This window comes from Achromobacter sp. 413638, assembly GCF_043119405.1.
Lineage (GTDB): Bacteria > Pseudomonadota > Gammaproteobacteria > Burkholderiales > Burkholderiaceae_B > Achromobacter.
In genome coordinates, this window is sequence record NZ_JBICCO010000039.1 from 1 (window position 1) to 53,476 (window position 53,476).

Here is a 53,476-nt window from a genome sequence, read left to right on the forward strand (position 1 = left end):
CCCCCCCCGCCCCCCCCCCCCCCCCCCCCCGACGCGGTCTCCGCCCAGACCGGCATGCCCGCCGCCTGCGTGGCGCTGGACCTGGGACGCGCCGACGCGCCGCAGGAACTGCTGCGCCAGGCAGGCCCCGTCGACATCCTGGTCAACAATGCCGGCGCCGTGCCCGGCGGCGCACTGGATCAGGTGGACGACGAACGCTGGCTCGCGGGCTGGGAACTGAAAGTGCACGGCTATATCCGGCTGGCGCGCCTGTACTACCCGCTGATGCGCGAGGCCGGCGCCGGCGTGATCGCCAACGTGATCGGCATGGCCGGCTCGGCGCCGCGCGCCGACTATATCTGCGGCGCCGCGGCCAATGCCTCGCTGATCGCCTTCACCCGCGCGCTGGGCGGCGAGGCTCCGCGCCACGGCGTGCGCGTCTTCGGCCTGAATCCCTCGCGCACGCGCACCGACCGCGTACTCACGCTGGCGCGCCAGCGCGCCCAGGCGCGCTGGGGTGACGAAACGCGCTGGCAGGAAACGCTGTCGGGCCTGCCGTTCGGCCGCCTGATGGAACCCGGCGAAGTGGCCGACATGCTGGCGTTCTGCGCCTCGCCGCGCGCCGGCTACCTGAGCGGCACGGTCATCGACCTGGACGGCGGCGAGCAATACGCCGGTTGAACCCGGCGCGTCCTGGCCGAGACGGATCCGGGCTCAGCCCAGATGGTGGCCGGTCCAGTCAGCCAGCAGGCCGGGCAGGTCGCGCATGTCGGTGAAGACGCGCGCCACGCCCACAGAGCGCAGCGCGTCGGCGCCGCTATGGCCCAGGCCGCCCGGACTGTAGCCGAACACCGTGGCGCCCGCCGCCACGCCGGCGGTGGCGCCGGTGACGGTGTCCTCGACCACCGCGCAGCGGCGCGGATCCGCGCCCAGCGACTCGGCCGCCGCCAGGTACACATCCGGGAAGGGCTTGCTGCGCGGCATTTCATGACCGCTGAACACGCGGCCGTCGAAGCAGTCGGCGATGCCGACCTTGGCCAGCTGGAACTCGACCTTGCGGCGATCGGCGCCGGACGCCACGGCGATGCGCCCATCAAGGATGCCGTGCAGCGCGCGCACCGCGTCGGGCGCGCCCGGGATCTCGACCAGATCGCGGTCCAGCGCCTGGTTGCGGCGCTCACGGAACTCGGCCAGCCAGGCTTCGCTGAGGCGCGCCCCGGTGCGCTCCTCGATCAGCGCCACTTCATCGCGCACCGCCTTTCCGGTAAAAATGCGCATGGTCTCTTCGGTGCTGATGGCCCAGCCCAGCTCGGTCAGCATGCCCGCCAGCACGCGGCTGGTGATGGGTTCGGAATCGACCAGCACGCCGTCGCAGTCGAACAGCACGGCGTCAAAAGGGAAGTCTGTCATTGCTTCGCGAAGGATACGGATGAACAAGTCAACAAGCATACTGCACGGCCAGCCGCGCACTTGTTTCCACGACCTGCTCGCTCCCGATGAACTGTACGCGCTGCTGGAACATGACGACTCCTTCCATCTGGAACAAGTCGCCGATCCGGACGCCGTGGCGCCACGCACGGATGTGGTGATCGTCATCACCCGGCAGGCCCTGGCCGTGCGCTGCCGGCAAGCCACTGGAGACGCGTCCGCCTAGGCCGCTTGCGGCTCGGACTCAAAGGCGGCGCGCAGCGCGCCGCCCGCCAGTTCGAACAGATGCCGCGCCGCCGGCGTCAAGCCCAGCATGTGGATGCACGCATGGACCATGCCCGGCAGGCGATGGTCGCACGCATCGACCCCGGCCTCGCGCAGCCGGCGCGCATAGGCCTCGCCCTCGTCGCGCAGCGGGTCGTACTCGCATACCAGCACGGTCGCCGGCGGCAGGCCCGTCAGGTCCGCCGCGCGCAGCGGCGATGCGTAGGGCGAGCCGCCGTCCTGCTCGTTGAGCAGGTAGGTGAACCAGCAGTAGCGCATCGTCTCTTCCGTCAGGAAGAAATTCTGCCCATAGGCGCGATACGAATCGGTGCTGAAGGAATGGTCCAACACGGGATAGCACAGCAGCTGGTGCGCGATCCTGGGGCCGCCACGGTCGCGCGCCATGATGGCGGCGGCCGCCGCCAGGTTGCCGCCGGCGCTGTCGCCGCCCACCGCGATGCGCGCCGGATCCACGCCCAGCATGCCGGCCTGCTCGCAGACCCAGCGCAGCGCGCAATAGAAGTCCTCGACCGGCACCGGGAACTTGTGCTCCGGCGCCAGCCGGTAGTCCACGGACAGCACCATGCAGCCGGTGGCATTGGCCAGCGCGCGGCACGGGTTGTCATAGAGTTCCAGCGAGCACAGGAACCAGCCTCCGCCATGCGCATACACCAGCGCCGGCAGCACGGCGCCGGGCGGCGCGCCCGCCGGCGTGTAAGCGCGCACGCGCAGGGGCGTGCCGTCGTGGCCCGGCGCCAGGTAGGTGCGCACGTCGGCCACGTCTTCCAGCGGGCCGTGCAGCGCGCCCAGGCTGGTCTCGGTGGCCGCGCGCATTTCCGCCAGGGACATCGGCGTGGCGGTCGAGGACAGCCGCGCCAGGTAGGCATCGATCTTCGGATCCAGCGCCATGCTCAGCTCTCCCGCGACAGGAACGGCAACAGCTGCGCCAGGAACTCGTCCGGGCATTCTTCCGTGACGAAGTGGCCGCAGTCGGGAATGATGGCGCCGCGCACATCCACCGCATTCTCGCGCATGGTGATCAGCGGCGCGTCGCGGGTGGCATGCTCGGCGCCGATGGCCAGCACCGGCATGGCCAGCTTGCGCCGGGCGCGCTCGACGTTCTGCCGCACCGTTTCCGGAATCGCCCGGTAGTACGAGAAGCCCGCGCGCAGTCCGCCCGGCGCCGCATAGGCGTCGATATAGACCTGCGCCGCCACGCGGTCGCGGCGGTGCGACCACTTGTCGAACATATAGGTCAGGTAGGCCTGCTCGCGACCGGCGATCAGCGCTTCCGGCAGGTCGGGCAGCCGGTTGAACATGAAGTGCCACAGGAAGATGTTCTGGTCCGGCGGCGCGAAGATCGTGGGTTCGGGCGCCAGGCCCGGGATCACCGCCTCGGTCAGCGCCAGCCGCGAGACGGCGTCCGGGAAGTCGCTGGCCAGCGCATAGGCCACCCACATGCCGATGTCGTGGCCCACGACCTGATAGCGCGCATGGCCCAGCTGCCGCATCAGCTGATGCAGCGTGGCCGCCACGGCGCCCGTGTCATAGCCGGCGGCCGGACGATCCGAATCGCCCGTGCCCGGCGGGTCCACGGCGATGGCCATGTAGCCCTGCCCCGCCAGCGCGCGCATGACGTGGCGCCAGGTGAACCACGTTTGCGGCCAGCCGGGCACCAGCAGCACCGGCGCGCCGTCGCCGGCGATGGCGCAATGCAGCCGCGCGCCGTTCACCATCACGTAGCGATGGGCGAACTCCGCGCCGGCGGAGGGGATGTCTTGATGGAAGTTCGTCATGGTCTGTGTTCCTGCCCGCTCAGGCGATGCCCAGCAGCGCGTTGATCTGGGCCTGGCTGATGGCGGCGCCGGCGAAATCGTCGAACACCTTGTCCGTGACCGGAATGATGTGTTGCTTGATGAAAGCCGCGCCTTCGCGCGCGCCGGCCTCCTGGTCCTTCAGGCAGCATTCCCACTCCAGCGCGGCCCAGCCTTGATAGCCGTGCTGCGCGAGCTTGGAGAAGATGGACTTGAAATCCACCTGGCCGTCGCCCAGCGAGCGGAAGCGGCCGGCGCGGTCGGCCCAGGATTGATAGCCGCCATAGATGCCCTGGCGTCCGGTCGGATTGAACTCGGCGTCCTTCACATGGAACATGCGGATGTGATCCTTGTAGATGTCCAGGTAGTCCAGGTAGTTGAGCTGCTGCAGCACGAAATGGCTGGGATCGAACAGGATGCCGCAGCGCGCGTGCCCGGCCACGCGCTCGTGGAACATCTCGAAGCTGATGCCGTCGTGCAGGTCTTCGCTGGGATGGATTTCGAAGCACAGATTCACGTCCTGCTCGTCGCAGGCATCCAGCACCGGCAGCCAGCGCCGCGCCAGTTCGTCGAACGCGGTCTCGATCAATCCCTCCGGCCGCTGTGGAAACGGGAACAGGTAGGGCCAGGCGAAGGAGCCCGAGAACGTGCCCATCTCGGTCAGGCCCAGCCGGCGCGACGCGCGCGCCGCCAGCAGCAGGTTGCGCCTGGCCCATTCTGTGCGCGCCGCCGGATTGCCGCGGACCTGCGCCGGCGCGAAGGTGTCGAACATCGCGTCGTAGGCCGGATGCACGGCCAGCAGCTGGCCGAAGATGTGCGTGGTCAGTTCGCTGATGACTAGGCCGTGGCCGGCCAGCATGCCGGTGATCTCGTCGCAATAGTCCTGGCTGGACGCGGCCAGTTCCACGTCGAAGAAGCGCTGGTCCCAGGCCGGCACCTGCAGGGCCTTGAAGCCCAGGCCCGCCGCCCATTCGGCGACGGCGGGCAGGCTGTTGAACGGCGCGTCGGCGCCGCTGAATTGCGCGAGGTGGATGCTCGGGCCTTTGAGGGTTTGCATGATGAATCTGCCTTCGGCTTGCCGTCTCCCGGCTCGCCCTAATTGTTTGTCGAACGACAAAGAATAGACGAAAATCGATCTGTGACGCAAGCACGCCTGAATCGACCGCGCCTCAGGACGCGGCGGTACACTGCGTGGAATTTCAATCAGGACAAAAGTGCAATGGCAGGCAGACCCAGGGAATTCGACCGCGATCTCGCGCTGCAGCAGGCGATGCTCGCCTTCTGGCAGCACGGCTATGAAGGCACGTCGATGGCCGATCTGGTCGCGGCCACCGGACTCGCGTCGGCGCGGCTGTATGCGGCGTTCGGATCCAAGGAAGACCTGTTCCGCGAAGCCGTGGCGCGCTATGAGGAGGGCGATGGCGCCTTTGCCGAAAAGGCGTTGCAGGCGGGCGACGTACGCAGCGCGGTCGAGCACATGCTGCGCGATGCCGTGCTGACGTACACGCGGCGCGGCCGTCCCCAGGGTTGCATGGTGGTGTCCGCCGCGACCAACTACGCGGCCGCCAACGAGCCGGTGATGAGCTGGCTGGCGACGCATCGCAAGGCGCGCACGCAGTCCATCGTCGACCGCATCGCCGCCGCCGCGCGGGACGGTGAACTCGCTCCCGGCACGGACATACAGGCCCTGGGCGATTACTACGCTGCCGTGTTGCACGGCCTGTCGGTGCAAGCGCGCGATGGCGTGGGCAAGGCCAGGCTGCTCGCCCTGATCGGACCCGCCCTCGCGCCGCTGGACGCGGCCTTGCGCTAGGCCGGCAGCATTGCCAGCTCGTCATGGGCTGGCGCGCCGACCCCAGCCGGCGCGTCATGCCCATCGGCGCGTCGACGGGCAACTGCGACCGGCGCAGACCTCGGACTCGTCCTAGTCATCCAGCGGCATGTGCGCCTGCGCGGTGCGCAATTCCTGCAGATGCCGTTCGGCCTCTTCCTTCTCGGCACCCGGCGGCAGCGGCCGCCAGCCGACCATGTTCCCCGGCGTGCGGGTCGGCAGCCAGCCCAGCACACTGTACAACGTCACGGCGACCAGCCCCGTGTCATACCGCGCTTCGTAGTATCCCTGTCGTTCCGGCGCGGTATCGCCTGACATCCAATTGCCCTGAGACATCCGTGTCTCCTCCCGCTTGAAGCTTGTCGTGCCTGCGCCGCGGCCCGCGAGCCGCGGCGGGACATGGGCCGATGGTATAGCGCGGTCCAGGCCCCGCCACTGCAAGATGCGCCTGCTTTGCAATTCTTGACAGAGGGGAATCCCCTAGTGCCCACATTTTCGGGCCGGATTGCTAAAGCCCGACCGCAGGCGCTAGGATTCGACAAGGATTCTTACAAAGCGCGGGGAGGCTCTGCCCCAAAGACCTTGGGCAATCTGGGCATACCGACAATGCTGAAAGCAATCCTCTCGCTCTACCGGAAAGATCGACTGGCCTTGCTCGCGAGCGCCAACGCCCTGCGCGCCATCCGCGAAGGGCTGCTATGGACCCTGCCCTGCCTGCTGGTGTCGGCGCTGTTCCTGGTCCTGTCCGTGCTGGCGCGCCAGGCCGGCCTGCCCGAACCGGCCACCGAACTGCTGACCTCGGTCCACCAGAAGCTCACCGGCATCATGCCCATGCTGGTGGCCGCGGCCATCGGCTACATGCTGTCGATCCGGCATCGCGTGCCGCACCTGCCCACCGCCTTCCTGTGCCTGTCCTACGTGGCCGTGGCCGAAACACTGCTGGCCGCCCATCCGCTGGCGGCCTCCACGCTGACTCTGTTCGTGGCCATCATCTCGCCGCTGGCCGCGGTGCCGCTGCTATCCTGGCTGCACCGGTTCCGCTGGACGCGGCTCGCGCCCGATGGCCTCACCGGCGAGAACGTGCGCGAGACGCTGAACATGGTCGTGCCCGGCATCCTCACCGCGGCCGTGCTCATCGGCGCGCTGTCCGCCCTGCTCAGCATTCCGGGCGTGGCGCAGTTCAGCATTCCCGTCAGCCTGACCTCGCTGCAGAACCCCTATGCCACCGGCGCGCTGATCTCGGCGCTGAACTCGCTGCTCTGGTTCTTCGGCATACACGGCTACCACGCGCTGGCGCCGATCATGGACGTGCTGGACCAGGCCGCCTACCTGAACGCCGCCATCAACGCCGCCGGCTACGAAGGCGTGTACGCGCTGAACAGCAGCCTGATGGGCGCGTTCACCTTCATCGGCGGCGCCGGCGCGACACTGTCGCTGGCGGTCTCCATCCTGTTGTTCTCGCGTACGGAATCGCTGCGCATGCTGGCCGTCGCCAGCGTCCCGGCCTCGCTGCTGAACGTGAACGAGATTCTGCTGTTCGGCCTGCCGCTGATCCTCAACCCCCGGCTGCTGATCCCTTTCATGCTGGCGCCGGTCTGCAACACGCTGATCGCGCTGGCGGTGGTGCAGCTGGGTTGGCTGCCTCCGGCAGCCGTGACACTGCCGCTGACCTCTCCCGTGCTGGTCAACGCCTACCTGAGCACCGGCGGCCACCTGGGCGGCATCGTGCTGCAACTGGGACTGCTGGCGCTGGGCGTATGCCTCTACACGCCCTTCGTGCTGGCGCTGGAACGCCGGCAGCTGGCCGACGCCACCGTGTACTTCAAATCGCTGGACACCACCTTCCCGCGCCTGCAGGACGAATCGCTGCTCTACGTGCACGATCCGCTGATCAACACCTACGCGGACCGCGCGCGCCGCAGCGCCGAGATCACCCGCATCCGCGCTATCAGCGAGTATGACTTCTATCTGGAATACCAGCCGCAGGTCTCGTTGCGCAGCGGACGCTGCACCGGCTGCGAAGCGCTGTTGCGCGCCACCGGCCCCGAAGGCCGGCAACAGGCGCCGCTGGAATTCCTGCGCGGCCTGGCCCAGGCCGGCCTGATGCGCGACGTCGACCTCTGGGTGGCCCGGCAGGCGGTGGTGCAATGCCAGAGCTGGCGCGCGCAGGGCTTCGCGCTGCCCATGACGATCAACGTCACCAGCGGTACCCTGACGTCCACTCCCCACCTGGAAAAGCTGATCGGCGTGCTGGCGCAGGCCGGCGGGCAGGTGTCGGTGGAATTGACCGAGGACGCGCTGGTCGAGGACGCCGAGGCACTGCACATGGCCTTCGACCGTCTGCGCCAGATCGGCGCGCGCATCTACATCGACGATTTCGGCACCGGCTACTCGGCGCTCAGCTACCTGCACCAGTTCCGCATCGACGCGGTCAAGATCGACCGCAGCTTCGTGCAGGCGCAAAGCAGCGAACGCGGTGCGCTGGTCATGAGCGGCCTGCTGCGATTCTGCGAGGCGCTGAACCTGCAGATCGTGGTGGAGGGCGTGGAGACTGACAAGGAAATTTCGGCGCTCGAATCGAGCGCCGAAATCATCGTGCAGGGCTGGTACTTCAGCAAGGCGCTGCCCGGCCCCGGGCTGATGGACTACGCCCGGCGGCGCGAGGCCGCCGACAGCGCGATTACTTGATGCCGATGAAGGGCAGCGCCGCGCCCGGCACCTGCGTGGTGGGCAACACGCCATCCCATTTCTCGACGGCGTTCAGGCCGACCAGATTGGTGTTGGCGGCCAGGGCCTCGGCCTTGGCGCGGATCGCCGCCGCCTCGGCCTCGCCGCGCAAACGGATGCCGTCGGCCTCGGCGGTGAACTGCTGGCGCCGCGCATCGGCCTCGGCCTTGGCCTTGACCACCTGGATCTCGGCATTGATGACGGCGGTTTCCTTTTGCTGGCGCGTGGTCTCGATCTGCACCTGGGCCAGCATGCGCTGCTCGATCGAATGCTCGTAGGCCTTCGAGAAGCCGACTTCCTCGATCTGCACGCCCACCACCTGCACCGGCGCGCCGTCCATGGCTTCCACCACGGCGGTGTTCACGTCCAGGCCCAGCTTCTGGCGTTCCTGGATGGCCCGCACGGCGGTGAAGCGGCCGAACACGTTCTTGACGGCGTCGGGCGTCTTGCGCTCCAGCACGCGTCCCTGCAGATTGTTGATGGTGCCGTACTCGGAATAGAGTTCCGCCACGCGCTCGGCCGGCACGCGGTACGTGACCGACACGCGCAGCGTCGCGGGCTGCTGGTCGTAACTGTAGGCTTCCAGGTTCTCGAACACGAAGGTATGGTCGCGCACCGACACCACCGACACGTTGTCGATGAAAGGCGTCTTGAAATCCAGGCCGGGCTCGGCCACGCGCACCAGCTTGCCGTTGCGCAGCACCACGCCGCGCTCGCCCTGGTCCACCTGGAACCATGAGCCGAAAGCCAGGAACAGGATCAGCACGAACAACAGTCCGGTGCCGATGGCCACTGCCAGGCTGCGCGGCTTGGCCGCCTTGATGATCTGCAGATCCGCAGGCTTCATTTCAATCCCTCTCTTTCTTGGAACGTTTGCGGTCGGAAAGGACCGCGGCGATGCCCCGCGCGAGCAGGTAGGCGACTACGGCGGCCCCTACCAGGATCAGGAAATACCTCATCGTGCGTCCTCCCGGAAAAAAGCAAGGCATTCTAGCCTGCTCATCCGCCAAAGCTGGCCGGGACGTTGCAAGGACACGGATTGTCGCCATTTTTAAGAGTAATCCGAGACGAGCTGTGGCATGGTTGGCCGCGCGGCGCTACGCTGAGCGCAGCATGCCACCCCAAAGGACCAACGCCATGTTCCGTTCCGCCTCTTTGTCCTGTGCCATATTGGCCGCCGCCTTGGTGCTCGCCGCCCCGGCGCATGCCGCGCCGCCCGAAGGCAAGGGCAAGCCCGATCACGCCGGACAGGGTCACGGCAAGAACAAGGACAACCGCGATTCGGACGGCTCGGTCAGCGTCACGCTGAGCACGGCCGGCATCAGCATCTCCACGGCGCGCGGCTACGCCGTGCAGGCCGGCGCGACCGGCTACGGCTCGCTGCCGCCCGGCATCCGCAAGAACCTGGCTCGCGGCAAGCCGATGCCTCCCGGCATCGCCAAGAAAATGGTGCCGGGCGCCATGCTGGCGCGCCTGCCCGTGCACCCTGGCTACGAATGGCGCGTGGCCGGCAGCGACCTGATCCTGGTGGCCATCGCCACCTCGGTGGTCGCCGACGTGCTGTCCGGCGTGTTCGACTGAGCGGCCTCAGGCCGACGCCAGGCCGAAGCGCTCGCGCAGCGCTTGCGCCACAGCGCCGTCGTCCAGCTCGGACTCGACCGTGCCGGTCTCGTCGACCAGCTTGAGCGTGTTGCCGACCAGGATCGCGCGGCCACGCTCACTGTGCAGCACCACCACGCGCTTCTGCACGAAGATCGCGTCGGGATGGTTCGAATTCAGATAGTTCGCGGGCGTGAAATCGATCCATTCCTGCGGCGACAGGTCGAAACCGTACTGGTTCTGCCAGCCGCCATCGCGCCAGGCCTTGAGCACGTAGACCCCGTCCGCCTCGCGGCTCAGCATGAAACGATCCATATCCTGGCGGATGTCGGTGTCCAGCTCCGCCAGGCTCATGGGCGCGCGGATGCCGTAGCTGCCAAAGCCCAGGTCGCACAGCCAGTCCTGGCCGTCCAGCCGCAGCACCAGCGCCATGTGGGTGCGGGGACGACGCGCGGGATAGAACATCGGCCGCGCCGCCACATAGCGATACGGCACGCCCAGCGCCTGCATGGCCATGCAGAACAGGCCGTTGACCTCGTAGCAGTAGCCGCCCCTGCCGCGTGCCAGGATCTTGTCGGCGATGTCCTCGGGCGCCAGCGACACGCCCAGCCCGGCCTGCACGTCCAGGTTTTCGAACGGCACGGTGTACAACTGGCGCCGCATCAGTTCGGACACGGTGGCCAGGTCGGCGTGGGCCGGGCCGGCGTAGCCGATACGGTCGAAGTAGCGGGCCAGGGAGAAATTGTCTGCATGCATGGCGGGGGGATTCCTGCAAAGGGTTGCGTGAACGGCATGATGCGCCGTTGCCATGCGCCCAGGCGCGACAGACCACGCTTGGGCTATGCTGCACAGATCATTCATTTCCATATCTGTCATGCAGCACAGTTATGCCGTCCTGGCGGACCATATCAAGGCCGCCATCCGCACCCACGAATACCGCGTGGGCGACCGCCTGCCCTCCGTGCGCGAACTGGCCGCCGCGCAAGGCGTCAGCGTCTCCACCGCCACGCGCTGCTACCGGCTGCTGGAACACGAGGGCTATGCGCAGGCGCGCTACAAGTCCGGCATGTACGTCGCGGACTGGAAGGCGCTGCGACAGGCGCGCGTCGCGCCCGAGACCGCGCCGCCGCCCGCACCGGCCGGCGTCGAGTACGACATGCTGGCCTCGCTGCAGCACCGAATGACCCAGCTCTACGCGCTGACGGCCCAGCCGTTGCCGCTGGCCCTGCACCTGGCCAGCGCCGCACCCGAGTGGTATCCCTGCGAAACCCTGGCGCGCATCGCGCAGCGCCTGCTGCGCGAGAATCCGCGTCTGCTGGGCGCCTATCCGTCCGGCACCGGCCTGCCCGCGTTCAAGCATGAAGTGTTGCGCCATCTGGCCGCCTGCGGCATCGACGCGGATCCGCGAGACCTGCTCATCACCAACGGCGCCACCGAGGCCATGCAGATCGCGCTGCGGGCCGTGGCCCGGCCCGGCGATACCGTCATCGTCGAATCGCCCGTGTACTTCGGCCTGCTCCAGACCATCGAACACCTGGGCCTGCGCGCGCTGGAGGTTCCCTGCGTGCCCGGCCAGGGCATGAGCCTGGAAGCGCTGGAATATGCACTGGAGCATCACGGCGGCGTGCGCGCCGTGGTGGCCATGCCGTCGTTCCAGAATCCGCTGGGTGCCTGCATGTCCGAGGCGGCCAAGCGCCGCCTGTTGAAGATCGTGCAGCGCCACGGCATCGCCTTGATCGAAGACGACGTCTTCGGCGACCTGGGCAGCGCGGCGGAACGGCCGCCGGCCGTGAAGGCCTGGGATCGCGACGGCCGGGTCATCTATTGCGGATCGTGCAGCAAGAGCATGGCGCCGGGCTTTCGCCTGGGCTGGGTGCTGGGCGGACGCCACCAGCGCCAGCTGGAATCCCTGAAGATCGGCAGCTCGCTGGCCGCGCCGCTGCTGGAACAACAGGTGTTGGCCGACTACATGAAGTCGGGCCGCCTGCCGGCGCACCTGCGCCGGCTGCGGACGCAGCTGGCGCAGGCCGCCGCCTCGGCACGCGCCTGCGCGCAGCGGCATTTTCCCCAGGGCACGCGGGTGCTGGGTCCCGAAGGCGGCTGGTGGCTGTGGCTGGAACTGCCCGAGCCGGCCGACACCCTGGCGCTGCTGCGCGATGCGGTGTCACAAGGCATCGCCTACACGCCCGGCGCCCTGTTCTCGGCCGCGGGCAAGCACGGTCATTGCCTGCGCCTGAACGTCGCGCGGCCCTGGTCCACCGAGATGGCGGCAGGGCTGGAGCGGCTGGGCCTGGCCGCGCGGCTGGCGGCGACCCGAAACCAGGCCGCCCCCGCGCGTCGCGCCTAGAAGCGATGCCGGATACCCATGGCCACGGCGGTGTCCGTCACGTCACGCCGGAACGAGAAATTGTCCGCGTAGGCGACATAGGCGTACAGGTTGGTGCGCTTGGTGAAATCATAGGTATAGGCGGCGCTGTACACCTGCGTGTTCGCGTCGTCGCCCGTCAGGGCGCTGCCGTTGGGGCGGGCCATCTGCCATGACACCATCAGCTTGCTCTTGCCCAGCGGCACGGTCGCGTTGACCGTATACGAATCAGCGCGAAAGCCGTGGGCCAGCTTGAACGTATCGGCGTTGCGGTAGCCCTTGGTGTCGGGCGACACGCCCATCGTCGCGCCTTGCAGCCAGCCGCCGCGGGTCTGTCCGATGGCAGCGCCCAGCTTCACGACCTCGAAATCGTAGGCGCCGCCGATGATGGTTTCCTGGATGCGCGTGGGAGATTTCCCGCCTTCCGCGGCATTGGTCGGATTGAAGCGATCATAGGTGGCGACCAGCGCGAGCGGGCCGTTGGCGTAGCGCAGGCCGGTGGTCAGCGCGCGATTGTTGTCGCCGGTGGCGAAGCCCGTCTTCTGGCCCGTGGCCGGCGCGCGGGTGTCGTCGGCGTTGAACGAGTAGCCCACGCCGAACTGGAAGCCCGACCAATCTGGCGATTGGTACAGCACCAGGTTGTCATAGCGCAGGGTGTTCGTCGCGCTGAACGTGGTGCCCATGTTGGCCAGGTTGAACGAGCCGCTGAACGGATCGATCGGACCGCTGAAGTACTTGGACGCCAGGTTGGCCTGGCGGCCGAATTCGAGTTGTCCCCAGCTGTCATCCGCCAGGCCCACGGTGGCCTGGCGCCCGAACAGGCGGCCGCTCTGGCCGGACTTGCCGTTCAGGGGCGTGATGCCGCCTTCCAGGGTGAAGATCGCGCGCAGGCCATCGCCCAGGTCCTCGGCGCCACGCAGGCCGAAACGCGAGCCGCTGTTCACGCCCTGCACGGTGCCTATGCGGTTTTGCTTGAAGCCGGGCGCGCGCACGCGCTCATAGCCCAGGCCCATGTCGAGCAAGCCGTACAGCGTGACGCTCGTGTCGGCGGCCAACGCGGATCCGGCCAGGCCCGCCCCGATGGCGGCGAAAGCGATTTTCTTCATCATGGTGTGTGTATGCCTATGGGAGTCTGGCGGTGAAAACCATCAATGGCCGGTGGGCGGATAGTCGAGTTCGCCCGACTTCATCAGGCCCTGGGCGCGGGCCTGGCGCATTTCGGCGATGACCTGTTCGCGGGTCTTGCCGGCGGCCTCCCGGGCGACGGGCGGATAGTCCAGTTCGCCGCGCGTGATCTGGCCGGCGGCGCGGGCGGCGTCGCGTTCTTCCAGCACCTGCTGGCGCGTCTTGACGGCGTTGTCGGGCACGTCGACGGGATATTGCTGTTCGCCATAGGTGACCAGTCCGGCGGCCTTGGCTTCCATCAGCTCGGCGCGCACTTGCTCGCGGGTCTTGCCCTCGGCGTGGGCGGCGCCGGCGACGAAGGCCAGGCATAGGGTCAGGGCGGAGAGTCTTAGGGTTTGCATGGAAATCCTTTGCGTTGGTTTGCGTGCCGCCATATTGGCGCGAGGCCGCCGGCCGATAAATCCCGCCACGCGCAAGCCAGGATTGCACGCGACGCAACTGCCGCCCGGCGCATGGCGCGAATCCGCCCACACTTGCACGGCGCGCAAGCCAGGGCTGCGCCGCGACCGGTTTTTCCGAAACGCGAGCCTGCCTAGACTTGGGGCTGTTTTCTGCAAGTACGCGATACCCATGTCTTCATTCCCTACTCCTGGCGCGAGGCAAGCATGACCGCCGCGACCGCTCCCTTCCCGCCCCAAGCGCCTGCGGCCGCCGCTCCCCCGGCCGCCGCATTTGGCGCACGCATCCTGACCGGTCTGGTCGGCGTGCTGCTGGCCGTGATCCTGGCCGGCCTGAACGAAAACGTCACCAAGATGGCGCTGGCCGACATCCGCGGCGCCCTTGGCATCGGCTATGACCAGGGCACCTGGTTCGTCGCCGTCTACGCGGCCGCCTCGGTCTGCGCCATGGCGTTCGCTCCGTGGTGCTCGGTGACGTTCTCGCTGCGTCGCTTCACCACCGCGATGCTGGTCGCCTTCGCCGTCTTCGGCGCGCTCAGCCCGTTCGCGCGCGACTATCCGACCCTGCTCGCATTGCGCACGCTGCAAGGCCTGGCCGGCGGCGCCCTGCCGCCGATGCTGATGACGGTGGCGCTGCGCTTCCTGCCCGCCAACATCAAGCTCTATGGCCTGGGCGGCTATGCCCTGACCGCCACCTTCGCGCCCAGCCTGGGCATTCCGCTGGCCGCGTTCTGCACCGAGACGCTGGGCTGGCGCTGGACCTTCTGGCTGGTGATTCCGCCCGCCGCCGTGGCGGCTGTCATGGTCTGGCGCGGCCTGCCGCAGGACCCGCTCAAGCTGGAGCGCTTGCGCGTGTTCGACTGGCGCGGCCTGCTGCTGGGCGCGCCCGCGCTGGCCATGCTGGTCATCGGCCTGCTGCAGGGCGAGCGCCTGGACTGGCTCAACTCGCCGCTGATCCGCATGCTGCTGGGCGGCGGCGGCGCGCTGATGGCCCTGTTCCTGCTGAACGAGTGGTTCCACCCGCTGCCGTTCTTCAAGATCCAGCTGCTGCGCAACCGCAACCTCAGCCACTCGCTGCTCACGCTGGGCGGCGTGCTGGTGGTGCTGCTGGGCGTGATCCTGATCCCTTCGAGCTTCCTGGCGCAGCTGCGCGGCTACCGGCCACTGGAAACCGCGCCGGTGCTGCTGGCCATGGGCCTGCCCCAGCTGATCGCGCTGCCGCTGGTGGCCGCGCTGTGCAACCTGCGCCGGGTCGACTGCCGCTGGGTGCTGGCCGCCGGCCTGGGCCTGCTGGCGCTGTCATGCGCGCTGGGCTCGCAGCTGACGCCGGCCTGGTCGCGCGAGCAGTTCTACGCGCTGGAGGCCGTGCAGATCTTCGCCCAGCCCATGGCGGTCATTCCGCTGCTGATGCTGGCCACCGGCGGCCTGGCGCCGCAAGACGGGCCGTTCGCCTCGGCCTGGTTCAACACCATCAAGGGTTTCGCCGCGGTGGCGGCCACCGGCCTGCTGGACGCGCTGACGACCTGGCGCCGCCATCATCACAGCCACATGCTGGCCGATCAGCTCGGCAGCTTTCCGCTGAGCGCGGATGGAGAAAGCGCGGCCACGCTGGCGCGCCGCGTGCAGGAGCAGGCCACGGCGCTCACGTCCGCCGACCTGTACCTGTGCATGGCCGCCGTGGCCCTGCTGCTCATCCTGCTCATCCCCTTCGTCGCGACGCGCATCTATCCTCCGCGCGCGGCGGCCTGATCATCGAGAACATCATGACTTATTCCACAATCCGTCCTCATCTTCCCCGCGCCGCGCTGGCCGGCGCGCTGGGCCTGCTTGCCTACACCGGCTGGGCCTGGTCGGGCACGTCGCCGACCGAATCCACCGACGACGCCGCCGTCGTCGCCGACCACACCGTGGTCGCGCCCCAGGTATCCGGCTTCATCCAGGAAGTGCTGGCGGAAGACAACCAGAGCGTCGCCGCCGGCCAGCTGTTGGCCCGCATCGACGACCACGAATACGTGGCCGCCCTGGCCGCGGCCCGCGCCGACCTGGCCGTGGCCTCGGCCCAGCTCGTCAACGCCAACGCCACGCTGGAACGCCATCAGGCGGTGATCAGCCAGGCGCTGGCGGTCACGCAGGCCGACGCCGCCGACCTGCGCTTCGCCGAGAGCGAAGTCCAGCGCCACCGCAACCTGGCGAGCGAGGGCGCCGGCACGCGCCAGGCCTATGAGCAGGCCCGCAGCCGCCTGGACATGACCCAGGCGCGCCAGGCCGAACACCAGGCCATCCTCCAGGCCACGCGCAAGCAGCAGGACGTGCTGGCCGCGCAGCACGAGGCGGCCCAGGCCGGCGTGCTGCGCGCGCAGGCGCTGGTCGACCGCGCCGAACTCAACCTGTCCCACACCCGCATCATTTCGCCGGTCGACGGCGTGGTCGGACGCCGCGCGCTGCGCGTGGGCGCCTACGTCGCCCCCGGCACGCCCATCCTGGCCGTGGTGCCGCTGCAGCAGGCCTACGTGGTGGCGAACTTCCGCGAAAAGCAGCTGACCCACATGCGACCCGGCCAGCCCGCGACCGTCACCGTGGATGCCTATCCCGACCTGCGGCTGCGCGGCACCGTGCAGAGCATCGCGCCCGCCACCGGCCTGAGCCTGTCGCCGGTCGCGCCCAGCAACGCCACGGGCAACTTCACCAAGATCGCGCAGCGCCTGCCGGTCAAGATCGTGCTCGACGCCACGCCGGCCGGCGCGCCGCCGCTGCGCGCGGGCATGTCGGTCGAGGCCGTGGTCGAGACCATGCCCCTGCTCGCGGAGGCCGCGAAATGAGCCTGTTGAAAATACCGCGCCTGGTCCTGACCTCGGCGCTGTTGAGCCTGGGCGGCTGCGCCGTGGGACCGGACTTCCAGGCGCCTCAGGCGCAACTGCCGACGCAATGGCGCGATGCCGGCGCGGGCGGCCCGGCCAGCGCGCCGGTGGCCCAGCCTGTCAACGACGCCTGGTGGGACAGCTTCGGCGACCCTGAACTCAGCGCCCTGGTGGCCGAAGCCAGCGCCGCCAATCCCGACATCCTGATCGCCTACGAGCGGCTGCGGCAAAGCCGCGCGGCGCTGCGCGTGAGCGAGGCCGACGGCTTGCCCAAGCTGGGCGCGAACGCCTCCTACCGGCGCGGCCAGAACAGCGAGGCCGGGCTGTCCGATCCGTCCGGACGCGGCGGCAAGTCCTCGTTCAACCTGTGGCAAACCGGCGTCGATGCCAGCTGGGAACTGGACCTGTGGGGCCGCGTGCAGCGCGAGGTCGAACAGGCCGGCGCGCTGTCGCAGGCCGCGCTGGAAGCGCAGCGCGGCGTCATGCTGTCGGTGCGCGCGGAAACCGCCAGCCACTACATCCGGCTGCGCGGCGCCCAGAACCAGCTGGCGGTGCTGCGCCAGACGCTGGACAACGCCAATCGCAATCTTGCGCTCACGCGGCTGCGGCAACGCGAAGGCGTGGCGACCGAGCTGGATGTGTCCCAGGCGGATGCCCAGGCCGCCGCCATCGAGGCGGCCGTGCCGCCGCTGGCGCTGCGCGTGGACCAGCTGATGAACGCCCTGGCGCTGTTGCTGGACCAGCCGCCGCACGCGCTGCACGCGCGGCTGGAAACGCTGGCGCCCATCCCGGGCGGTCCGGTGCGGGTGCCGGTGGGCTTGCCCAGCGAGCTGGCCGAGCGGCGTCCCGACATCCGCCAGGCGCAGGCGCGCCTGCATGCCGCCGTGGCCGCGATCGGCGTGGCCGAGGGCGATTTCTATCCGCGCATCACCCTGTCGGGCAACATCGGGCTGCAGGCGCTGCAACTGGGCAACCTGGACACCGACCGCGCCGGCATCTTCGGCGTGGGCCCGGCGCTGCAGATCCCTCTCTTCGAGGGCGGCAAGCTGCGCGGCCGGCTGCGGCTGCGCGAGGCGCAGGCCCAGGAGGCAGCGCTGGCATTCCAGAAAACCGTGCTCGGCGCCTGGCACGATGTCGACAATGCCATGACGGCCTATCGTAGCCAGCAGCAGGCGCGGACCAGCCTGGAACGCGCGTCGGCCAGCGCGCGCCAGGCGCTGCTGCATGCCCAGCGCCGTTATGCCGAGGGTGCGTCGGACTTCGTCAATGTGCTCAGCGCGCAGAACGCGGTGCTGGCCAACGACCAGTCACGCGTGGCCACCGAGGCGGCGGTATCGCTGGCGCTGGTGGACCTGTATCGGGCGCTGGGCGGCGGCTGGCAATAGGCTCAGCGAGACGCCCTCGCCCGCGCCGGCGCGGCATGCGCGCCGGCCGGGAACGATCCGATCTGGATGGCGCGGCCGGCGTACAGTCCGGCGGCGGCCATCGCCGCGCAGGCCGCCGCGCACAGCGCCAGCGCCGCGCTCCAGCCGCCCAGCGCGTCATGTAGCGCGCCGATCAGCAGCGGCCCCGAGGCGGCCAGCAGATAGCCCACGAACTGCGCCATGCCCGACAGCGACGCCGCCTGCTGCGCATGGCGCGCACGCAACCCGACGAAGGCCAGTCCCAGGATGATGCCCGCGCCCATGCCCAGGCCCATCAGCACGATCCACAGGCTGGCCCAGCCCGGCGCGACGATCAGGCCGATCATCGCCACGCAGGACGCGCCCGCCGCGCCGGCCGCCACGGCGCGCTGGTCCTTCATCCTGCGCACGGCCGGCGCCAGGAACAGCGCCGGCCCCGCCGACATCAGCTGCAGCAGGCCATGCAGCGAGCCGGCCTGCTCCGCCGTGTAGCCGGCATCCTGCAGGATCGCCGGCAGCCAGCTCACCATCACATAGAACACGAAGGAATTGATGCCCAGGAACAGCGTCACCTGCCAGGCCAGCGCGCTGCCCCACAGCCGCTCGCCGTGCGGCGCGTGCGCCGTGACGGACGCGGGCCGGGTGCGGCGGGACAACTGCGGCAGCCACAGCAATGCGCCCAGCGCCGGCACCGCCAGCAGGCACAGCGCCGAAAAGCGCCATGTCGCGTCGGACAGCGCGGCCAGCGGAATCGCCACGGCCGAGGCCGCGCCCGCGATCACGCTCATGGTCAGCACATAGGCCGAGGTCAGCCCGGCCACGCGCCGCGGAAAATCGCGCTTGACCAGGCTGGGCAGCAGCACATTGCCCAGCGCGATGCCCGCGCCGATGACGACGGTGCCGGCGTAGAGCGCGGCCTCGGATCCGAGCGAACGGCCGACGATGCCGGCGGCGATCAGCAGCAGCGCGCCGAACAGCGTGCGCTCCAGACCGTAGCGGCGCGCCAGGCCGGCGGCGGCCAGCGAGCCGGCGGCGAAGGCCAGCAGGGGCAAGGTGATCAGCATGCCGGCGGCGGTGGAGCTGAGCCCCAGCTGCGCGCGGATCATGCCGATCAACGGCGCCACGCCGGTCACGGGCGCGCGCAGCGCCATGGCGATGCAAAGAATGCCGGCGACCAGCAGCACGGGACGGCTGAGGACGCGGGCGTCGGAAGAGGAAACAGACATCGGACACCTGGAAGTTGCGGCGGGCGCCGGCGATTGGCCGGCAGGCCCGGAATCCACAGCTTAGCCACGCGGCCGCTTGCTGAATTTCGAGACAATGACAAAATATACGCAAATCCGGCCAAACCCGTCCGCAGCCCTCTTCCGCCAGCCGTTTTCGCGCCATGTATCCGCCCGTCTCCGATCCTTCAGGCCTGGACGCCGACCGGCCTGGCCAATGGACCTACGCCATGCGCGTGGACACCGCCGCCCGGGCCCATGAGTCGCCCGCGCACCAGCACCGCATGAGCCAGCTGGTGCTGTGCCTGGAGGGCGGCGTCACCTGCACGGTGCCGCAAGGCATCTGGATGGTGCCGCCGCGCTGCGCCGTCTGGATCCCCGGCGGCGTGCCGCATTGCAATCACGTCACGCGCAACGGCCAGGTCAATTTCCTGTTCGTGCCCGCCGAGGCGCCCGGCATGCCGGCCACCTGCCAGACGCTGGGCGTGACGTCGCTGGTGCGCGAAATGGTGGTCCATCTGGCGGCGCTGTCGGCCAAGGACAGCGCGGCGCCCAGCAACCGCCGGCTGGCCGATGTGCTGGTCGAACAGCTGGCGCGGCTGGAACCGGAACCGCTGCACCTGCCCCTGCCCGCCCACCCGCGCCTGCGCGAGATAGCCGACGCGCTGGCGGCGCGGCCCGACGACCGCGCCACCCTGGCCGACTGGGGCCGGCGCGTGGCGATGAGCGAACGCACGCTGGCGCGGCTGGTGCGCCAGGAAGTCGGCATGAGCTTCGGCCGCTGGCGCCAGCGCCTGCACATCATCCTGGCGCTGCAATGGCTGTCGGAAGGCTTGTCGGTGCAACGCAGCGCCGACCAGCTGGGCTATGAATCGGTGAGCGCCTTCATCACCATGTTCCGCAAGGCGCTGGGCACCACGCCCGCCCGCTACTTCGCCCCGGCGACGATGAACAGGCGCGGGAACGGCAGCAGCACGGTGCCGTCCGACAGGGCCGGATAGGCGCGTTCGATGCGCGTCTGGTATTCGGCCAGGAAGGCCTGTTGCTCTGCCGGATCCAGCGGACCCAGGTAGGGCCTGAGCGCCGTGCTGGTGAACCATTGCACCACCGCCGCCGCGCCGGCCAGGGGATGGTGATAGATGGTGCGCCACACATCGAGCCGGCCGCAGACCGGCTTGAGCAATTCGTAGTACCAGGCAGCGCTGTGGCGCGGCGGGTGCTTGACCGCGCCGATCCTGGCAGCCCAGGGACCGTCCGCCGCGACCTCGCGCGCCAGCCGATGCGCCGGCTCTTCCATGTTGTCCGGGGTCTGCACCGCCAGGCTGCCGCCCGGCGCCAGCTTGCCCACCAGGCGCGGATAGAGTTCCTCGTGCCCCGGCACCCATTGCAGGGAGGCGTTCGCCAGGATCACGTCGTAGCCTCCCGGCGGATTCCAGGCCCCGATGTCCGACAGTTCGAAGGCCAGGCCGGGCAGGCGCTTGCGCGCCGCGTCGATCATGTCCTGCGAATTGTCCGTGCCGCTGATCGCGGCGTCCGGATAGCGCGCGGCCAGCACCTCGGTGGAGTTGCCCGGGCCGCAGCCCAGGTCCACCGCCCGCGCCACGCGCTCATTGGGCAGGGCGGCGACCAGGTCGCGCACCGGGCGGGTGCGTTCGTTCTCGAAGGCGGAATACTGCTTGGCTGACCAGTTCATGGCGGCTCCGGAATGGTGTCTGCGTGCCCTGCGCACTCTACGCCCGCAACGCCCGCGCCACAAATACCCGGATCGCGCCTCATCCATATCGGCCGCGTATGGCGCGCCCGCCATGCCACAATGCGCCCACGCCCACACCGGAATCCCGCATGACCGCGCTGGTACTCCTGCCCGGCATGGACGGCACGGGCGATCTGTTCGCGCCCTTGCTGTCCGCGCTGCCTCCCGCCTTGCGGACCATTGTCGTTCGCTACCCCTGCGACCGGCCGTTAGGCTATGCCGAACTGGAGGCGCACGCGCGGCGCGCGCTCCCCAAGGACCAGCCTTTCGTGCTGCTGGGCGAATCGTTCTCCGGCCCCATCGCCGCGGCCATCGCCGCCGCTCCGCCGCCCGGCTTGCGCGGGCTGATCCTGTGCGCGACCTTCCTGCGCAATCCGCGGCCGGAACTGGGCTACGCCCGATTCCTGACCGGCCTACTCCCAGTATCGCTGCTGCCCGGCGTCCTGCTCGTCCGCATGCTGCTGGGACCGCGCGCCGATCCCGGCCTGCGGACCCAGCTGCTGGACGCGGTGTCGCGGGTCGAGGATCGGGTGATGCGCGCGCGGCTGCGGGCCGTGATCGACGTGGATGCCGGCCCGCGCATGAGCGGCGTGACGCTGCCGGTGCTATACCTGAGCGCGCGCGACGATCGCGTGGTGCCGCGCCGGGCGGGGGACCATGTCATGGCCCTGATCCCGCAGGCGCGACGGGTCGAGATCGCCGCGCCGCACTGCCTGCTGCAAACCGCGCCGCAAGAAGCGGCGCGGGCCATCATGGACTTCATCGGACCGACGGCCCCATGAGGGGCCGCCGGTCCTCGCGGAATCAGCCCGCCTGCAAGGCCGCCTTGCGCGTCTTCCACAGCGAGAACAGCACGCCGCCCAGGATCAGGCCGAAGGTCACGCTCAGCGACAGGGCCGCCGGCACCTTGCCAATGAAGCCGACCAGGAAGATCTTGCCGCCGATGAACACCAGCACCAGGGCCAGCGCGTACTTCAGGTAGTGGAAGCGGTGGATCATCGCCGCCAGCGCGAAGTACAGCGCGCGCAGGCCCAGGATCGCGAAGATGTTGCTGGTGTACACGATGAACGGGTCGGTGGTGATGGCGAAGATCGCCGGCACCGAATCCACCGCGAACAACAGATCCACGAACTCGATCAGCACCAGGGCCAGCAGCAGCGGGGTGGCCCAGCGCACCTTGCGCGACGTGGCCGGATCGTTCTCGTAGACCCAGAACGCGTTGCCGCGCAGGCCGTCCGTCACGCGCATGCGGCGCTTGAGGAACTTCAGGATCGGGTTGCTGGCGATGTCCGGCTCCTGGTCGGCGATCAGCCACATCTTGATGCCGGTGAACACCAGGAACGCGCCGAACAGGTACAGCAGCCAGCCGAAGTTGCTGACCAGGGCCGCGCCCAGGCCGATCATGATGGCGCGCAGCACGATCACGCCCAGGATGCCCCAGAACAGCACGCGGTGCTGGTACTGGCGCGGGATCGCGAAGAAGCTGAAGATCAGCGCGATGACGAAGACGTTGTCCATGGACAGCGACTTCTCGATCATGAAGCCGGTGTAGTAGGCCATGCCGCTGGCCGCGCCCATCTGCCACCACACCCAGGCGCCGAAGATCAGCGCGGCGGTGATGTAGCCGGCCGAGAGCAGCAGGCTTTCGCGCACGCCGATCTCGCGTTCGTCACGATGCAGCACGCCCAGGTCAAAAGCCAGCAGCGTCACGACGATGCCCAGGAAGAGCAGCCAGCTCCAGGCTGGCGTGCCGAGGAAGTCGGCATTGAAGAAGGTCAGCAGGGTTTCCATGTGTGTTCCGCTTGGGTCTGAAATCTAAGATCCGAAGACGTTCATGATCCGGATCCGGGCCTGCTTGAGAAATCAGCCGTAAATTGAGTTAAGGTTCGAAAAAACCGAAGTATTGGACATACCGGATCCGTCCCCATGTTGAATTACCGCCACCTGTACTATTTCTGGATGGTCGCCAAGGAAGGCGGCTTTTCCCGCGCCGCCGAACGGCTGGACATGGCCATCCAGACCATCAGCGCCCAGGTGCGCGAGCTGGAGCGCAACCTGGGGCACCAGCTGCTCAAGCCGGCCGGACGCGGCGTGGCCCTGACCGACGCCGGCCAGGCGGCCTTCGCCCGCGCCGAGGAAATTTTCCAGATCGGCCAGGGCCTGGCGCAGGAAGTGCGCACCGCCGCCACCAAGCCGGTGATCCGGCTGTCCGTGGGCCTGTCCGACGGCATTTCCAAGCTGGCCGCGCACGCGCTGCTCGGCCCGGTGCTGGACACGCCAGACCTGCGGCTGACCTGCCACGAAGGCGAGTTCGAGGAACTGCTGGGCGAACTGGCGCAGCATCACCTGGATCTGGTGCTGGCCGGCCAGGGCGCGCCGGCCAATCCCAACCTGCGCCTGACCAGCGACCGGCTGGTGTCCTCACCGGTGGACTGGTATGGCCCCTCGCGCCTGTTGCGGCGCGCCGACGTACAGGCCTTTCCGCAGTCGCTGGAGCGCCTGCCCGTGCTGCTGCCCACCGGCCACTCGGTGCTGCGCCAGACCCTGGACCGCTGGTTCCGCGAGCAGGGCATCCATCCCAATGTGGTCGGGGAATTCGAGGACAGCGCGCTGATGTCGGTGTTCGCCGCGCGCGGCCTGGGCGTGTTTCCGCTCAGCCGGCTGGGCGGCGACGATATCGGCCTGCTGCGCGGCCTACGGCCGCTGGCGCGCTGCGACGCGGTCCACGAGGAGATCCACGCCATCCGCAATCGCCGGGGACAGAACCATCCCCTGGTGCGACGCATCCTGGAGCAGGCCAAGACTTCGGTTTTTTCTTAATGTTTGTCACATTGTCGCTGGTTTTTCAGAAATAGAATCGGCTCTATCCTGGTGGCTTTTCCGCACTCTGGAGTACCGCTTTCATGAAGAAAATCATCTGGATCGCGTTCGCCGCGCTGGCCGCGCTGTGGACCGGATTCGTCGCCCTGACCCTGCAGCTGGCCAACTGGGTGCTGTCGCTGATCGCCGGCTCGCAGGTGCCGGGCGCCGCCGCGCTGGGCACCGCGCAATGGAATCCACCTGCCTGGGCCGCGCCCTGGGTCGATCCGTCCTGGCTGAAGGGCCTGCAGGAATCGCTGGTGTGGGCCGTGCAGGGCTTGAACCAGATCCTGCCCGCGGCCGGCGGCCTGGGCACCTGGATCTCGGTGCTGGGCTGGATCTTCTGGGGTGTCATCATGGCCGCGCTGCTGGTGCTGGCGCTGATCCTGCACTGGCTGGCCGGCAAGCGCCAGCAGGCCGAACAGGCCGGCGGCCAAGTGGTGGGATAATGCCCTGGCTTGCGGTCGCCCGCCGCCGGCGCGGGCACGCGCTGGCAGCGGACCGCAAGCGCTGAATCCAGCCACACGGGGAACGGATCATGGATGCGGAAGATGCGGTCAGGGATTTTGTCGAAGGCAGGATCGATCTGGGCGCAGTGCTGACCATCACCCAAGTCGCCTGAGGAGGAACCCGTGAACACGACACCCGCCCGCCTATGCCTGCTGGCCACGGCGCTGGCCGCCGGTCCCGCGTCGGCCCTGAGCATCGCCCCCGCCTATGGCGTCATCGTCTGCACCGAGGCCGGCACCTCCGGCCAGTACAGCGTGCGTGTGCAGAACACGGGCGTCGTGCCGCTGGCGCGTGCCGACGTGACCGGCGTGCGCCTGGACGCCGGCGGGCATGCGGCCGGAGAAATCGCTGTCAGCGTCACGGATATCCCGCCCGGCAAGTATGAAACCGCCGTCCTGGCCCGCCACGGCGAATCGGCCGCGCTGGTCAGCATCGCCACCTACCAATCGATCAACGACCAGCTGGTCCGCGAAGAAGAGCTGTACGCCGGCAAGGTCGCGCACGTGTCGCCCGGATCGGCGCTGCAATACACGCTGGCGCCGCTGGCGACGCGCGGCTGGACGGTCGCCTACGGCACCGCGCAACCGCCGGCGCTGAAAACCGGCGCCGCCGTGCTACTGGCCTACCCCGCGCGCAGCGGCAAGAAGATGGAAGCCAGCCCGCAGGCGGGGCGCACGCCGACCCGCGTGGAGCCGCTGAACCCCTGCCCGGGACCGCGCCGTCGTTGAATCGGCCCGCTCAGGCGCCGGCCAGCAGGTCGCGCTCGTTCAGCAGCGCATAGACGATTTCAGGGCGGTTATCGAAGCTGCGGCGGATCGCCGCCGGAATCGCCGAACGGGTCTTGCGGCACAGGCCGGGTTGCTCGTCCAGCTGGATGAAGATGCCGCGCGTGGTGCGCACCTCGTTGTCGCTGGGCAGAATCCGGACCACGATGCCCAGCTGCGCCTGCAAGCGCTCCTGCATGCGGCGCAGGTCGTCCAGGCTGGCCAGGTTTTCCAGCCGCGCGATCAGGCGCTTTTCCTCTTCCTTGGTGAGCCGCAGCACGCGGATGTCGGCGACGGGATCGGCCAATAGCCTGTCGCGGTCGCACACACAGGCGCCCGGCGGGCATTCTTGGCGGATCGGAAACGGGAGATTCATGGCGGGCGCGGGCGGTCTGGCCGGTATCGGCCATTCTACTCACGATCGTCGCGTCGGCCCGGCGGCGCGGCCCCGGTAATACCCGTAAGGCCGGCGCGCCGCTGCTGCATAATGCAGGCCATCCGACCGACACGGGAGCAAGACCTTGAAGCGCACCCTTCTGGCCACCGCCATCCTCGTCCTGCTCCTGCCCGGCGCATACGCCGGCGCGCGCGATCACACGTACCAGATCAAGCCCGGCCTGACGGCGGTCGTCACCGTGTCGGGACAGAACCGGTACACAGTCTCGGCGCGCGTGGGCAAGGGCCCCGTCCAGCAACTGGCCGTCATGGACGACGAAGCAGTGGATGTGTTCGAAACGCCCGACATCGACCACGATGGTTACGCCGACCTGGCCATCGGCCAATCCGGCGGCGGCACGCAGGCACGCATGCGCCTGTTCCTGTATCGCCCGAACGAGGGACGCTACCAGGAGATCCGCCATCCCGCTCCCGAGGCCAGCCCCTGCCACGGCTTCGTCAACCCGGTCTTCGACGCCGGCAAGCCCGCCTTCTCAACGGGTTGCCGATACAGCGCCGACAGCCAGGGAGAGGAAAGCTACGCCGTGCGCCCAGACGGCACAGCCGTTCCCGTGTCCTGGATCACGCAGATCTGGTTCCCGCAGGCAAGCGCGAAGGTCGAGGCCCGGTACGAGTTCCACGGCGACGGCACGGTGGCCCGAATCCTGCTGGACGGCGAAGGCTCGCCGTTCGACGGCGGCGACAACGTGGCGCCCCTCGACCGCGTCGATCTCTATGACGCGCCCGACATCACGAGCGGCCCATCGACGCAGCTGCGCGCCGGCGAGCGGTATGACGTGGTGGCGCTGCGGCCGGCGGGCTGGCTGCAAGTGCGCCTGCCCGGGCAGAAAGACGCCGCGGCGCTCAAGTGGCTGCGCTATGTCGATCTGGTGATCGACAGGCATGGTCTCGCGCCGTCCGCGCAGGGAGACGCTCCGGCGTCGGACCGGCAGGCCCGCTGAATTGAAATCCTTCCGAAGACGCCTCGCGCGCGGCCTGGCCGCCCTGGCCGCGTTCGTCGCGCTGGCCGCCCTGATCCTGGCCGCCGTCGGCCTGCTGGCGCCCGCCGGTCCCGCCGACGTGGCCGTGGTGCTGGGCAATACGGTCACGCCCGACGGCCAGCCCTCGCCACGCCTGGCCGCGCGCCTGGACCGCGCCTATGACTGCTACGCCGCCGCGCAATGCCGCGTCCTGTTCGTCAGCGGCGGCGTGGACGCGGCCGGCGCCGACGAAGCCGCCGTGATGCGCGACTACCTGATCAGTCGCGGCGTGCCCGCCGACCGCATCGTGGCGGACAGCGCGGGCGTCGATACCTGGGCCACGGCCCGCCACGCCAGCGCCTACATGCGCGAGCATGGCTATGCCCGCGCGCTGGCCGTGACGCAGTATTTCCATGTGCCGCGCACCATGCTGGCGCTCAGGCGCCACGGCGTCATGCACGTGGGCGGCGCGCATCCGGCCTATGCCGAGCCGCGCGACCTGTATTCGCTGCTGCGCGAGCTGGTCGCCGTCGCCTTCTATGCCGCTCGGCCGCTATAGTGACGCATCCCCTCAACGACAGAGCGTTACCGTGCTGATCTTCCACAACCCCATCCATCACCTGCACGCCGGCCGCCAGGAAATGTTTCGCGGCAAACTGGTGCCCTGCCACGAATCGCCCGCGCGGCTGGAATTCGTGCTGCAGGCCCTGCGCCAGCGCGGCATCGGCGAACTGCGCGCGCCATCGCCCGCCGACATGGCGCTGCTGGGTCGCGTGCACAGCCCTCGCTACCTGGATTTCCTGCAAGGCGCGTGGCGGGAGTGGATCGCGCTGGATCCGGCCAACGCCGAACTCGACGTGCTGCCGTCCGTCTGGCCGGTGCGGGGTTTCCGCCATGACGTGACGCCCGCCAACTTCGCCGCGCGCGTCGGCCTGTATTCGTTCGACAGCGGCTCGCCGCTGACGGCCGGCACCTGGGACGCCGCGCTGGCCGGCGCGGCCTGCGCCATCGACGCGGCGCGCGCCGTGGGCGGCGCGGGCGGCCCGCGCGCGGCCATGGCGCTGACCCGTCCGCCCGGCCATCACGCCGGCCCGGATTTCTTCGGCGGCTACTGCTTCCTGAACAACGCGGCCCTGGCCGCGCAGGCGCTGCGCGAGGCCGGCGCCGCGCGCGTCGCCGTGCTGGACATCGATTACCACCACGGCAACGGCACCCAGACCATCTTCTATGAGCGCGGCGACGTGCTGACGGTGTCGGTGCACGGCGATCCGCTCACCGAATACCCGTTCTTCCTGGGCCACGCCGACGAGCGCGGCGCGGGCGCCGGCGAGGGCTGCAACCTGAACCTGCCGCTGGCCGCCGGCACCGGCTACGCCGGCTGGCGCGAGGCGCTGCGCGCCGGCATGCGCGCGGTGCAGGACTTTCGCGCCGACGCGCTGGTGATCGCGCTGGGCGTGGACACCTTCGAAGGCGATCCGATCTCGAAGTTCAAGCTGGCCAGCGCCGACTACCGGCAAGTCGGCCGCGATCTGGCGACCCTGGGGCTGCCGGCCGTCTTCACGATGGAGGGCGGTTATGCGGTGGAAGAAGTCGGCACCAACGTCGCCAACGTCCTGGAAGGCTACGGGGGGTAGCTTCCCCCGTAGCGCAGCGGGCCGCCGAATGTGACAGCCACTCAGTCGCGCGTGTCTTCCAGCGCCTTGTTGACGCGCAGCGCCAGCAGGGTGCAGGCCACGCCGGACAGCAGATACACGCTGACCGCCACCAGCCCGAAGCGCGCCGACAGGCCCAGCGCGACCAGCGGCGCGAAGGCCGCGCCGAACAGCCAGGCCATGTCTGACGTCAGCGCCGCGCCGGTGTAGCGGAAGCGGCGCGAGAAGTTCGCCGTGACCGTGCCCGAGGCCTGCCCATAGGACAGGCCCAGCAGCGCGAAACCGATCAGGATGAAGGCGTCCTGCGACTTCGGACCGCCGCCCAGCAGCCAGGGCGAAACCAGCGCGAACACGCCGATGGCCGCGGCGAACAGGCCCAGCGTGGTGCGCCGGCCGATGCGGTCGGCGATCCAGCCGGAGACCATCGTGCCCAGGATGCCCACGGCCGCGCCCACGATCTGCACGATCAGCACATCGGATATCTGCTGCGTGCCGCTGACCGCGATCCACGACAGCGGGAACACCGTCACCAGATGAAACAGCGCGTAGCTGGCCAGGGCCGCGAAGGCGCCCAGGAACAGGTTGTAACCCTGGTCGCGCACGATCTCGACGATGGCGATGGGTTCGAGTTCGCCCTCTTCGAGCAGCTGCGTATATTCCTCGGTCACCACCAGCCGCAGCCGCGCGAACAGCGCCACCACGTTGATGGCGAAGGCCACGAAGAAGGGATAACGCCAGCCCCATTCCAGGAAATCGGCCTGGGTAAGCGTCAGATGCAGGAACAGGAACAGCGCGCTGGCGACCATGAAGCCGATGGGCGCGCCCAGCTGGCCCAGCATCGCGTACCAGCCGCGGCGCTGCGGCGGCGCGTTCAACGCCAGCAGCGACGGCAGGCCGTCCCAGGAGCCGCCCAGCGCCAGGCCTTGCAGGCATCGGAACACCGCCAGCAGCGTGATGGCGTGCATGCCGATCACGTCATAGCCCGGCAGGAAGGCCATGCCCACGGTGGCCGTGCCCAGCAGGAACAGCGCGGCGGTGAGCTTGGTGGCGCGCCCCCAGCGGCGCTGGATGGCCATGGACAGCGCGGTGCCGATGGGCCGCGCGATGAAGGCGAAGCTGAAGATGACGAAGGACCAGAGCGTGCCCTCGAGCGCCGGCTCGAACGGGAAGAACACGCGCGGAAAGACCAGCACGCAGGCGATGCCGAAGACGAAGAAGTCGAAGTATTCGGAGGTCCGCCCGACGATGACCCCCACCGCGATCTCGCCTGGCGCCACCTTGGCGTGGCCGCCGTGTCCGGCCGCGCCCGGCTCTGGAACGGCGGGGGCATGACCGGGATATCGCGTGGTGGTCGCCATGTGATTGCTCGCTGAAAGGAGGGTTGTAATACGCCTGGCCTACGCTCTTGCAACACATCCGCATGCGATACCCCCCGATGCCCGGCAAGCCGCGCCCGCAAAGGGCCTGGGCGCGGCGCGACACGTTGGATCCCGCATACTTTTGCTCTTTTTACCCTAGATTTTTGGCGGCTTCCAGCGTAGTGTTCGGTTTAGCTCCCACGGTTACGTTTCGGGGTATGGCCATGCTGTCTCTCCCAAGGCTTTGCGGATGGATGTTGATTGCCGCCCTGCCATTGCTCTCCGGATGCAATGCGGTCCTGCTCTCGCCTTCCGGCGACGTGGCCCTGCAGCAGCGCAACCTGATCATCATCTCCACCGTGCTGATGCTGCTGATCATCGTGCCGGTGATCCTGCTCACCTTCCTGTTCGCGTGGCGCTACCGCGCCAACAACACGGCCGCCCACTACGATCCCGAATGGAACCACTCCACCGTGCTGGAGCTGCTGATCTGGGCGGCGCCGCTGCTCATCATCATCGCGCTGGGCGCGCTGACCTGGGTCAGCACCCACCAGCTCGATCCCTACCGTCCGCTGGCGCGTCTGTCCGAAGGCCGCGAGGTGCCGCCCGGCACCAAGCCGCTGGTGGTGGAAGTGGTGGCGCTGGACTGGAAATGGCTGTTCCTCTATCCCGAGCAGGGCGTCGCGGCCGTCAATGAAATGGCCGCGCCGGTGGACCGCCCGATCCAGTTCAAGATCACCTCGTCATCGGTGATGAACTCCTTCTTCGTGCCGGCGCTGGCCGGCCAGATCTACGCCATGCCCGGCATGCAGACCACGCTGCACGCGGTCATCAACCACCCCGGCGAATACGAAGGCCTGTCGGCCAACTACAGCGGCGCGGGCTTCTCCGGCATGCGCTTCCGCTTCCACGGCGTGGACCAGGCCGGCTTCGACCGCTGGATCGCCGGCGCGCGCGCATCGGGCGCCACGCTGGACCGCGCGGCCTACCTGAAGCTCGAACAGCCCAGCGAGCGCAACCCCGTCCAGCAATACGCCAGCGTCGCGTCCGGCCTGTTCGACGCCATCGTCAACCGCTGCGTGGAAACCAACCGCATGTGCATGAAGGACGCCATGGCCATCGACGCCCGCGGCGGCATGGGCCTGCCCGGCGCGCGCAACCTGGCCAGCCTGGACGCCGCCACGCGCGAGCGCATCGGGCTGGACGGGCCGCCCAGGCAGTACGTGGGCGCCATGTGCACCTCGGCCTCGGAACTGGCCATGTAGCCGCCCGCGCCCCGGCCGCCGAGCACGGCGGCGCGGCGCAACCCCGGTCTTCTATCCAGGAATCAAGATGACGGATCAAACAGACCTCGCCAAGCTGATATTCGGCCGCCTGACCTGGGATGCCATTCCCCTGCACGAGCCCATCCTGATCGCCACCTTCGCCATGGTGGCGCTGGGCGGCATCGCGCTGCTGGGCGCGATCACCTACTACGGCAAGTGGGGCTACCTGTGGCGCGAATGGTTCACCAGCATCGACCACAAGAAGATCGGGATCATGTACATGATCCTGGGCATCGTCATGCTGCTGCGCGGCTTCGCCGACGCCATCATGATGCGGCTGCAGCAGGCCATCGCCTTCGGCGATTCCACCGGCTACCTGCCGCCGCACCACTACGACCAGATCTTCACCGCCCATGGCGTGATCATGATCTTCTTCGTGGCCATGCCGCTGGTCACGGGCCTGATGAACTACATCGTGCCGCTGCAGATCGGCGCGCGCGACGTGGCCTTTCCGTTCCTGAACAATTTCAGTTTCTGGATGACCACGGGCGGCGCCGCGCTGGTGATGATGTCGCTGTTCGTGGGCGAGTTCGCGCGCACCGGCTGGCTGGCGTATCCGCCGCTGTCCGGCATCCTGCACAGTCCGGACGCGGGGGTGGACTACTACATCTGGGCCTTGCAGATCGCGGGGGTGGGCACCTTGCTGTCCGGCGTGAACCTGCTGGTGACCATCGTCAAGATGCGCGCGCCCGGCATGTCCATGATGCGCATGCCGGTGTTCACCTGGACGTCGCTGTGCACCAACGTGCTGATCGTGGCGGCCTTCCCCGTGCTGACCGCGGTGCTGGCGCTGCTGTCGATGGACCGCTACGTGGGCACCAACTTCTTCACGGCGGACTTCGGCGGCAACCCGATGATGTACGTGAACCTGATCTGGATCTGGGGCCACCCCGAGGTCTACATCCTGATCCTGCCGGCCTTCGGCATCTTTTCCGAGGTCGTGTCCACCTACTGCGGCAAGCGCCTGTTCGGCTACGCGTCCATGGTGTACGCCACGGTCGTGATCACGGTGCTGTCCTACCTGGTCTGGCTGCACCACTTCTTCACCATGGGGTCCGGGGCGAGCGTGAACTCGTTCTTCGGGATCACCACCATGATCATCTCGATCCCGACGGGCGCCAAGATCTTCAACTGGCTGTTCACCATGTACCGCGGCCGCATCCGCTTCGAGGTGCCGATGCTGTGGACCATGGGCTTCATCGTCACCTTCGTGATCGGCGGCATGACCGGCGTGCTGCTGGCGGTGCCGCCAGCCGACTTCGTGCTGCACAACAGCCTGTTCCTGATCGCGCACTTCCACAACGTCATCATCGGCGGCGTGCTGTTCGGCCTGATGGCCGGCATCACCTACTGGTTCCCCAAGGCCTTCGGCTACAAGCTCGATCCGTTCTGGGGCAAGTGCTCGTTCTGGTTCTGGCTGGTGGGCTTCTACTTCGCCTTCATGCCGCTGTACGTGCTGGGGCTGATGGGCGTGACGCGGCGCGTCAGCCACTTCGAGGACGCCTCGCTGCAGATCTGGTTCCAGGTCGCCGCCTTCGGCGCGCTGCTGATCGCGCTGGGCATCGCCAGCTTCCTGATCCAGCTGGTGGTCAGCTACCGCCGCCGCGACGCGCTGCGCGACGACACCGGCGATCCCTGGGACGGCCGCACGCTGGAATGGTCCACGTCCTCGCCGCCGCCCGTCTACAACTTCGCCTTCACGCCACGCGTGCACGACCAGGACGCCTGGTGGCAGATGAAGCAGCACGGCTACCAGCGGCCGACGTCCGGCTTCATTCCGATCCACATGCCTAAAAACACCTGGGCCGGCATCGTGCTGGCGGGGTTGAGCGTGGTGATGGGCTTCGCGCTGATCTGGCACATGTGGCCGCTGACGGTGCTGAGCTTCGCCGCGCTGATCATCGTGGCCATCGTCCATACCTTCAACTACAAGCGCGACTACTACGTGCCGGCCGATGAGGTCGTGCGCAGCGAAGACGCCCGCACCCGACTGCTGAGCAACCATGGCTGAAACCCTGTCCCCGCCCCTGCCCGGCCATCATGTGCCGCCCCCGCAGCCGGAGAAGCTGAGCTTCCACGTGCCCGGCGAGCACCACCCGAAGAACGGCACGCTGCTGGGCTTCTGGGTGTACCTGATGAGCGACTGCCTCATCTTCGCCTGCCTGTTCGCCACCTACGGGGTGCTGGGCCGCAACTATGCGGCGGGCCCGTCCGGCGCCGACCTGTTCGACCTGCCGCTGGTGGCGGTGAACACCGCGCTGCTGCTGCTCTCGTCCATCACCTACGGCTTCGCCATGCTGGAGATGCGCCGCGACCGGGTCGGCGCCACCCAGGGCTGGCTGGCCGTCACGGGCTTGCTGGGCCTGGGCTTCCTGTCGCTGGAAATCTACGAGTTCGCCCACCTGATCCACATCGGCGCCGGGCCGCAGCGCAGCGCCTTCCTGTCGTCCTTCTTCACGCTGGTCGGCACCCACGGGCTGCACGTCACCTTCGGCATCGTCTGGCTGGTGACGCTGATGCTGCAAGTGCGCCGGCACGGCCTGATCCCCGAGAATCGCCGCCGGCTGATGTGCCTGTCGATGTTCTGGCACTTCCTGGACCTGATCTGGGTGGGCGTGTTCACCTTCGTGTACCTGATGGGAGTGCTGCCATGAATGCGCACAGCGGCCACGCCGGCCACGATCACGACCACGGCCATCACGACGAGGACGAAGGCGGCCACGGCACCTTGAAGGGCTACGTCACCGGCTTCGTGCTGGCGGCCATCCTGACCGCGATCCCGTTCTGGCTGGTCATGGACAAGGTGTTCCCCAGCTCGCGCACGACGGCGCTGGTGATACTGGCCTTCGCGGCGGTGCAGATCGTGGTCCACATCGTTTACTTCCTGCACCTGGACGCCCGCTCGGAAAGCGGCTGGAACATGTTGGCGTTAATATTCACGCTGGTCCTGGTGGTGATCACCCTCAGCGGATCCATCTGGATCATGTACCACCTGAATTCCAACATGATGCCCGTGTCGACCCACGACATGCGGAATATGCCCTGATGGCGGCTAGAAGTTGATGGCGGCAGTAAAAGATCCCACCGGCGATACCCCCCGAAATCCCCGCAGCGCGACCACCCTGGTCATCCTGGGCCTGGTCGCGCTCGCCCTGTTCCTGGGCCTGTTGCGCCTGGGCACCTGGCAGGTCGAGCGCCTGGCCTGGAAGCGCGACCTGATCTCCAAGGTCGACGCGCGCGCCCATGCCGCGCCCGTGCCCGCGCCGCGAGCGGCCGAATGGCCGGCCCTGACCCCGGACAACGCCGAGTACCGGCGCGTGTCGGCGTCCGGCAGCTACCTGTACGACAAGCAGACGCTGGTGCAGGCCGCCACGGAACTGGGCAGCGGCTACTGGGTCATGACCCCGCTGCGGCTCGACAGCGGCGACATCGTGCTGGTCAACCGGGGCTTCGTGCTGCCAGAGTGGCGCAAGACCCAGGCGGCGTTGACGCCGCCCGCTCCGGCCACGGCGAGCGTGACCGGCCTGCTGCGCATGGGCGAGTCCGGAAAGGGCTTCCTGCGCAACAACGACCCGGCCGCCAACCTCTGGTACGGCCGCGACCTGCCGGCCATCGCCGCCGCGCGCGGCCTGGGCCCGGTCGCGCCCTACTTCATCGACGCCGACTCGGACGGCGCCGCGCGCGATCCCAAGACCGCGCCGGTGGGCGGGCTGACGGTGCTCAGCTTCCCCAACAATCACCTGGTCTATGCCATCACCTGGTACGGGCTGGCGCTGATGCTGCTGGTGGGCGTGGCCCTGGTCGTGCGCGAAGAGCGGCGGGCGCGCCAGCGGCGCTGATCCCCGCCTTTTCCCGCGCACTCCTCAGGGGCAATAGGGCTGCGCCGGCTGCGGCCGGCGCGGCGCGCTGGCCGCGACGGCCTCGGCCTGCTCCGCCGACTGGCGCCACAACCGCGCCGGCGATTCGCCGTAGACCCGCCTGTGCATGGCAATGAAGGCGCTGTCGCTGGCATAGCCCATCGCATGCGCCACCGTGGTCACCGATTCCCCTTCGGCCAGCCGGGCGCGGGCCAGCAACAGTCGGCATTGCGTGCGCCAGCGCGTGAACGACAGGCCGGTTTCGGCGATGAACAGGCGCGCCAGCGTCCGTCCGCTGGCGCCGACCCGGCCGCCCCATTCCTCTATCGACAGGCCGCAGGCCGGATTCTTCAGCAGTTCGGCCGCGATGGGGCGCAGCCTGCGGTCGGACGGCATCGGCAGGGGCATGGGCCGAGACGGCGCCGCCGCGAACTCGTCAAGCAGGGTGTCTACGATACGCGCCCGGGCGGCGTCCAGCGGCGCGTCGGCGGGCCAGGCGACGATGCGCAGGATCAGCTCGCGCAGCAGCGGATTGACGTCCAGCACGCAGGGCTGCGCCGGCAGGCCCGGATAGACGTTCGGATCGAAGAACAGGCTGCGAAACGCGTAGCCGCCCGGCATCGTCACGCGGTGCTCACAGCCGCCTGGCAGCCAGGCCGCCTGCAACGGCGCCAGCTCGCCGACGCGGTCGGCCAGGAACAACGTCATGCTGCCCTGCGCCTGGAACAACAACTGTCCGCGCCGGTGACTGTGCCAGCCCGAGGCATGCGCGCGGCCGTCCACGCCCAGCCCGACCACCGGGCAGGCGGCCTGGTCGGGATCGATCACGGCATCGTAGGCGTAAATCGGCATTGTCCGATTCCCTATGTTTTTTGACTCAACATCGTGATTTTGCGTGCGACGCGCTGGCTACGCTAGGGACTTTTTGAGTTGCGCATCATGAAGGCCCCTCTTTCCCCCCGCCGCGACGGCCTGCCGCCGGCGGCCCTGCTCATCGCCCTGCTGGCCCTGCCGCAAGCGGCGGAAACCATCCTCGCGCCCGCGCTGCCCGACCTGGCCCGCCACTGGCGGCTGGACGCGGCCCTGACGCAGTCCGTCATGGGCATCTACTTCCTGGGCTTCGCCGCCGGCGTGCTGCTGTGGGGCTGGCTGTGCGACGCCTGGGGCCGGCGGCCGGCGCTGCTGGCAGGCCTGTGCACGGGACTGGCGGGCACCCTGTGCGCCGCCTGGGCGCCAGGATTCGAGGCGCTGCTGGCCGGGCGCTTCGTCCAGGCGCTGGGGCTGGCCACCTGCTCCATCACCACGCAGACCATGCTGCGCGACCGCCTGCAGGGCGAGGCGCTGACCCGCTGCTTCATCATGCTGGGCGCCGTGCTGTCCTGGTCGCCGGCGCTGGGGCCGCTGGCGGGCCAGCTGCTGGCGGACCAGGCGGGTTTTCGCGGCGTGCTGGGCGGCATCGCGGCGCTGGCCGGCCTGCTGCTGGCGGCCGGATGGGCGCGGGTCGGCGAAACGCGGACGGCCCCGGCAGCGCGCCAGCCCATGCTCCGGCTGGCGCGCCGCATGCTGCGCGACCCCGAGCTGCTGTGCACGGCCATGCTGGTGGCCGGCCTGAACCTGCTGGCCTTCTCGTTCTATGCTGCCGGCCCCTTCATGACAGGGCCGCTGCCGTGGCTGGGGTTCGGCTGGATCGGCATGGCCGTGGCGCTGGCCGGCACCCTCGGCGCGCTATGGAACCGGCGCCTGCCGGCCTCGCAAGGCCCCGCGCGGCGGGTGGCGCTGGGCCTGTGCTGCGTGGCGGTCGGCGTGGCGGCGCAGGGATTGGCGATCTGGCTCGCGCCCATGCCCGGCCTCTGGTGGGCCGTGGCCGCGCTGCCCATCTTCGCCGGCTACGGCATGGCCATCCCCAACCTGCTGGGGCCGGCGCTGCGACGCTACGGCGACTGCCTGGGCCGGGCCGGCGCGCTGTTCAGCCTGGGCTATTACAGCCTGCTGGGGCTGCTGCTGGCGGCGACGTCGTGGCTGCCTTTCGGCTCGCCCGTGCCGCTGGCGCTGGCCTGGGCGGGGGTGACGCTGGCCCTCGCGGGCCTGCATCGGCTGCGCGGCAGGCTGACCTGAGTTTCGCGCCACGCCGGCATGCGCGCCGCTATGTTCTGCGGCGCGTTCCGCAGCCCCATTGATGAGCGCCGTCAGCGCGCGCCAACGGCGCGCAGCATGTCGACGATGGCGTCCTGGCCGCGCTCGCGGGCATGCCACAGGGGGCTGCGCCCGTCCTTGTCCGCCACGTCCGGGTTGGTCCCGAAGGACAGCAGTTCCAGCACGGTCGCCTGGTACTTCGGCCCGCCATCACCCAGGATGATGGCCTCCAGCAGCGCGGTCCAGCCCAGCTTGTTGACGTGATTGGGATTGACCCCGGCGCGCAGCAGCAGGCGCGCGGTTTCCGCCAGGCCGCGCTCGCAGGCCGGAATCAGCGCGGTGCCGCCGTAGCGATTGGTGCTTCGGATATCCGCGCCATGGCGCAGCGTCAGCGTCAGGATCTCGTTGTAGCCCCGCGCGCCGGCATACAGGTAGGCGCTGTCCTCGATGCGGTTCTTGGCGTTGACGTCGGCGCCCGCCTTCATCAGGACCGAGGCCGCCACTTCGTGGTTGCCCAGCGTGGCGCGCAGCAGGGGCGTATTGCCATCCTCGTCGCGCGCTTCCAGCGGCGCGCCGTCGGCCAGCAAGGCCTTGATCCGCAACACGTCGCCATCGCCGGCGGCCTTCAACAGTTCGGTGCCGGCGTCGCCCTGCGCGGCGGCGGCGCCTTCGGCGACCACGAGCAGCGCGGCGGCCAGGAATGTGCGCCAGGAACGAATGATGGACATGCGCGAAACCTCCTTTCTGGTGTTGCGTTGTCCCACGATTATGCCGTGCATGACGACGACGGCCGCGCCGGGCCGCCCGCGCCGCGTTTGGCGAATGGCGCGGATCGCTGCAGAATCGCGGGATTCGTTTTCCTCCGCACCCGACATGGACACCTTCAACTACATGCGCGCCTTCCGGCGCATCGTGGAACTGGGCAGCCTCGCCAAGGCGGCCGAGGTCCTGGACATGTCATCCGCTGGCCTGAGCAAGCAGCTGCGGGCCCTGGAGTCCCATCTGGGCGCGGTGCTGATCCAGCGCACCACGCGCAAGATGAGCCTGACCGACACCGGCACGGCCTACTACGCCGAGTGCTGCCGGCTGCTGGACGAGCTGGACGCGCTGGAAAAATCCGTGCGCCAGCAGTCCCAGCGCGTCTCGGGCAGGCTGCGCGTGAACGCGCCGCTGTCCTTCGCGCTGAGCGTGCTGTCGCCGCTGCTGGCGCGCTTCCTGCGGCAGTACCCGGAGCTGCGCCTGGACCTGTCCATGGAAGACCGCCTGGTGGACGCGGTGGGCCAGGGCTTCGACGTATCGATCCGGCTGCGCGCGCAGCTGGAAGATTCCACCCTGATCGCGCGCCGGCTGGTATCGCTGACGCAGGTGCTGTGCGCCGCGCCGTCCTATCTGCAAGCGCACGGCCATCCTCGCGACGCGGACGCGCTGCGCGGGCATGCGATCCTGAGCTACAGCCTGGCGGATGGCGCCGCCTCGGTCGAGGAATCCGGACAGGCCTCGGACGCGGCGGCCGGCCAGGACCTCGTCCAGGTCAACAACAGCCTGATGCTGCGCGACCTGCTGGTCGCCGGCCTGGGCATCGGCGCGCTGCCCTCGTTCCTGGCCGACCCGGCCATCGCCGATGGCCGCCTGGCGCGCGTGCTGCCGGACCTGCCAGCCGCGCCCCGGCACGTCTACGCGGTCTATCCCACCAGCCGCCACCTGCAGCCCAAGGTTAAGGCCTTCGTGGACTTCCTGGCCGAGCATCTGCCCGCCACCCTGTCCGGCGATTCTTGACGCCCAGCGAATAGAGTCGCAACCGTCATGGGCTTACTGCCGCGCCTGGCGGTCCGTAAGCTGGCGTCCATTGAAACCGCAAGGACGCCAACATGAATCCCTCCCCCGCTTCCGCCCCGCTGACCGTGGACTTCTTCCACGACGTGGTCTGCAGCTGGTGCTATGTGATGTCTCCCCGGCTGCGCCAGGCGGCCGCCGAACTGGGCATCCAGGTGCGCCAGCGCAGCTTCGTGCTGCAGGACAACCGCGAACAGATGGTCCAGGTCTTCGGCTCGATGGTGCGCGCCAAGAGCGTGATCCTGGGCCATTGGGAAACCTGCCTCGGCCATGAGGACCAGCCCCGCATCGATGTCGAAGGCATGCGCGCCGAGAATTTCGAATACCCCAGCGGCCTGGCCGGCGCGCTGGCCTGCCAGGCCGCCCATCTGGTCGCGGGCGACGCCGGCCACTGGGACATGTTCGACGCGATCCAGGATGCGCACCTGAGCCAGCACCGCAACATCGGCGATCTCGACGTGCTGCTGGACATCGCGGTGGCCCTGGGCCATGACCGCGCCGCCTTCGCCGAACGCATGCGGGGCCCGGAAGTGCGCCAGCGCGTGCAGGCCGACCGCGACGCCGCCATGCGCCTGGGCATCCGTTCCATTCCGACGCTGATCGTCGGCGCCGACCTGGCCCGGCTGCAGACCACGCCGCTGGCCGCGCTGCGCCAGCGCCTGCAAGCGCTGGCCTCGGCCCAGGCCTGAGCCCGATCCTCCCGCCTCGGAACCACCGGGCAGCTTCCTTTTTAATCGTTGTCCGCGCACGCGGACCATCACCTGCACAGGTACATCATGAACGCACGCTTTACCCGCAATCTGCTCGGCCTGGCGCTCGGCGCCGCCCTCAGCCTGAACGCCCATGCGCACGGCGCGCCGTCGCGCGCGCCCGCTCCCGGCCAGGAGGTCGGCATCAGCCCCTGGGGCCCGGATGACGAAATTGGCCGGCTGAACCTGATCACGCCCGAATCGCGCGCCGCCGTCATGTCGCGCGTGACCGGCGGCAAGGTCTATGACCTGGCCACCGAGTACTACATGGGCATGCCCAGCTGGCAGGACGCCGGCGATCCCCGCTATCAATTCTGGATGACCCACACGCCGCGCGGCACCGAGGTCGACGATCCCATGGGCGTGGGCAAGGACATGAACGCGGTGCGCAGCTACACCGGCACGGCCTTTTCCATGTACAGCCACACCGGCACGCACATCGACGCGCTCAACCACTTCGGCATCCACGGCAAGATCTGGAACGGCTTTCGCGCCGACGAACATCTGGGCGATCGCGGCTGGAAGCGCACCGGCATCGAGAAATTCCCGCCGCTGGTGGCGCGCGGCGTGCTGATCGACGTGGCCGCGCTCAAGGGCGTGGACATGCTGCCGGACCAGTACCGCATCACCCGCCAGGACCTGAAGGCCGCGCTGGCGCGGCAGAAGACCGAGCTGCGGCAGGGCGACATCGTGCTGATCCGCACCGGCCGCATGAAGCTGTACAACGACCCGGCCGCCTACATGGCCAAGCCGCCCGGCATGGGCCTGGACGCCGCCCGCTACCTGGTCGAGGAAGGCGGCGCCATGATCCTGGGCGCCGACAACCTCAGCTTCGAGACCTTCCCGTCAGAGGTGGCCGACGACTACGTGCCGCTGCACACCTATCTGCTGGCGCAGCAGGGCGTGCCCATCATTGAGCTGGCCGCGCTGGATGAGCTGTCGCGCGACCAGGTCTACGAGTTCGCCTTCATCGGCGGCCCGCTGAAGATCCGCGGCGGCGACGCGGCGCCGCTGCGGCCAGTGGCGATGCCGCTGCGCTGAGGACACGGCCACCGCGCGGGGGAAGCCGCCGCGCTTCCCCGAAATCGGACAGGGCCGGCGTCGAGGCTTGCGCCGCGCCGGTGGCGCTCAGCCCTGTTCCAACCGCATCGCTGGCCGCGCCTGCACCTTGTCCAGCCAGGCCTGGACATGCCGATGCGAGGCAATCGGAGCGCCCAGAAAGGCGGTGTAGCCCAGCACCGAGCCAACCACCAGATCCGCCAGCGAATACGAGGCGCCCACGATCCAGGCCTGCTTGGCCAAATGGCCATCCAGCACGGCCAGCAGCCGGTCCAGCTGCGCCAGCGCGCGCTTGGCCTGCTGCTCGTCGCGTTGTTCCCCGTCGCGGGGATGAAGGGCCGTGCTCAGGCTCCACACCGCCGCGCCGTAGGTAACGTAGGACCAGGCGCACCACGACATGGCCTGCAGCCGTTCGGGCGTATCGGCCGCCGGCCACAGCCCGCGCTCCACGCCGTAGCGCTCGCCCAGCCACAAATGGATCGCCAGCGCCTCGAACATCGGCGCGCCGTCCACCGTCAGCGTCGGCACCGCGCCGTTGGGATTGAGAGCCAGGAACTCCGGGCGGCGCTGCTCGCCGGCCTTGAGGTCGATCAGGACGCGCTCGTGCGCCACATCCAGCTCGGCCAGGGCGCTGGCGATGGGAGAGGCGCTGGACATGGGGTGCCAATACAAGACGATGGACATGGACAATGCTCCGTTGAACGGGACCGGGACAGGAAACGCCCGGGCCAACTCTGAGCACTGTAGAATCCATTGCGGACAAATTCTGTCCTCAATATCATCCGGCATTCTGCATCTCGCAATCCGCTCCCCCCATCATTCGCCACGCGCGCCATGCTCACCGCCACCCACCGCCTGCTGCGCCTGCTGTCGCTGCTGCAAACCCGCAGCCACTGGAGCGGTCCGGAGCTGGCCACGACGCTGGAGGTGCATCCGCGCACGCTGCGGCGGGATATCGACAAGCTGCGCGAGCTGGGCTACCCCGTCCACGCCAGCAGCGGCATCGCCGGCGGCTATGCCTTGCGTCCCGGCAAGGCCCTGCCGCCGCTGTTGCTGGACGACGAGGAAGCGCTGGCGGTTGCCATCACGCTGCGCACGGCGGCCGCCGGCTCGGTGGGCGGCATCGAGGAAACCGCGCTGCGCGCGCTGATCAAGCTGGAACAGGTCATGCCGGCGCGCCTGCGCCGGCGCACCGACGCGCTGCGCGCCGCCGTCGTGCCGCTGGAGCCGCATGGCCCCACGGTGGACGCGGCGCTGCTGGCCACGCTGGCGACGGCCTGCCGCGATCAATTGCGGGTGGCGTTTGATTATCAGGATGGGCGCGGCCAGGCCAGCTCGCGCATGGTGGAACCGCAAGGCGTGGCGCACGCCAGCCAGCGCTGGTACCTGGTGGCCTGGGATCCGGCGCGCGATGACTGGCGCATCTTCCGCCTGGACCGCATTGCCGGGCCGGCGACCACGGGCGCGCACTTCGCGCCGCGTCCCTCGCCTGGCGGGGGAGACCTGCGCGAGTACGTATCGCGCACGCTGCGACTCGGCGCCTATCCGGCGCACGCGCGCATCGTGCTGCATGCGCCACGAGCGGCCATGGCCGCCCGCATCCCGTCCGCCGCCGGCGAGATCGATGAGGTCGACGACGCCCGCTGCCTGCTGCGTTGCAGCGCGGCGTCTCTGGACAGCCTCACGTACTGGTTGATGGCGCTGGACGTGGAATTCCAGGTCCTGGAGCCCGCCGCGCTCATCGAGCGACTACGGGTCGCCGGCGAACGGCTGGCTCGCGGCCTGGCGCGCAGCGCCTGAACAGGCTAGACCGACTTCCGGCCTTCGGTTTCGGCGCGCGTCATCTGCTCCATGAGCAGCGCGACCTTCTTCAGCACTTCCTGCTTCTCGGCCGGCGACATGGCGTCGAACTTCTGCTTGGAAATGCCCAGCGAAGCCAAGGCCGAATAGAGCATCTTGTCTTGCAGGGACATGCCGGCGAATTCCATGAATTCCCGTTCTGCGTCCGAAGACGCGGCCCGGACCGCGCCCGACACGCCGCCCGCGAATGCCGGCGCCGCGCGCAGCTGCGCATCCTGGAACGCCGAGCGGAACGCTCCGCCCGCAACACCGCCACGCACGGCCGAGGACGCGATCCCCGCGTCGGCCGACATTCCCAATCCATCCATGCGAGTCATGATGATCCCTGAGCAGAATTCGGAAAAGACGAGGCCCGATGCCGTTGCGGCGGGCCCCAGACCGCGGGCGAAAGAACCCGCAGCTTGGCAAGATAATCCACCGGCCGGCAAGCGAAAGCGCGAAGCTGCGGCGCTTCTGTCGCCTTGATCCCTGATTTGGAGATGTGCCATGGATTTTTGCGCCGGCCTTCGGGTATCTTGTGAGTCCCGCACGCGGCTGATCCGCGCGCCCACACCTGTCTCCAGAATCCCGATGAGCTCAGACATCCTCCCCGACGACGCCCCCGTTTCCGCCCCAGTCCCCCAGGCCGACGCGTTTCTGCAGTTCCTCGTGAATCTGGTGAACAACGGCGGACAGCTCAAGAGCATCGGCGTCACGCTGCAAATGGGCGGCATGCTGGTGTCGGGCTCGATCGTGTCGGGCGCCGAGTATTTCGACACCTTCGCCTCGGGCTTCGCTGACGCGCTGGACGGCCAGGCGAACGATACTCGCCAGGCGGTGCGCGCCTCGCTGGCGGAACTGGGCGACGTCTTCCGCCAGCCCCAGCCAGCCGAACCGCTGCCCAACTACATCCATCTGGCCGACGCCCTTTTCTTCAGCGCCGACGGCACGCCCATCGCGGGCCAGCCCACCCTGTGGCGCGGCCGGATCGCCGCCGTGGACGGCTTCATCCTGGGACGCCTGCAATCCGACGTCAACGCCTGAACGCGCCGCAAGGCGGCGCGCCCGAACGGTGACAACCAAGGGAGGCGCCTCAGGCCGCCAGGCTGCAGGGCTGGCTCCAGCGCGTGGTGGCGGCACTGAAGCTGCGCCATGCATTGCCATCGGCGCGCAGCCAGGCGTCCAGGCATTCCGGGCTGAGCGCCGAGGACAGGGCCGAGCCCTGGAACAGCAGGTCGCCATGCCGGCGCAGCCAGGCGAAGTCGCGCATCGCGTCCAGGCGATGCACGGCCAGCTGCAGATTGGCGCTCCAGGCGCGCTCCATCAGGCTGAAGAAGCGCCACTGCAAGGCCTGGTTCTCGGAAAAGCCGTCGGGAATGTCGACGCGCACGCCCAGCGCCCGCAACACGCCATGCGTGGACGGTACGCCGCCGATGGCCGTGGGCAAAAGGCGCGCGCGCAATTTCGCATTGAATTCGGGATAGCAAAGAAACAGCTCGGCCTGCCGGCAGAGCCGGATATTCATGGGCAACAGGAACGTCACGCGGCGGGCGGGAACGGAAAGCGGGCCGTCTTGATCATGGTCGACCAGTCTGTTCACCCACAGCGCGTCGCCGGTCAGGGCGATGCCCAGATCGCCGCACAGGCGCATGGCCGGATCACCTTCCGCGTCCATGTCCATGGCGTGCTCGACGGACAGGTCTATGGGCAGCTCGTATTTGTTGAAGAACGCCACGCCGGCCAACAGGCTGGCGCCCATGCCCGACGGCGCCAGGCCCTGCCAGGGCGAAGCGCGGCTGCGTCCCTGCACGGCGTACTCATGGACCTGGCCCTGCGCGGTGAACACGGGCTGGAATCTCAACAGCACCGAGTCTTCATAGAGCGCCCAGGCGCGCGACTCGTCATGCATGGCGACTCCGGACTGCGAGAAAGCGGCGCATGCCGGACAGCGGAACTCGCCACGTGCGAAATGGGGAAAGGATGCGCTCGATTGGGGCGGGCCGACAGCCCGGTGAGAAGATCATGCTGGCCTCGAATACCGATAATGGCGGGGCCTGCCGTGGCCCCAGCCCGCCTGAGCTGCCGCGCCAGGAAACCGCGGCGAACTGCCGCCAGCCTCTGCCGTGGCTGGATATCGTGCCGATGGTGCCCAACAGGCACTGCCCCTTGAACAAGAAAATTCTGAATCACTGTTGTTTTCTGAACTTTCCTAGAGACCGCGCAACCATGGCCATAAGACCTCGCCCCCGGCGGAATGCCTCCGCCCACCGACGGCCTCACACAATCCCCCTCAAAAGCCTCGCCGGTTTTTAAGATTCTTCTCATATCCGGACGGGGCCCGGCTTCCTACCATGCAGGAAATGCCGGTAAAAGATCTGAGCCCCCCCGCCACCGCCCCCGAAGACGCACCCCGAGCGGCGTCCGTACTGCTGCAATTTTTCGCCGTGGCCGCGCTCTTTTGCGTCGTGGTGGGCGCCACCCTGTACCTGCACTGGACCTTCAGCAGCGCCGTCTCCGGCTACCGCCGCCAGATGAATGCGGCGGCCTATGACGCGCAACTGTTCTTCGACCAGCGAGAATCGCTGCTGCGCTCGATCCTCGCCTCGGCGGTGCGCAACACCGACAAGGCGCCCATATCCGAAACCCCCAGCTACTTCGGCAACACCCGCCAGATCGAAGTCCTGCCCCTGCCCGAGGAACCCGGCCAATACGACTGGGCGCTGGTGCTGACGCCGCGCGACCTGCTGAACGTCGGCCTGGCCAACGCCACCATGGTCCACACGTCCCTGCGGCGCAACGCCACCATGCGCATCGACTCGCACGGCACGCGCGCGGCGCCCGGCATGTCTCCCCGCATCCAGGAATGGCTGACACAGACGCTGCTGCGCCACACTGACATCCCGCCGCGACAGGACGGGCATCCGCCCATCATCTGGCTGCATCCGCCGATGGATACCGCGCAGCGCCTCTTCCTGTACACGCCGCTTGATATCGGCGATCCGCAGTCGGGCTGGATCGGCCTGGAAGTCGCCGGCGTGGACGCGGCGGTCAACCCCGCGAATTTCGGCGGCGGCACGTACTCGCTGTTCGACGAGCGCAACCGTCCCGTGATGCACAGCCCCGGCGCCCCCATGTTCGAAGGCGAGGTCACGGACCAGCGCGAAGACTCCTTCCGTCTGCTGGGCGACGGCTGGCCGCCGACGCACCTGGCCCTGAGCAAGCAGGTCGGCGAAGACGGCTGGCGACTGGTCTACTACACATCGCTGCGGCAAGTGCTGCGCGACCACGCCGCCACCCTCAAGACGGCGGCGGTCGTCACGACGTTGATCCTGGCCCTGGTGCTGCTGCGGATCCGCTACATCCGCCGGCACATGGTCCAGCCAGCGCTGCGCCAGTACGAAGCGCTGACCGACAGCGTGTCGCTGAACCGCAAGCTGATCGAGGTCGCGCCCGTGGGCCTGTGCCTGCTGCGACGCAGCGACGGCACGCTGGTCATGTCCAATGAAATGGCGCGCCACTGGTTCCAGGACACCCCGGGCTGGCGCGCGGAAATCCTCGCCCACCAAGGCGAAAAGGCCGGCCGCGAATACACGCTGGACGATGGCCGCAGCGCGTACCTGACATTCGCTCCCACAACCTATCAGGGCGAGGACGTGGTGCTCTGCGGCATCAGCGACATTTCCGAGCTGAAGAAATTCGAAAGATCGCTGCTCCAGGCCAAGTACGATGCCGAGGCCGCCAATCACGCCAAGACCGTCTTCCTCACCACCATGAGCCACGAGATCCGCACGCCGCTGTACGGCATTCTCGGCACGCTTGAACTGTTTTCACTGACCAAGGTGAACGGACAGCAGGAGCAATACCTGGAGACCATCCAGCAATCCTCGTCGACGCTGCTGCGCACGGTCAACGATACGCTGGACCTTTCCCGCATCGAAGCCGGCCACGTCGCGCTCGAGGAAGCGCCGTTCTCGGCCGTGGAACTGCTCAACAACGTCGCGGCAAGCTATGCCGCGCGCGCCCATGGCAAGGGCTTGCGCACCTACGCCATCTCCGACCCGGCGACGCCCGCCGCGCTGCATGGCGACAGCACGCGCATCCGCCAGATCCTGGACAACCTGATGAGCAACGCCATCAAGTTCACGGAAGCCGGCCAGATCGTGCTGAGGCTGCGCCTGATACGGCGCGAACGCGGCCTGTCGACCCTGGCCTTCCAGGTCGCCGACACCGGCTCCGGCATCGCGCCGCAGCACCAGGCCCGCCTGTTCGAACCCTACTACCAGGTCGACACGGACAAGAACGTGCGCCTGCCCGGCACCGGCCTGGGGCTGTCCATCTGCAGCCGGCTTTCCGACATGATGGGCGGCTCGCTCACCGCGGTCAGCGAGCTCGGGCTGGGCACCAGTATCACCTTCGAAATCACGCTGCCGACCGCGGAAGACCCCGCCGAAGCGCCGGTATCTTTGTCCGGAAACGCCATGATCTACGTGCAAAGCTCGGTGCCCGAGATCGTCTCGAACCTGTGCGGCTGGCTCCGGCGCTGGGGCGCGGCGGCGGTGCCCTATCCTCCCGCAGGCAGCCCGCGCGTCGACACCGCCGTTCTGCTGCGGGCATGGCCGTACGCGCCGGAACCCGCTCACTGGACAGGCCCCACCGTAATCACGCATCCGCCCGGCATGAAGCCGCGCGTGGAGGATGGCAGGCGGACCTGGTTCGCCAGCTGCTACAGCCTGTCCAACATCGCGCATGCCCTGCGGCTGGCCCTGGGCCGTTCCGCGCACGTCACGAGCTACGGTCAGCCGGCCAAGCACGAACTTGTCGACCTGCGCGTGCTGGTGGTCGAAGACAACCCCATCAGCCAGCTGATCCTGCGCGAGCAGCTGGAGCACCTGGGCTGCACCGTCGTCACGGCCAGCAACGGCCAGGAAGCGCTGGCGCTGCCGGACGCCCTGTCGTTCGATTCCGTGCTGACCGACCTGAACATGCCCCTGGTCGACGGCTACGAGCTTACGCGGATCCTGCGCGAGCGCGGCTATCAGCAGCCTATCCTGGGCATCACGGCGAATGCCTTCCCCGACGAACAACGCCGGGGCATGAACGCGGGCATGACCAGCCTGCTGGTGAAACCCCTACCTCTGAATGTCTTGCGCCAGACACTGCAAGCGGTGAAAGTCCCTCGGAGTTGAAATGCTATCCGAATACAAGGTCCTGGTACTGGACGACCATGAATTCCAATGCGCCCAGATGTCCGGCCTGCTGGAAGAAGCCGGTTTCACCCAGGTGGATACGGCCCATACCGCCGAACAGGCGTTGACGCTGGCCCGCCATCATGCGTACCACCTCATCCTCATGGATCTCAGCATGCCGGGCATGGACGGCGTGCAGCTCATCAGCGAACTGGCGCAACTGCGCCTGAACCCCATGCTTGCCATCACGACCGCCTGCTCGCGCCGCATCATGAACAGCGTCAGCCTCATGGCCAAGGAAAAAGGCCTGGCGGTGATCGGCGCCTACACCAAGCCGCTGACCCGGGAACATGCTCAAGGACTGGCGCAACATCTGCGGCTGGACCGGCATCCGGCGTCCGAGCCCGTCACCGGCCATGAACAGGACGCGCTGTTCGATCGCAAGACCCTGGAGCGGGCATTGCGCACCGGCCAGATCCAGGCCTGGTTCCAGCCCAAGAAGGCCCTGACCACCGGCAACATCGTTGGCGCCGAAGCGCTCGCGCGCTGGCACCATGCGGAATTCGGCTTCATGCTGCCGGCGTCATTCCTGGGCGCGGTGCACAGGCACGGCCTGAACCAGGCCCTGCTGACCCGCATGCTCGAAGACGCGCTGTCCGCCTACCGACGCTGGCGCAAGCTGGGTTTCAAGGTGCCGGTGTCGGTCAATCTGCCCACCCGACTGCTCGACAATCCCCTGCTGCCGGATGAGCTTTACAATACCGTCGCCGCTAGCGGCGTGCCGGCCGAGGACGTGACCTTCGAACTGCTCGAAGACGAAACCACTTCCGTGCCGGGGCAGTACTACATGGGAGCCAGCCGGCTGCGCCTGAAAGGCTTCGGATTGGCTCAGGACGATTTCGGCAAAGGCTATAGCTCCATGTACACCCTGATATCCACGCCGTTCACCGAACTCAAGATCGACCGGGCTTTCGTCAGCGGCGCGGCCCACGACAGCGTTCGCGCCGCCGCGCTGCTGTCTTCCGTGCAGCTGGGACGGCAACTGGGCCTGCAGGTCACCGCCGAGGGCGTCGAAACCTCAAGCGACCTGGAATACCTGCGCAAGATAGGCTGTGATTGCGCGCAAGGATTTCTCATATCAGCCGCCGTCAACGTCATGGACTTCACGACGCTGCTGGCGGACGAACCCCGCCTCTACGCAGACATGGACCTATAGGAACGCCCAACCCAGTATGCAGGACTCGCCCTTCAGCAGAATTACCCGCACATCGCGCCGGCTCAACCTGGCGCTGTTCGGCGTGTTGCCGATAGCGCTGGTCCTGATAAGCGCCATCCTCTGGAGCTGGCAGCGGCTGATCAAGCAGGAAGAAGAAAAGCTGCTGCTGGACTTCACGGTGTTCATGGGCTACATCGAGGCCGAAGAGCGCTTCCTGCAGGGCTTTCGCACCCAGAACGCGCTGCTGCAGGGTCCGCCATCCAGCCCGGACGTCTCGTGGCACGAGACCCCGCCGTCCGAGCGCCAGGGCACGGCATTCTACGAGGGCCGCCGGCCGCTGTTTTCAACGCCCTTCACCGTATCGTGCCTGTCAGCCGACTGCACGCGCGACCAGGCGCAATTGTCAGCCATGGGCAGCTACCTGTCGGCCTACTACTCCACCTATTGGCCGACCACCTACTATCCCGCGGCGGCGGCCTTCCTGGTCAATGCCAGCGACAGCGTCAGCATCAGCGTGCCGGCGCTCGACATGCCGTCCAGCTTCCGCCCGCTCAGCCAGAGCACCTACCTGACCTCGGTCGACGCCATCCGCGAGCAGATCGAACTGAACCACATCGTCGAACAGCGCCTGATCGACCTGCATGCGCCCGCCGACCTGCACGAACGCACGCAGGTCCAGTGGTTCACCGCGCCGGCCAGCCCGAACCGCATCATCGGCCTGCTGCCGGCCGGCCTGCCGTCCGGCGTCTGGCGGGCCGAAGCCGGCTCCCCGCCCGATGTCTACATCGCCACCTTGCTCCACCGGGACCGCATCAACATCTTCGACCGCATCCTGCCCTCCGGCCTGTACGACGAATTCTGGCTGACCCGCAACGATGGCGGCCTCTTGCTGGGCGAAGGTCCGCTACCCGACGCGCAGGAGCCCGGGCTGCACTACACGGCGGACGGCCTGGTGTTCAAGGTCATCGACGACTCGGGCGCATGGACCGCCTACTACCGCGTCGGCTACCGCGGCTTCTTCCAGGACAATCTGTGGCTGCCGGTCAGCGTCGCGCTGCTGCTGCTGCTGAGCATCGTCGGCGGCCTCGGCTATGGCCGCTGGTACAACCGCCGCGTGCTGCTGCCCGCGCAGAGCGCGCAGCGCGACATCCTCGAAAGCGAAACCTTCAGCCGCACCCTGATCGAGACCGCGCCGATCGCGCTGTGCCTGCTGACCCGCTTCAAGGGCGAGGTGCTGTTCAGCAACGCCCTCGCCCAGCAATGGCTGGGCGCGCAGTCAGGCCAGCCGCTGGCCCCGTCCGCCTCGGTGCGCACGCTGCTGGACAAGGCGCTGGCCGCGGTCGAGCCCGGCACCTTTGAAACCTTCCTGGCCCAGGACGGCAGGCCACTGTTCGTCGCCTATGCACCGACGCGCTACAAGAAGCAGGATGTCATCCTGTGCGCCTTTGCCGACATCAGCGCGCGCGCGGAAATCGAACGCACACTGGCCCAGGCCAAGCGCGACGCGGACAAGGCCAGCGAAGCCAAGTCGACCTTCCTGGCGACAATGAGCCACGAGATCCGCACGCCGCTGTACGGCGTGCTGGGCACGCTGGAACTGCTGGGCATGACCGACCTTGACGCAGAACAGCGCCAGCATCTCGAACGCATCCAGAATTCGTCCTCCATCCTGCTGCAGCTGATCAGCGACATCCTGGACATCACCAAGATCGAATCCGGCCAGCTGGCGCTGGAATCCACCGTCTTCGATCCGCGCGAACTGATCGAAAGCTGTACCAGCTCCTATGCCGCCCTGGCGCACCAAAAGGGCCTGCTGCTGTTCTCCTGCGTCGATACCGGCGTGGCGCCCTGGGTGACGGGCGACGCCGGCCGCATCCGCCAGATCCTCGCCAACCTGGTCAGCAACGCCATCAAATTCACCGAGGCGGGCCACGTCATCGTGCGCCTGCGCGCGGTGGACCAGCCCAACGGCAACCAACTGCTGACCCTGCAGGTGGTGGACACAGGCATCGGCATCGGCGCGCAAGAGCAATCGCAGCTGTTCCTGCCGTTCTACCAGATCGACAGCGCCAGCCATACGGTGCGCGGCACGGGTCTGGGCCTGTCCATCTGCGCCCGGCTGGCCAAGCTGATGAACAGCTGGATACGCGTCACCAGCGAGCTGGGCCTGGGTAGCAGCTTTTCCATGGCGCTCTCGCTCAAGCCCGCGGCGGGTCCCGCTCCGACCACGCCCGACCTGGCCGGCGCGCGCGTGCACGTGCGCAGCCCGCACCGCGAACTGAGTGAACAGGTCTGCCTGTGGCTGACGATGTGGGGCGCCCACGCCACGCCAGCGCCGCATGTGCCGCCGCCGGCGACCGAGTCCGACGAGGTGCTGCTGGATGTGCTGCGCGCCGAAGACGGCCCGCCATCCGATTGGGGCGGCCGCTACCTGAGCGCGCGCGAGCCCGGCGTCCGGGGCGAGTACGGCCCGGACGCGCTGGACGGACATCGCCTGGACAGCATCGGCTTCGGCATCCAGGCGCTGCTACGCGGCGATAGGGCCACGCCATCCGCCGAGCCGGCGGAACCGGAGTTCCAGGCCCTGGGCCTGCGCGTGCTGGTGGCCGAGGACAATCCGATCAACCAGGCCACCCTGCGCAACCAGCTGGAACAGCTGGGCTGCACCGTCACCGTCGCATCCGATGGCGCGGATGCCTTGTCGCTCTGGCCCCTGACGCAGTATGACGCCCTGCTCACCGACGTGAACATGCCCAAGCTCAACGGCTACGAACTGGCCAGCGCGCTGCGCGCCCAGGGCGCCGTCATACCGATCATCGGCGTGACCGCCAATGCCATGCGCGACGAAGAGGAACGCTGCATGGCGGCCGGCATGAGCTCGTGGATGGTCAAGCCCATCGAGTTGCGCACGCTGCGCCAACTCCTGCGCGGCGTGGCCAAGGGCCGCACGCCCCCCGCCAGTCCCGAACCCAAGCCCGCCATGACGACGCTCCTGCTTGCCTCGCCCCCCGCTCCCGCTTCCGCTTCCAGACAGGTCCAGGCCAGTGCTCCTGCCACCGAGGCGCCACAGGTTCCCGCCAAGTACCGTGAGTTGTTCCTCGACACCATGAACGCCGACCTGGCCAAGATCGACGCCGCGCTCGGGCGGCAGGACGTGCTGGCGGTGCTGCAGACCATGCACCGGATGCGCGGCGCGCTGGTGATGGTCAAGATGAACAGCCTGTCGGCGGGCTTCGAGGCCGTCGAGGCCCAGCTCAAGCGCGACAGCGCGAACCGGAAAGCCCTCCAGGAAGCGGCCAGGCTGATGCAGGAGCTTCGAAAGTTCCTGGTCCAAGTTTGACGGTTGATGCAGAATGCGCGGTAATAACTCAGCCCCGCACTATCTGACCCCTTTTTTCCACATGGATAGACTTCGAATTGTCCTGGCGGACGACCACCCGCTCGTTCTGATGGGCATGCGCGACCTCCTGGAAAAGGACCTGAGTTTCGACGTCGTCGGCGCCCTGTCCAGCCCGACCGACCTGGTCCGGCACCTGACGCAAGACCCGCCGCACGTCGTCGTCACCGACTATTCGATGCCGGGCGACGATACCTACGGCGACGGCATGCGCCTGGTCAAGTACCTGGTGAGGCACTACCCCAAGGTCCAGGTCCTGGTGCTGACCATGGTGTCCAACCCCATGATCATCTCGGCGCTCTATGACGCCGGCGTCGCCGCCGTGGTGCTCAAGCGCGACAACCTCGCCGAGATCGTGACCGCGCTGCGCACACTGCAAAGCGGCCGCAGGTACTACCCGCCCGGTTTCCTGCGCGATGGCGCCGTGGACGCGCGCAGCAAATTCATCGGCGAACGCATCAACAGCCTGTCGCCCAAGGAATTCGAAGTGCTGCGCCACTTCATCCGGGGAGAATCGATGATGCAGGTGGCGGAGACCTTGAAGCGCAGCGTCAAGACCGTCAGCGGCCAGAAGATATCGGCCATGCGCAAGCTGGACGTGCAGACCGACCAGGAATTGGTCGCATTTTGCGTCGAGAGCGAACTGTTTCAGTAGCCCGGTCCGTCTCCCGCGCCGTCGCTGCGCGACGCGCGGGCGGACAGGACCCAGAAACCCGGCAGGAAACATTCCGCCACCAGCAGCGGCTGATCCCGCCGCCAGAACAGGGAACGGCGCGCCCACAGCCCGGGCGACGTTGCGCCGGCATCCCGCGCCACCGCGTCGGCCATCAGAAACAGCGCCGAGCCGGCCGTCAACCGCGTCACCTCGAAGGGCGATCTCCACACGTCGGGATCGTCATACAGCATGCTGCCCAGCGGTCGCTCGCTCAGGCCGCGCATGCCGCGCCATGCATCCCACGAAGCCGCCAGCGGCGTCAGGCTGCGCGCCGCCACGCATTTCACGCCATCGACCGACATTTCCACTTCACGCAGCCAGCAGAGCGCGCCCGGCGCCAGGCCCATGGCGCGCGCCTCGTCATCGCTGGCGGCATCCGTGCGTTCCTCCCGCACGCACAATCGAAACTCGCCCAGCCGCCGCAACCGATCGGTCAGCGAACCGGGCAATCCCAAGCCCTGCCATTGCCCGGGGGACAAGACCGCCTGAATCGCTTCAGGTCCATAAGGGTTCCATTGCATCCTGAACCACACCGCATCTGTTGAACACGGCTGCAAACTTAGTCGAGGCGGCAACAGCGCGGCAATCGCGATCAGGCGATTTCCATTATTCGCAACTTCCTATAATCCCCGCGTCGACCCGGCATCCGGCGGGTCTGGCGACCTTACGACGGAACAGGAAACGTGGGTAGGAACATCAAGCTGGAGCAGCTGGACTTCCGGCTGCTGAAGGTCTTCATCGCCATGCTGCGCGAGCGGCACGGGGGGGGGGGGGGGGGGGGG

52 protein-coding genes are annotated in these 53,476 nt (G+C 68.4%); 32 read left to right on the plus strand and 20 right to left on the minus strand.

The annotated features are described in order from the left end of the window. On the plus strand, positions 1–660 hold a 660-nt coding region (locus ACEU5R_RS16895), incomplete at its 5' end, for a short-chain dehydrogenase/reductase (RefSeq protein WP_392410933.1). 33 nt (positions 661–693) lie between these two features. Here the strand turns inward: ACEU5R_RS16895 and ACEU5R_RS16900 are convergent. After that, positions 694–1,389, minus strand: a complete 696-nt coding sequence (locus ACEU5R_RS16900) for an HAD family hydrolase (RefSeq protein WP_392410934.1) — start codon at positions 1,387–1,389, stop codon at positions 694–696. A gap of 19 nt (positions 1,390–1,408) precedes the next feature. On the opposite strand from ACEU5R_RS16900, the gene ACEU5R_RS16905 reads away from it, so the two are divergent. Continuing rightward, entirely contained in the window at positions 1,409–1,633 is a 225-nt protein-coding gene (locus ACEU5R_RS16905; protein ID WP_392410935.1) for a hypothetical protein, read from the plus strand. Here the strand turns inward: ACEU5R_RS16905 and ACEU5R_RS16910 are convergent. From ACEU5R_RS16910 to ACEU5R_RS16920, 3 genes are read right to left on the minus strand one after another with little or no spacing between them, the layout of a single operon-like run. Beyond that, positions 1,630–2,580 (minus strand): alpha/beta hydrolase, encoded by a 951-nt coding sequence (locus tag ACEU5R_RS16910; protein WP_392410938.1) that lies wholly within the window; start codon positions 2,578–2,580, stop codon positions 1,630–1,632. The two genes, ACEU5R_RS16905 and ACEU5R_RS16910, sit on opposite strands and share 4 nt — an antisense overlap. Before the next feature lie 2 nt (positions 2,581–2,582). Further along, positions 2,583–3,467 (minus strand): alpha/beta fold hydrolase, encoded by an 885-nt coding sequence (locus ACEU5R_RS16915; protein ID WP_392410940.1) that lies wholly within the window; start codon positions 3,465–3,467, stop codon positions 2,583–2,585. A gap of 19 nt (positions 3,468–3,486) precedes the next feature. Then, the gene (locus ACEU5R_RS16920) at positions 3,487–4,542 is read right to left on the minus strand and encodes a sugar phosphate isomerase/epimerase family protein (protein ID WP_392410942.1); all 1,056 of its coding nucleotides are present in this window, start codon (positions 4,540–4,542) and stop codon (positions 3,487–3,489) included. A gap of 162 nt (positions 4,543–4,704) precedes the next feature. Between ACEU5R_RS16920 and ACEU5R_RS16925 the strand changes: the two genes are divergently transcribed. After that, positions 4,705–5,298 carry a TetR/AcrR family transcriptional regulator gene (locus tag ACEU5R_RS16925; protein WP_392410944.1) on the plus strand — a complete coding sequence of 198 codons (594 nt, stop codon included), beginning with the start codon at positions 4,705–4,707 and terminating at the stop codon, positions 5,296–5,298. Between the two features lie 111 nt (positions 5,299–5,409). Here ACEU5R_RS16925 and ACEU5R_RS16930 read toward each other — a convergent pair whose 3' ends face one another. Then, positions 5,410–5,652 (minus strand): hypothetical protein, encoded by a 243-nt coding sequence (locus ACEU5R_RS16930; protein WP_103276014.1) that lies wholly within the window; start codon positions 5,650–5,652, stop codon positions 5,410–5,412. A 270-nt stretch (positions 5,653–5,922) separates the two neighbouring features. On the opposite strand from ACEU5R_RS16930, the gene ACEU5R_RS16935 reads away from it, so the two are divergent. Then, a complete protein-coding gene (locus ACEU5R_RS16935; protein WP_103276015.1) occupies positions 5,923–8,004 on the plus strand; it encodes a PTS sugar transporter subunit IIC/EAL domain-containing protein in 2,082 nt (693 codons plus the stop codon). Here ACEU5R_RS16935 and ACEU5R_RS16940 read toward each other — a convergent pair. Next, positions 7,997–8,890, minus strand: a complete 894-nt coding sequence (locus tag ACEU5R_RS16940) for a prohibitin family protein (protein ID WP_103276016.1) — start codon at positions 8,888–8,890, stop codon at positions 7,997–7,999. The genes ACEU5R_RS16935 and ACEU5R_RS16940 overlap by 8 nt on opposite strands. A 290-nt stretch (positions 8,891–9,180) precedes the next feature. Here ACEU5R_RS16940 and ACEU5R_RS16945 point away from each other — a divergent pair, with 290 nt between their 5' ends. Then, positions 9,181–9,624, plus strand: a complete 444-nt coding sequence (locus tag ACEU5R_RS16945) for an anti-virulence regulator CigR family protein (RefSeq protein WP_392410947.1) — start codon at positions 9,181–9,183, stop codon at positions 9,622–9,624. 6 nt (positions 9,625–9,630) lie between these two features. Here ACEU5R_RS16945 and ACEU5R_RS16950 read toward each other — a convergent pair whose 3' ends face one another. Beyond that, the gene (locus tag ACEU5R_RS16950; protein WP_392410949.1) at positions 9,631–10,398 is read right to left on the minus strand and encodes an arylamine N-acetyltransferase; all 768 of its coding nucleotides are present in this window, start codon (positions 10,396–10,398) and stop codon (positions 9,631–9,633) included. 118 nt (positions 10,399–10,516) lie between these two features. Between ACEU5R_RS16950 and ACEU5R_RS16955 the strand changes: the two genes are divergently transcribed. Then, positions 10,517–11,989, plus strand: a complete 1,473-nt coding sequence (locus ACEU5R_RS16955; RefSeq protein WP_392410952.1) for a PLP-dependent aminotransferase family protein — start codon at positions 10,517–10,519, stop codon at positions 11,987–11,989. Here the strand turns inward: ACEU5R_RS16955 and ACEU5R_RS16960 are convergent. Next, a complete protein-coding gene (locus ACEU5R_RS16960) occupies positions 11,986–13,116 on the minus strand; it encodes a porin (RefSeq protein ID WP_103276020.1) in 1,131 nt (376 codons plus the stop codon). The two genes, ACEU5R_RS16955 and ACEU5R_RS16960, sit on opposite strands and share 4 nt — an antisense overlap. Before the next feature lie 39 nt (positions 13,117–13,155). After that, entirely contained in the window at positions 13,156–13,533 is a 378-nt protein-coding gene (locus ACEU5R_RS16965; RefSeq protein ID WP_103276021.1) for a DUF4148 domain-containing protein, read from the minus strand. 264 nt (positions 13,534–13,797) lie between these two features. Between ACEU5R_RS16965 and ACEU5R_RS16970 the strand changes: the two genes are divergently transcribed. Genes ACEU5R_RS16970 through ACEU5R_RS16980 form a run of 3 tightly spaced genes read left to right on the plus strand, consistent with a single transcriptional unit; the run spans position 13,798 to position 17,833 of the window. Continuing rightward, positions 13,798–15,339 carry an MFS transporter gene (locus ACEU5R_RS16970; protein ID WP_392410956.1) on the plus strand — a complete coding sequence of 514 codons (1,542 nt, stop codon included), beginning with the start codon at positions 13,798–13,800 and terminating at the stop codon, positions 15,337–15,339. Between the two features lie 14 nt (positions 15,340–15,353). Beyond that, entirely contained in the window at positions 15,354–16,409 is a 1,056-nt protein-coding gene (locus ACEU5R_RS16975) for an HlyD family secretion protein (protein WP_392410958.1), read from the plus strand. Next, on the plus strand, positions 16,406–17,833 hold the full coding sequence (locus tag ACEU5R_RS16980) for an efflux transporter outer membrane subunit (RefSeq protein WP_103276024.1): 1,428 nt from the start codon (positions 16,406–16,408) through the stop codon (positions 17,831–17,833). The genes ACEU5R_RS16975 and ACEU5R_RS16980 overlap by 4 nt, the downstream gene beginning before the upstream one ends. Positions 17,834–17,835: 2 nt before the next feature. On the opposite strand, the gene ACEU5R_RS16985 is transcribed toward ACEU5R_RS16980, so the two are convergent. Beyond that, the gene (locus ACEU5R_RS16985) at positions 17,836–19,077 is read right to left on the minus strand and encodes an MFS transporter (RefSeq protein ID WP_392410960.1); all 1,242 of its coding nucleotides are present in this window, start codon (positions 19,075–19,077) and stop codon (positions 17,836–17,838) included. A gap of 161 nt (positions 19,078–19,238) precedes the next feature. Between ACEU5R_RS16985 and ACEU5R_RS16990 the strand changes: the two genes are divergently transcribed. Further along, positions 19,239–20,075 (plus strand): AraC family transcriptional regulator, encoded by an 837-nt coding sequence (locus tag ACEU5R_RS16990; protein ID WP_392410962.1) that lies wholly within the window; start codon positions 19,239–19,241, stop codon positions 20,073–20,075. On the opposite strand, the gene tam is transcribed toward ACEU5R_RS16990, so the two are convergent. Then, the gene (gene tam, locus ACEU5R_RS16995) at positions 20,003–20,767 is read right to left on the minus strand and encodes a trans-aconitate 2-methyltransferase (protein WP_392410964.1); all 765 of its coding nucleotides are present in this window, start codon (positions 20,765–20,767) and stop codon (positions 20,003–20,005) included. The genes ACEU5R_RS16990 and tam overlap by 73 nt on opposite strands. A gap of 149 nt (positions 20,768–20,916) precedes the next feature. Between tam and ACEU5R_RS17000 the strand changes: the two genes are divergently transcribed. After that, positions 20,917–21,609 (plus strand): alpha/beta fold hydrolase, encoded by a 693-nt coding sequence (locus tag ACEU5R_RS17000; RefSeq protein WP_103276027.1) that lies wholly within the window; start codon positions 20,917–20,919, stop codon positions 21,607–21,609. Positions 21,610–21,631: 22 nt separating this feature from the next. On the opposite strand, the gene ACEU5R_RS17005 is transcribed toward ACEU5R_RS17000, so the two are convergent. Beyond that, positions 21,632–22,618: a TerC family protein gene (locus tag ACEU5R_RS17005; RefSeq protein WP_103276028.1), complete on the minus strand. Its 987-nt coding sequence runs from the start codon at positions 22,616–22,618 to the stop codon at positions 21,632–21,634. A gap of 135 nt (positions 22,619–22,753) precedes the next feature. Between ACEU5R_RS17005 and ACEU5R_RS17010 the strand changes: the two genes are divergently transcribed. The 3 genes from ACEU5R_RS17010 to ACEU5R_RS17020 all read left to right on the plus strand — a co-directional run bounded on the left by ACEU5R_RS17010 (position 22,754) and on the right by ACEU5R_RS17020 (position 24,924). Next, complete coding sequence (locus ACEU5R_RS17010) at positions 22,754–23,647, plus strand: LysR substrate-binding domain-containing protein (RefSeq protein ID WP_103276029.1); 894 nt, start codon at positions 22,754–22,756, stop codon at positions 23,645–23,647. A gap of 83 nt (positions 23,648–23,730) precedes the next feature. Beyond that, the gene (locus ACEU5R_RS17015; RefSeq protein ID WP_392410966.1) at positions 23,731–24,135 is read left to right on the plus strand and encodes a hypothetical protein; all 405 of its coding nucleotides are present in this window, start codon (positions 23,731–23,733) and stop codon (positions 24,133–24,135) included. A gap of 183 nt (positions 24,136–24,318) precedes the next feature. Next, positions 24,319–24,924 (plus strand): hypothetical protein, encoded by a 606-nt coding sequence (locus tag ACEU5R_RS17020; protein WP_392410967.1) that lies wholly within the window; start codon positions 24,319–24,321, stop codon positions 24,922–24,924. Between the two features lie 10 nt (positions 24,925–24,934). Here ACEU5R_RS17020 and ACEU5R_RS17025 read toward each other — a convergent pair whose 3' ends face one another. Next, positions 24,935–25,336: a hypothetical protein gene (locus ACEU5R_RS17025; protein WP_392410968.1), complete on the minus strand. Its 402-nt coding sequence runs from the start codon at positions 25,334–25,336 to the stop codon at positions 24,935–24,937. A gap of 145 nt (positions 25,337–25,481) precedes the next feature. Here ACEU5R_RS17025 and ACEU5R_RS17030 point away from each other — a divergent pair, with 145 nt between their 5' ends. The 3 genes from ACEU5R_RS17030 to ACEU5R_RS17040 are packed head-to-tail and all read left to right on the plus strand — an operon-like array spanning position 25,482 to position 28,009. Further along, positions 25,482–26,357: a hypothetical protein gene (locus ACEU5R_RS17030; RefSeq protein WP_392410969.1), complete on the plus strand. Its 876-nt coding sequence runs from the start codon at positions 25,482–25,484 to the stop codon at positions 26,355–26,357. A gap of 1 nt (position 26,358) precedes the next feature. Beyond that, a complete protein-coding gene (locus ACEU5R_RS17035; RefSeq protein WP_233772551.1) occupies positions 26,359–26,934 on the plus strand; it encodes a YdcF family protein in 576 nt (191 codons plus the stop codon). Between the two features lie 31 nt (positions 26,935–26,965). Continuing rightward, positions 26,966–28,009: a histone deacetylase family protein gene (locus ACEU5R_RS17040; RefSeq protein WP_392410971.1), complete on the plus strand. Its 1,044-nt coding sequence runs from the start codon at positions 26,966–26,968 to the stop codon at positions 28,007–28,009. 41 nt (positions 28,010–28,050) lie between these two features. On the opposite strand, the gene ACEU5R_RS17045 is transcribed toward ACEU5R_RS17040, so the two are convergent. Continuing rightward, the gene (locus ACEU5R_RS17045; protein WP_392410973.1) at positions 28,051–29,385 is read right to left on the minus strand and encodes an MFS transporter; all 1,335 of its coding nucleotides are present in this window, start codon (positions 29,383–29,385) and stop codon (positions 28,051–28,053) included. A 254-nt stretch (positions 29,386–29,639) separates the two neighbouring features. On the opposite strand from ACEU5R_RS17045, the gene cyoA reads away from it, so the two are divergent. From cyoA to ACEU5R_RS17070, 5 genes are all read left to right on the plus strand, one after another. Continuing rightward, on the plus strand, positions 29,640–30,650 hold the full coding sequence (gene cyoA, locus ACEU5R_RS17050; RefSeq protein WP_369869718.1) for a ubiquinol oxidase subunit II: 1,011 nt from the start codon (positions 29,640–29,642) through the stop codon (positions 30,648–30,650). Positions 30,651–30,717: 67 nt separating this feature from the next. After that, entirely contained in the window at positions 30,718–32,721 is a 2,004-nt protein-coding gene (gene cyoB / locus ACEU5R_RS17055; RefSeq protein ID WP_392410974.1) for a cytochrome o ubiquinol oxidase subunit I, read from the plus strand. Continuing rightward, on the plus strand, positions 32,714–33,364 hold the full coding sequence (gene cyoC / locus ACEU5R_RS17060) for a cytochrome o ubiquinol oxidase subunit III (protein ID WP_103276037.1): 651 nt from the start codon (positions 32,714–32,716) through the stop codon (positions 33,362–33,364). Before cyoB ends, cyoC begins: the two co-directional genes overlap by 8 nt. Next, positions 33,361–33,756: a cytochrome o ubiquinol oxidase subunit IV gene (gene cyoD / locus ACEU5R_RS17065; RefSeq protein ID WP_392410977.1), complete on the plus strand. Its 396-nt coding sequence runs from the start codon at positions 33,361–33,363 to the stop codon at positions 33,754–33,756. Before cyoC ends, cyoD begins: the two co-directional genes overlap by 4 nt. Positions 33,757–33,772: 16 nt before the next feature. Continuing rightward, on the plus strand, positions 33,773–34,549 hold the full coding sequence (locus tag ACEU5R_RS17070) for an SURF1 family protein (RefSeq protein ID WP_392410980.1): 777 nt from the start codon (positions 33,773–33,775) through the stop codon (positions 34,547–34,549). 24 nt (positions 34,550–34,573) lie between these two features. On the opposite strand, the gene ACEU5R_RS17075 is transcribed toward ACEU5R_RS17070, so the two are convergent. Beyond that, positions 34,574–35,419, minus strand: coding sequence for an AraC family transcriptional regulator (locus ACEU5R_RS17075; RefSeq protein WP_392410982.1), 846 nt, complete (start codon positions 35,417–35,419; stop codon positions 34,574–34,576). Positions 35,420–35,506: 87 nt separating this feature from the next. On the opposite strand from ACEU5R_RS17075, the gene ACEU5R_RS17080 reads away from it, so the two are divergent. Beyond that, entirely contained in the window at positions 35,507–36,682 is a 1,176-nt protein-coding gene (locus ACEU5R_RS17080) for an MFS transporter (protein WP_392410984.1), read from the plus strand. A 71-nt stretch (positions 36,683–36,753) separates the two neighbouring features. Here ACEU5R_RS17080 and ACEU5R_RS17085 read toward each other — a convergent pair whose 3' ends face one another. After that, entirely contained in the window at positions 36,754–37,428 is a 675-nt protein-coding gene (locus ACEU5R_RS17085; RefSeq protein WP_103276642.1) for an ankyrin repeat domain-containing protein, read from the minus strand. Between the two features lie 145 nt (positions 37,429–37,573). On the opposite strand from ACEU5R_RS17085, the gene ACEU5R_RS17090 reads away from it, so the two are divergent. The 3 genes from ACEU5R_RS17090 to ACEU5R_RS17100 all read left to right on the plus strand — a co-directional run bounded on the left by ACEU5R_RS17090 (position 37,574) and on the right by ACEU5R_RS17100 (position 40,323). After that, positions 37,574–38,476, plus strand: a complete 903-nt coding sequence (locus ACEU5R_RS17090) for a LysR family transcriptional regulator (protein ID WP_103276042.1) — start codon at positions 37,574–37,576, stop codon at positions 38,474–38,476. A 92-nt stretch (positions 38,477–38,568) separates the two neighbouring features. Further along, the gene (locus ACEU5R_RS17095; RefSeq protein WP_103276043.1) at positions 38,569–39,222 is read left to right on the plus strand and encodes a DsbA family protein; all 654 of its coding nucleotides are present in this window, start codon (positions 38,569–38,571) and stop codon (positions 39,220–39,222) included. A gap of 87 nt (positions 39,223–39,309) precedes the next feature. After that, complete coding sequence (locus ACEU5R_RS17100) at positions 39,310–40,323, plus strand: cyclase family protein (protein WP_103276643.1); 1,014 nt, start codon at positions 39,310–39,312, stop codon at positions 40,321–40,323. An 87-nt stretch (positions 40,324–40,410) separates the two neighbouring features. Here the strand turns inward: ACEU5R_RS17100 and ACEU5R_RS17105 are convergent, their stop codons facing one another. Further along, on the minus strand, positions 40,411–41,025 hold the full coding sequence (locus tag ACEU5R_RS17105) for a glutathione S-transferase family protein (protein WP_392410988.1): 615 nt from the start codon (positions 41,023–41,025) through the stop codon (positions 40,411–40,413). A gap of 150 nt (positions 41,026–41,175) precedes the next feature. Between ACEU5R_RS17105 and ACEU5R_RS17110 the strand changes: the two genes are divergently transcribed. Continuing rightward, the gene (locus ACEU5R_RS17110; protein WP_392410989.1) at positions 41,176–42,141 is read left to right on the plus strand and encodes a helix-turn-helix transcriptional regulator; all 966 of its coding nucleotides are present in this window, start codon (positions 41,176–41,178) and stop codon (positions 42,139–42,141) included. 5 nt (positions 42,142–42,146) lie between these two features. On the opposite strand, the gene ACEU5R_RS17115 is transcribed toward ACEU5R_RS17110, so the two are convergent. Then, the gene (locus ACEU5R_RS17115; RefSeq protein WP_392410991.1) at positions 42,147–42,689 is read right to left on the minus strand and encodes a hypothetical protein; all 543 of its coding nucleotides are present in this window, start codon (positions 42,687–42,689) and stop codon (positions 42,147–42,149) included. An 82-nt stretch (positions 42,690–42,771) separates the two neighbouring features. On the opposite strand from ACEU5R_RS17115, the gene gvpU reads away from it, so the two are divergent. After that, entirely contained in the window at positions 42,772–43,224 is a 453-nt protein-coding gene (gene gvpU / locus ACEU5R_RS17120; protein ID WP_392410993.1) for a gas vesicle accessory protein GvpU, read from the plus strand. 49 nt (positions 43,225–43,273) lie between these two features. On the opposite strand, the gene ACEU5R_RS17125 is transcribed toward gvpU, so the two are convergent. Further along, positions 43,274–44,089, minus strand: coding sequence for a hypothetical protein (locus ACEU5R_RS17125; protein WP_103276047.1), 816 nt, complete (start codon positions 44,087–44,089; stop codon positions 43,274–43,276). Between the two features lie 535 nt (positions 44,090–44,624). Here ACEU5R_RS17125 and ACEU5R_RS17130 point away from each other — a divergent pair. The 4 genes from ACEU5R_RS17130 (at position 44,625) to ACEU5R_RS17145 (ending at position 52,634) form a co-directional block, all read left to right on the plus strand. Next, positions 44,625–47,366: an ATP-binding protein gene (locus tag ACEU5R_RS17130; protein ID WP_392410995.1), complete on the plus strand. Its 2,742-nt coding sequence runs from the start codon at positions 44,625–44,627 to the stop codon at positions 47,364–47,366. A 1-nt stretch (position 47,367) separates the two neighbouring features. Continuing rightward, positions 47,368–48,582 (plus strand): EAL domain-containing protein, encoded by a 1,215-nt coding sequence (locus ACEU5R_RS17135; protein ID WP_392410997.1) that lies wholly within the window; start codon positions 47,368–47,370, stop codon positions 48,580–48,582. 16 nt (positions 48,583–48,598) lie between these two features. Then, positions 48,599–51,922 carry a response regulator gene (locus tag ACEU5R_RS17140; RefSeq protein ID WP_392410999.1) on the plus strand — a complete coding sequence of 1,108 codons (3,324 nt, stop codon included), beginning with the start codon at positions 48,599–48,601 and terminating at the stop codon, positions 51,920–51,922. A gap of 61 nt (positions 51,923–51,983) precedes the next feature. Next, the gene (locus ACEU5R_RS17145) at positions 51,984–52,634 is read left to right on the plus strand and encodes a response regulator (protein ID WP_103276050.1); all 651 of its coding nucleotides are present in this window, start codon (positions 51,984–51,986) and stop codon (positions 52,632–52,634) included. Here the strand turns inward: ACEU5R_RS17145 and ACEU5R_RS17150 are convergent. Beyond that, positions 52,628–53,215, minus strand: coding sequence for a chorismate--pyruvate lyase family protein (locus ACEU5R_RS17150; protein WP_392411002.1), 588 nt, complete (start codon positions 53,213–53,215; stop codon positions 52,628–52,630). The genes ACEU5R_RS17145 and ACEU5R_RS17150 overlap by 7 nt on opposite strands. Positions 53,216–53,476: the final 261 nt, after the last annotated feature.

Bases quoted from the DNA above. Each gene is read 5' to 3' on its own strand.
- ACEU5R_RS16925 (WP_392410944.1), top strand. From the start codon at position 4,705: ATGGCAGGCAGACCCAGGGAATTCGACCGCGATCTCGCGCTGCAGCAG.
- ACEU5R_RS17115 (WP_392410991.1), bottom strand. From the start codon at position 42,689: ATGGCACATCTCCAAATCAGGGATCAAGGCGACAGAAGCGCCGCAGCT.
- ACEU5R_RS16935 (WP_103276015.1), top strand. From the start codon at position 5,923: ATGCTGAAAGCAATCCTCTCGCTCTACCGGAAAGATCGACTGGCCTTG.
- cyoB (WP_392410974.1), top strand. From the start codon at position 30,718: ATGACGGATCAAACAGACCTCGCCAAGCTGATATTCGGCCGCCTGACC.
- ACEU5R_RS16945 (WP_392410947.1), top strand. From the start codon at position 9,181: ATGTTCCGTTCCGCCTCTTTGTCCTGTGCCATATTGGCCGCCGCCTTG.
- ACEU5R_RS16930 (WP_103276014.1), bottom strand. From the start codon at position 5,652: ATGTCTCAGGGCAATTGGATGTCAGGCGATACCGCGCCGGAACGACAG.
- ACEU5R_RS16955 (WP_392410952.1), top strand. From the start codon at position 10,517: ATGCAGCACAGTTATGCCGTCCTGGCGGACCATATCAAGGCCGCCATC.
- ACEU5R_RS17125 (WP_103276047.1), bottom strand. From the start codon at position 44,089: ATGCATGACGAGTCGCGCGCCTGGGCGCTCTATGAAGACTCGGTGCTG.
- ACEU5R_RS17135 (WP_392410997.1), top strand. From the start codon at position 47,368: ATGCTATCCGAATACAAGGTCCTGGTACTGGACGACCATGAATTCCAA.
- cyoD (WP_392410977.1), top strand. From the start codon at position 33,361: ATGAATGCGCACAGCGGCCACGCCGGCCACGATCACGACCACGGCCAT.
- ACEU5R_RS17150 (WP_392411002.1), bottom strand. From the start codon at position 53,215: ATGCAATGGAACCCTTATGGACCTGAAGCGATTCAGGCGGTCTTGTCC.
- ACEU5R_RS17145 (WP_103276050.1), top strand. From the start codon at position 51,984: ATGGATAGACTTCGAATTGTCCTGGCGGACGACCACCCGCTCGTTCTG.
- ACEU5R_RS16960 (WP_103276020.1), bottom strand. From the start codon at position 13,116: ATGATGAAGAAAATCGCTTTCGCCGCCATCGGGGCGGGCCTGGCCGGA.
- ACEU5R_RS17090 (WP_103276042.1), top strand. From the start codon at position 37,574: ATGGACACCTTCAACTACATGCGCGCCTTCCGGCGCATCGTGGAACTG.
- ACEU5R_RS16915 (WP_392410940.1), bottom strand. From the start codon at position 3,467: ATGACGAACTTCCATCAAGACATCCCCTCCGCCGGCGCGGAGTTCGCC.
- ACEU5R_RS17025 (WP_392410968.1), bottom strand. From the start codon at position 25,336: ATGAATCTCCCGTTTCCGATCCGCCAAGAATGCCCGCCGGGCGCCTGT.
- ACEU5R_RS16910 (WP_392410938.1), bottom strand. From the start codon at position 2,580: ATGGCGCTGGATCCGAAGATCGATGCCTACCTGGCGCGGCTGTCCTCG.
- ACEU5R_RS16950 (WP_392410949.1), bottom strand. From the start codon at position 10,398: ATGCATGCAGACAATTTCTCCCTGGCCCGCTACTTCGACCGTATCGGC.
- ACEU5R_RS16965 (WP_103276021.1), bottom strand. From the start codon at position 13,533: ATGCAAACCCTAAGACTCTCCGCCCTGACCCTATGCCTGGCCTTCGTC.
- ACEU5R_RS17045 (WP_392410973.1), bottom strand. From the start codon at position 29,385: ATGGCGACCACCACGCGATATCCCGGTCATGCCCCCGCCGTTCCAGAG.
- ACEU5R_RS17000 (WP_103276027.1), top strand. From the start codon at position 20,917: ATGACCGCGCTGGTACTCCTGCCCGGCATGGACGGCACGGGCGATCTG.
- ACEU5R_RS16985 (WP_392410960.1), bottom strand. From the start codon at position 19,077: ATGTCTGTTTCCTCTTCCGACGCCCGCGTCCTCAGCCGTCCCGTGCTG.
- ACEU5R_RS16905 (WP_392410935.1), top strand. From the start codon at position 1,409: ATGAACAAGTCAACAAGCATACTGCACGGCCAGCCGCGCACTTGTTTC.
- ACEU5R_RS17005 (WP_103276028.1), bottom strand. From the start codon at position 22,618: ATGGAAACCCTGCTGACCTTCTTCAATGCCGACTTCCTCGGCACGCCA.
- ACEU5R_RS16990 (WP_392410962.1), top strand. From the start codon at position 19,239: ATGTATCCGCCCGTCTCCGATCCTTCAGGCCTGGACGCCGACCGGCCT.
- ACEU5R_RS17080 (WP_392410984.1), top strand. From the start codon at position 35,507: ATGAAGGCCCCTCTTTCCCCCCGCCGCGACGGCCTGCCGCCGGCGGCC.
- ACEU5R_RS17110 (WP_392410989.1), top strand. From the start codon at position 41,176: ATGCTCACCGCCACCCACCGCCTGCTGCGCCTGCTGTCGCTGCTGCAA.
- ACEU5R_RS16975 (WP_392410958.1), top strand. From the start codon at position 15,354: ATGACTTATTCCACAATCCGTCCTCATCTTCCCCGCGCCGCGCTGGCC.
- cyoC (WP_103276037.1), top strand. From the start codon at position 32,714: ATGGCTGAAACCCTGTCCCCGCCCCTGCCCGGCCATCATGTGCCGCCC.
- ACEU5R_RS16900 (WP_392410934.1), bottom strand. From the start codon at position 1,389: ATGACAGACTTCCCTTTTGACGCCGTGCTGTTCGACTGCGACGGCGTG.
- ACEU5R_RS16980 (WP_103276024.1), top strand. From the start codon at position 16,406: ATGAGCCTGTTGAAAATACCGCGCCTGGTCCTGACCTCGGCGCTGTTG.
- ACEU5R_RS17100 (WP_103276643.1), top strand. From the start codon at position 39,310: ATGAACGCACGCTTTACCCGCAATCTGCTCGGCCTGGCGCTCGGCGCC.
- ACEU5R_RS17085 (WP_103276642.1), bottom strand. From the start codon at position 37,428: ATGTCCATCATTCGTTCCTGGCGCACATTCCTGGCCGCCGCGCTGCTC.
- ACEU5R_RS17070 (WP_392410980.1), top strand. From the start codon at position 33,773: ATGGCGGCAGTAAAAGATCCCACCGGCGATACCCCCCGAAATCCCCGC.
- ACEU5R_RS17015 (WP_392410966.1), top strand. From the start codon at position 23,731: ATGAAGAAAATCATCTGGATCGCGTTCGCCGCGCTGGCCGCGCTGTGG.
- ACEU5R_RS17140 (WP_392410999.1), top strand. From the start codon at position 48,599: ATGCAGGACTCGCCCTTCAGCAGAATTACCCGCACATCGCGCCGGCTC.
- tam (WP_392410964.1), bottom strand. From the start codon at position 20,767: ATGAACTGGTCAGCCAAGCAGTATTCCGCCTTCGAGAACGAACGCACC.
- ACEU5R_RS16970 (WP_392410956.1), top strand. From the start codon at position 13,798: ATGACCGCCGCGACCGCTCCCTTCCCGCCCCAAGCGCCTGCGGCCGCC.
- ACEU5R_RS17075 (WP_392410982.1), bottom strand. From the start codon at position 35,419: ATGCCGATTTACGCCTACGATGCCGTGATCGATCCCGACCAGGCCGCC.
- cyoA (WP_369869718.1), top strand. From the start codon at position 29,640: ATGTTGATTGCCGCCCTGCCATTGCTCTCCGGATGCAATGCGGTCCTG.
- ACEU5R_RS17010 (WP_103276029.1), top strand. From the start codon at position 22,754: ATGTTGAATTACCGCCACCTGTACTATTTCTGGATGGTCGCCAAGGAA.
- ACEU5R_RS16940 (WP_103276016.1), bottom strand. From the start codon at position 8,890: ATGAAGCCTGCGGATCTGCAGATCATCAAGGCGGCCAAGCCGCGCAGC.
- ACEU5R_RS16920 (WP_392410942.1), bottom strand. From the start codon at position 4,542: ATGCAAACCCTCAAAGGCCCGAGCATCCACCTCGCGCAATTCAGCGGC.
- ACEU5R_RS17095 (WP_103276043.1), top strand. From the start codon at position 38,569: ATGAATCCCTCCCCCGCTTCCGCCCCGCTGACCGTGGACTTCTTCCAC.
- gvpU (WP_392410993.1), top strand. From the start codon at position 42,772: ATGAGCTCAGACATCCTCCCCGACGACGCCCCCGTTTCCGCCCCAGTC.
- ACEU5R_RS17105 (WP_392410988.1), bottom strand. From the start codon at position 41,025: ATGTCCATCGTCTTGTATTGGCACCCCATGTCCAGCGCCTCTCCCATC.